55 protein-coding genes and 5 pseudogenes (1 of these 60 only partly in view) are annotated in these 54,212 nt (G+C 70.2%); 34 read left to right on the top strand and 26 right to left on the bottom strand.

Translation table 11 applies throughout. The annotated features are described in order from the left end of the window. Together KUM44_RS02415 and KUM44_RS02410 are read left to right on the top strand one after the other, a co-directional pair. The coding region (locus KUM44_RS02415) for a hypothetical protein (RefSeq protein WP_217205872.1) at nucleotides 1–341 on the top strand (341 nt) is incomplete at its 5' end. 70 nt (nucleotides 342–411) lie between these two features. Continuing rightward, a complete protein-coding gene (locus tag KUM44_RS02410) occupies nucleotides 412–1,623 on the top strand; it encodes a PLP-dependent aminotransferase family protein (RefSeq protein WP_217205871.1) in 1,212 nt (403 codons plus the stop codon). Nucleotides 1,624–1,672: 49 nt separating this feature from the next. Here KUM44_RS02410 and KUM44_RS02405 read toward each other — a convergent pair whose 3' ends face one another. From KUM44_RS02405 to KUM44_RS02395, 3 genes are read right to left on the bottom strand one after another with little or no spacing between them, the layout of a single operon-like run. Continuing rightward, nucleotides 1,673–2,476, bottom strand: coding sequence for a DUF4253 domain-containing protein (locus KUM44_RS02405; RefSeq protein ID WP_217205870.1), 804 nt, complete (start codon nucleotides 2,474–2,476; stop codon nucleotides 1,673–1,675). 36 nt (nucleotides 2,477–2,512) lie between these two features. After that, a complete protein-coding gene (locus KUM44_RS02400) occupies nucleotides 2,513–3,352 on the bottom strand; it encodes an XRE family transcriptional regulator (RefSeq protein WP_217205869.1) in 840 nt (279 codons plus the stop codon). Beyond that, nucleotides 3,349–4,173, bottom strand: a complete 825-nt coding sequence (locus KUM44_RS02395) for a peptidoglycan-binding protein (RefSeq protein WP_217205868.1) — start codon at nucleotides 4,171–4,173, stop codon at nucleotides 3,349–3,351. The genes KUM44_RS02400 and KUM44_RS02395 overlap by 4 nt, the downstream gene beginning before the upstream one ends. A 315-nt stretch (nucleotides 4,174–4,488) precedes the next feature. Between KUM44_RS02395 and KUM44_RS02390 the strand changes: the two genes are divergently transcribed. After that, nucleotides 4,489–4,944: a peptidoglycan-binding protein gene (locus KUM44_RS02390; RefSeq protein ID WP_217205867.1), complete on the top strand. Its 456-nt coding sequence runs from the start codon at nucleotides 4,489–4,491 to the stop codon at nucleotides 4,942–4,944. Nucleotides 4,945–5,022: 78 nt separating this feature from the next. Here KUM44_RS02390 and argS read toward each other — a convergent pair whose 3' ends face one another. Next, nucleotides 5,023–6,777 carry an arginine--tRNA ligase gene (gene argS, locus KUM44_RS02385; protein WP_217205866.1) on the bottom strand — a complete coding sequence of 585 codons (1,755 nt, stop codon included), beginning with the start codon at nucleotides 6,775–6,777 and terminating at the stop codon, nucleotides 5,023–5,025. A gap of 234 nt (nucleotides 6,778–7,011) precedes the next feature. On the opposite strand from argS, the gene lysS reads away from it, so the two are divergent. Beyond that, nucleotides 7,012–8,754, top strand: a complete 1,743-nt coding sequence (lysS, locus tag KUM44_RS02380) for a lysine--tRNA ligase (RefSeq protein WP_217205865.1) — start codon at nucleotides 7,012–7,014, stop codon at nucleotides 8,752–8,754. Between the two features lie 52 nt (nucleotides 8,755–8,806). Here the strand turns inward: lysS and KUM44_RS02375 are convergent, their stop codons facing one another. The 3 genes from KUM44_RS02375 to KUM44_RS02365 form a co-directional block, all read right to left on the bottom strand. Continuing rightward, nucleotides 8,807–10,075 carry a DUF2637 domain-containing protein gene (locus KUM44_RS02375; protein ID WP_217205864.1) on the bottom strand — a complete coding sequence of 423 codons (1,269 nt, stop codon included), beginning with the start codon at nucleotides 10,073–10,075 and terminating at the stop codon, nucleotides 8,807–8,809. A 166-nt stretch (nucleotides 10,076–10,241) separates the two neighbouring features. Continuing rightward, nucleotides 10,242–11,144 carry a DUF3558 family protein gene (locus tag KUM44_RS02370; protein ID WP_254388902.1) on the bottom strand — a complete coding sequence of 301 codons (903 nt, stop codon included), beginning with the start codon at nucleotides 11,142–11,144 and terminating at the stop codon, nucleotides 10,242–10,244. Between the two features lie 137 nt (nucleotides 11,145–11,281). After that, nucleotides 11,282–12,151: a DUF3558 domain-containing protein gene (locus KUM44_RS02365; RefSeq protein ID WP_217205862.1), complete on the bottom strand. Its 870-nt coding sequence runs from the start codon at nucleotides 12,149–12,151 to the stop codon at nucleotides 11,282–11,284. A gap of 215 nt (nucleotides 12,152–12,366) precedes the next feature. On the opposite strand from KUM44_RS02365, the gene KUM44_RS02360 reads away from it, so the two are divergent. Next, nucleotides 12,367–13,560 (top strand): RtcB family protein, encoded by a 1,194-nt coding sequence (locus tag KUM44_RS02360; RefSeq protein WP_217205894.1) that lies wholly within the window; start codon nucleotides 12,367–12,369, stop codon nucleotides 13,558–13,560. A 111-nt stretch (nucleotides 13,561–13,671) separates the two neighbouring features. Here KUM44_RS02360 and KUM44_RS46670 read toward each other — a convergent pair whose 3' ends face one another. Both KUM44_RS46670 and KUM44_RS02355 read right to left on the bottom strand, forming a co-directional pair. Further along, on the bottom strand, nucleotides 13,672–13,800 hold the full coding sequence (locus KUM44_RS46670; protein ID WP_302185944.1) for a hypothetical protein: 129 nt from the start codon (nucleotides 13,798–13,800) through the stop codon (nucleotides 13,672–13,674). Further along, nucleotides 13,800–14,576 (bottom strand): SDR family NAD(P)-dependent oxidoreductase, encoded by a 777-nt coding sequence (locus tag KUM44_RS02355; RefSeq protein ID WP_217205860.1) that lies wholly within the window; start codon nucleotides 14,574–14,576, stop codon nucleotides 13,800–13,802. Before KUM44_RS02355 ends, KUM44_RS46670 begins: the two co-directional genes overlap by 1 nt. Nucleotides 14,577–14,710: 134 nt before the next feature. Here KUM44_RS02355 and KUM44_RS02350 point away from each other — a divergent pair, with 134 nt between their 5' ends. After that, nucleotides 14,711–15,139, top strand: coding sequence for an ester cyclase (locus tag KUM44_RS02350; RefSeq protein WP_217205858.1), 429 nt, complete (start codon nucleotides 14,711–14,713; stop codon nucleotides 15,137–15,139). A gap of 19 nt (nucleotides 15,140–15,158) precedes the next feature. Here the strand turns inward: KUM44_RS02350 and KUM44_RS02345 are convergent, their stop codons facing one another. Then, nucleotides 15,159–15,494 carry a YnfA family protein gene (locus KUM44_RS02345; RefSeq protein ID WP_217205857.1) on the bottom strand — a complete coding sequence of 112 codons (336 nt, stop codon included), beginning with the start codon at nucleotides 15,492–15,494 and terminating at the stop codon, nucleotides 15,159–15,161. Nucleotides 15,495–15,648: 154 nt separating this feature from the next. On the opposite strand from KUM44_RS02345, the gene KUM44_RS02340 reads away from it, so the two are divergent. Further along, a complete protein-coding gene (locus KUM44_RS02340; RefSeq protein ID WP_254388901.1) occupies nucleotides 15,649–16,137 on the top strand; it encodes a hypothetical protein in 489 nt (162 codons plus the stop codon). 2 nt (nucleotides 16,138–16,139) lie between these two features. Here the strand turns inward: KUM44_RS02340 and KUM44_RS02335 are convergent, their stop codons facing one another. After that, on the bottom strand, nucleotides 16,140–16,547 hold the full coding sequence (locus tag KUM44_RS02335) for a helix-turn-helix domain-containing protein (RefSeq protein WP_217205856.1): 408 nt from the start codon (nucleotides 16,545–16,547) through the stop codon (nucleotides 16,140–16,142). A gap of 123 nt (nucleotides 16,548–16,670) precedes the next feature. Here KUM44_RS02335 and KUM44_RS02330 point away from each other — a divergent pair, with 123 nt between their 5' ends. Then, entirely contained in the window at nucleotides 16,671–17,561 is an 891-nt protein-coding gene (locus KUM44_RS02330; RefSeq protein WP_217205855.1) for an NADP-dependent oxidoreductase, read from the top strand. A gap of 180 nt (nucleotides 17,562–17,741) precedes the next feature. On the opposite strand, the gene KUM44_RS02325 is transcribed toward KUM44_RS02330, so the two are convergent. After that, nucleotides 17,742–18,575 carry a helix-turn-helix domain-containing protein gene (locus tag KUM44_RS02325; protein WP_217205854.1) on the bottom strand — a complete coding sequence of 278 codons (834 nt, stop codon included), beginning with the start codon at nucleotides 18,573–18,575 and terminating at the stop codon, nucleotides 17,742–17,744. A 62-nt stretch (nucleotides 18,576–18,637) separates the two neighbouring features. Here KUM44_RS02325 and KUM44_RS02320 point away from each other — a divergent pair, with 62 nt between their 5' ends. The 7 genes and pseudogenes from KUM44_RS02320 to KUM44_RS02295 all read left to right on the top strand — a co-directional run. Further along, nucleotides 18,638–19,234, top strand: coding sequence for a TIGR03086 family metal-binding protein (locus KUM44_RS02320; protein WP_217205853.1), 597 nt, complete (start codon nucleotides 18,638–18,640; stop codon nucleotides 19,232–19,234). Between the two features lie 84 nt (nucleotides 19,235–19,318). Then, the gene (locus KUM44_RS02315) at nucleotides 19,319–20,404 is read left to right on the top strand and encodes an LLM class flavin-dependent oxidoreductase (RefSeq protein ID WP_217205852.1); all 1,086 of its coding nucleotides are present in this window, start codon (nucleotides 19,319–19,321) and stop codon (nucleotides 20,402–20,404) included. Continuing rightward, complete coding sequence (locus KUM44_RS02310; protein ID WP_217205851.1) at nucleotides 20,401–20,991, top strand: FMN reductase; 591 nt, start codon at nucleotides 20,401–20,403, stop codon at nucleotides 20,989–20,991. Before KUM44_RS02315 ends, KUM44_RS02310 begins: the two co-directional genes overlap by 4 nt. A gap of 141 nt (nucleotides 20,992–21,132) precedes the next feature. Then, nucleotides 21,133–21,861 (top strand): response regulator transcription factor, encoded by a 729-nt coding sequence (locus KUM44_RS02305; RefSeq protein ID WP_217205849.1) that lies wholly within the window; start codon nucleotides 21,133–21,135, stop codon nucleotides 21,859–21,861. Continuing rightward, nucleotides 21,862–23,283, top strand: a complete 1,422-nt coding sequence (locus tag KUM44_RS02300; RefSeq protein ID WP_374201999.1) for an ATP-binding protein — start codon at nucleotides 21,862–21,864, stop codon at nucleotides 23,281–23,283. It abuts the gene before it with no gap. Between the two features lie 78 nt (nucleotides 23,284–23,361). Next, nucleotides 23,362–23,565, top strand: a pseudogene (locus KUM44_RS44955) (dehydrogenase); the annotation flags it as partial. Nucleotides 23,566–23,708: 143 nt separating this feature from the next. Next, nucleotides 23,709–24,166, top strand: a pseudogene (locus KUM44_RS02295) (dehydrogenase); the annotation flags it as partial. A 14-nt stretch (nucleotides 24,167–24,180) separates the two neighbouring features. Here the strand turns inward: KUM44_RS02295 and KUM44_RS02290 are convergent. Then, a complete protein-coding gene (locus KUM44_RS02290; protein ID WP_217205847.1) occupies nucleotides 24,181–24,999 on the bottom strand; it encodes a lipase family protein in 819 nt (272 codons plus the stop codon). Nucleotides 25,000–25,210: 211 nt separating this feature from the next. Next, nucleotides 25,211–25,870: pseudogene (locus KUM44_RS02285) on the bottom strand (DUF3459 domain-containing protein); the annotation flags it as partial. 9 nt (nucleotides 25,871–25,879) lie between these two features. On the opposite strand from KUM44_RS02285, the gene KUM44_RS02280 reads away from it, so the two are divergent. Next, entirely contained in the window at nucleotides 25,880–26,623 is a 744-nt protein-coding gene (locus KUM44_RS02280) for a substrate-binding domain-containing protein (RefSeq protein ID WP_254388900.1), read from the top strand. Between the two features lie 108 nt (nucleotides 26,624–26,731). On the opposite strand, the gene KUM44_RS02275 is transcribed toward KUM44_RS02280, so the two are convergent. Next, nucleotides 26,732–27,472, bottom strand: a complete 741-nt coding sequence (locus KUM44_RS02275; RefSeq protein WP_217205845.1) for a GbsR/MarR family transcriptional regulator — start codon at nucleotides 27,470–27,472, stop codon at nucleotides 26,732–26,734. A gap of 247 nt (nucleotides 27,473–27,719) precedes the next feature. Here KUM44_RS02275 and KUM44_RS02270 point away from each other — a divergent pair, with 247 nt between their 5' ends. Further along, entirely contained in the window at nucleotides 27,720–28,412 is a 693-nt protein-coding gene (locus KUM44_RS02270; RefSeq protein ID WP_217205844.1) for a DUF4097 family beta strand repeat-containing protein, read from the top strand. 41 nt (nucleotides 28,413–28,453) lie between these two features. Here the strand turns inward: KUM44_RS02270 and KUM44_RS02265 are convergent, their stop codons facing one another. The 4 genes and pseudogenes from KUM44_RS02265 to KUM44_RS02255 all read right to left on the bottom strand — a co-directional run bounded on the left by KUM44_RS02265 (nucleotide 28,454) and on the right by KUM44_RS02255 (nucleotide 32,400). Beyond that, nucleotides 28,454–29,662 carry a macrolide family glycosyltransferase gene (locus KUM44_RS02265; RefSeq protein WP_254388899.1) on the bottom strand — a complete coding sequence of 403 codons (1,209 nt, stop codon included), beginning with the start codon at nucleotides 29,660–29,662 and terminating at the stop codon, nucleotides 28,454–28,456. A 265-nt stretch (nucleotides 29,663–29,927) separates the two neighbouring features. Next, entirely contained in the window at nucleotides 29,928–30,860 is a 933-nt protein-coding gene (locus KUM44_RS02260; RefSeq protein ID WP_217205843.1) for a MerR family transcriptional regulator, read from the bottom strand. Between the two features lie 123 nt (nucleotides 30,861–30,983). Further along, a pseudogene (locus KUM44_RS44950) lies at nucleotides 30,984–31,581 on the bottom strand (transposase); the annotation flags it as partial. A 177-nt stretch (nucleotides 31,582–31,758) separates the two neighbouring features. Next, entirely contained in the window at nucleotides 31,759–32,400 is a 642-nt protein-coding gene (locus KUM44_RS02255; protein WP_078504104.1) for a hypothetical protein, read from the bottom strand. 339 nt (nucleotides 32,401–32,739) lie between these two features. Here KUM44_RS02255 and hemL point away from each other — a divergent pair, with 339 nt between their 5' ends. The 8 genes from hemL (at nucleotide 32,740) to KUM44_RS02215 (ending at nucleotide 40,947) form a co-directional block, all read left to right on the top strand. Next, nucleotides 32,740–34,059 (top strand): glutamate-1-semialdehyde 2,1-aminomutase, encoded by a 1,320-nt coding sequence (hemL, locus tag KUM44_RS02250; protein WP_217205842.1) that lies wholly within the window; start codon nucleotides 32,740–32,742, stop codon nucleotides 34,057–34,059. Continuing rightward, nucleotides 34,056–34,754, top strand: a complete 699-nt coding sequence (locus tag KUM44_RS02245) for a histidine phosphatase family protein (RefSeq protein ID WP_217205841.1) — start codon at nucleotides 34,056–34,058, stop codon at nucleotides 34,752–34,754. The genes hemL and KUM44_RS02245 overlap by 4 nt, the downstream gene beginning before the upstream one ends. A 163-nt stretch (nucleotides 34,755–34,917) precedes the next feature. Continuing rightward, the gene (locus KUM44_RS02240; protein WP_217205839.1) at nucleotides 34,918–36,213 is read left to right on the top strand and encodes a hypothetical protein; all 1,296 of its coding nucleotides are present in this window, start codon (nucleotides 34,918–34,920) and stop codon (nucleotides 36,211–36,213) included. A 66-nt stretch (nucleotides 36,214–36,279) separates the two neighbouring features. Continuing rightward, nucleotides 36,280–36,882: a TlpA disulfide reductase family protein gene (locus KUM44_RS02235; RefSeq protein WP_217205838.1), complete on the top strand. Its 603-nt coding sequence runs from the start codon at nucleotides 36,280–36,282 to the stop codon at nucleotides 36,880–36,882. Between the two features lies 1 nt (nucleotide 36,883). Next, nucleotides 36,884–37,657, top strand: a complete 774-nt coding sequence (locus KUM44_RS02230) for a cytochrome c biogenesis CcdA family protein (protein ID WP_217205837.1) — start codon at nucleotides 36,884–36,886, stop codon at nucleotides 37,655–37,657. Between the two features lie 3 nt (nucleotides 37,658–37,660). After that, a complete protein-coding gene (locus tag KUM44_RS02225; protein ID WP_217205836.1) occupies nucleotides 37,661–39,385 on the top strand; it encodes a cytochrome c biogenesis protein ResB in 1,725 nt (574 codons plus the stop codon). Continuing rightward, nucleotides 39,382–40,491 (top strand): c-type cytochrome biogenesis protein CcsB, encoded by a 1,110-nt coding sequence (ccsB, locus tag KUM44_RS02220; protein WP_217205835.1) that lies wholly within the window; start codon nucleotides 39,382–39,384, stop codon nucleotides 40,489–40,491. Before KUM44_RS02225 ends, ccsB begins: the two co-directional genes overlap by 4 nt. A 51-nt stretch (nucleotides 40,492–40,542) precedes the next feature. Continuing rightward, nucleotides 40,543–40,947 carry an SRPBCC domain-containing protein gene (locus tag KUM44_RS02215; protein ID WP_217205834.1) on the top strand — a complete coding sequence of 135 codons (405 nt, stop codon included), beginning with the start codon at nucleotides 40,543–40,545 and terminating at the stop codon, nucleotides 40,945–40,947. 36 nt (nucleotides 40,948–40,983) lie between these two features. On the opposite strand, the pseudogene KUM44_RS02210 reads toward KUM44_RS02215, so the two are convergent. The 6 genes and pseudogenes from KUM44_RS02210 to KUM44_RS02185 all read right to left on the bottom strand — a co-directional run bounded on the left by KUM44_RS02210 (nucleotide 40,984) and on the right by KUM44_RS02185 (nucleotide 45,481). Beyond that, nucleotides 40,984–42,354 (bottom strand): annotated as a pseudogene (locus KUM44_RS02210) (condensation domain-containing protein). A gap of 136 nt (nucleotides 42,355–42,490) precedes the next feature. Then, a complete protein-coding gene (locus KUM44_RS02205) occupies nucleotides 42,491–43,477 on the bottom strand; it encodes an isopenicillin N synthase family oxygenase (RefSeq protein WP_217205833.1) in 987 nt (328 codons plus the stop codon). Beyond that, nucleotides 43,470–43,919, bottom strand: coding sequence for a nucleoside deaminase (locus tag KUM44_RS02200; protein ID WP_217205831.1), 450 nt, complete (start codon nucleotides 43,917–43,919; stop codon nucleotides 43,470–43,472). Before KUM44_RS02200 ends, KUM44_RS02205 begins: the two co-directional genes overlap by 8 nt. Nucleotides 43,920–44,014: 95 nt before the next feature. Continuing rightward, nucleotides 44,015–44,374 (bottom strand): hypothetical protein, encoded by a 360-nt coding sequence (locus tag KUM44_RS02195; RefSeq protein ID WP_217205829.1) that lies wholly within the window; start codon nucleotides 44,372–44,374, stop codon nucleotides 44,015–44,017. Beyond that, entirely contained in the window at nucleotides 44,371–44,976 is a 606-nt protein-coding gene (locus KUM44_RS02190) for a DUF6232 family protein (protein ID WP_217205828.1), read from the bottom strand. The genes KUM44_RS02195 and KUM44_RS02190 overlap by 4 nt, the downstream gene beginning before the upstream one ends. 163 nt (nucleotides 44,977–45,139) lie before the next feature. Continuing rightward, the gene (locus tag KUM44_RS02185) at nucleotides 45,140–45,481 is read right to left on the bottom strand and encodes a PLD nuclease N-terminal domain-containing protein (RefSeq protein WP_217205827.1); all 342 of its coding nucleotides are present in this window, start codon (nucleotides 45,479–45,481) and stop codon (nucleotides 45,140–45,142) included. 89 nt (nucleotides 45,482–45,570) lie between these two features. Here KUM44_RS02185 and KUM44_RS02180 point away from each other — a divergent pair, with 89 nt between their 5' ends. Beyond that, the gene (locus tag KUM44_RS02180; protein WP_217205826.1) at nucleotides 45,571–47,028 is read left to right on the top strand and encodes a menaquinone biosynthesis decarboxylase; all 1,458 of its coding nucleotides are present in this window, start codon (nucleotides 45,571–45,573) and stop codon (nucleotides 47,026–47,028) included. Next, nucleotides 47,025–47,927 (top strand): menaquinone biosynthesis prenyltransferase MqnP, encoded by a 903-nt coding sequence (gene mqnP / locus KUM44_RS02175; RefSeq protein ID WP_217205825.1) that lies wholly within the window; start codon nucleotides 47,025–47,027, stop codon nucleotides 47,925–47,927. Before KUM44_RS02180 ends, mqnP begins: the two co-directional genes overlap by 4 nt. Before the next feature lie 37 nt (nucleotides 47,928–47,964). On the opposite strand, the gene KUM44_RS02170 is transcribed toward mqnP, so the two are convergent. Beyond that, on the bottom strand, nucleotides 47,965–48,588 hold the full coding sequence (locus KUM44_RS02170; RefSeq protein ID WP_217205824.1) for a rhomboid family intramembrane serine protease: 624 nt from the start codon (nucleotides 48,586–48,588) through the stop codon (nucleotides 47,965–47,967). A gap of 92 nt (nucleotides 48,589–48,680) precedes the next feature. Here KUM44_RS02170 and KUM44_RS02165 point away from each other — a divergent pair, with 92 nt between their 5' ends. From KUM44_RS02165 to KUM44_RS02135, 7 genes are all read left to right on the top strand, one after another. Beyond that, the gene (locus KUM44_RS02165) at nucleotides 48,681–49,355 is read left to right on the top strand and encodes a UbiX family flavin prenyltransferase (protein ID WP_217205823.1); all 675 of its coding nucleotides are present in this window, start codon (nucleotides 48,681–48,683) and stop codon (nucleotides 49,353–49,355) included. A 102-nt stretch (nucleotides 49,356–49,457) separates the two neighbouring features. Next, a complete protein-coding gene (locus KUM44_RS02160; RefSeq protein WP_217205822.1) occupies nucleotides 49,458–49,913 on the top strand; it encodes an Lrp/AsnC family transcriptional regulator in 456 nt (151 codons plus the stop codon). 59 nt (nucleotides 49,914–49,972) lie between these two features. Beyond that, entirely contained in the window at nucleotides 49,973–51,136 is a 1,164-nt protein-coding gene (gene mqnE, locus KUM44_RS02155) for an aminofutalosine synthase MqnE (RefSeq protein ID WP_217205820.1), read from the top strand. 64 nt (nucleotides 51,137–51,200) lie between these two features. Next, entirely contained in the window at nucleotides 51,201–51,863 is a 663-nt protein-coding gene (locus KUM44_RS02150) for a UdgX family uracil-DNA binding protein (protein ID WP_217205818.1), read from the top strand. A gap of 16 nt (nucleotides 51,864–51,879) precedes the next feature. Next, nucleotides 51,880–52,404 carry a GNAT family N-acetyltransferase gene (locus KUM44_RS02145; protein WP_217205817.1) on the top strand — a complete coding sequence of 175 codons (525 nt, stop codon included), beginning with the start codon at nucleotides 51,880–51,882 and terminating at the stop codon, nucleotides 52,402–52,404. A 96-nt stretch (nucleotides 52,405–52,500) separates the two neighbouring features. Further along, a complete protein-coding gene (locus KUM44_RS02140) occupies nucleotides 52,501–52,806 on the top strand; it encodes a DUF4229 domain-containing protein (RefSeq protein WP_217205816.1) in 306 nt (101 codons plus the stop codon). A 184-nt stretch (nucleotides 52,807–52,990) separates the two neighbouring features. Next, nucleotides 52,991–54,212: the 5' portion of an SPFH domain-containing protein gene (locus KUM44_RS02135; RefSeq protein WP_217205815.1), read on the top strand. The gene runs 428 nt beyond the window's last position; 1,222 of the gene's 1,650 nt are visible here — the first part of the coding sequence; the start codon lies at nucleotides 52,991–52,993; its stop codon lies beyond the right edge, outside the window.

The following is a 54,212-nucleotide window of genomic DNA, read 5'->3' as shown; positions in this document are numbered from 1 at the left end:
GATTGGGATGCGGGGCGGTCGGGGGTGTACGGGGCGGCGGGGGCCGGATTCTGGTCTCTGACCGGGCCCTGTTCCTGGGCCTGTTCCTGGGCCTGTTCCCGGTCCTGTTCCGGGCCCTGTTCCTGGGCCTGTTCCCGGTCCTGTTCCGGGCCCTGTTCCCGGTCCTGTTCCTGGGCCTGTTCCCGGCCCTGCTCCGGGCCCTGTTCCCGGCCCTGCTCCGGGCCCTGCTCCGGGCCCTGTTCCCGGCCCTGCTCCGGGCCCTGTTCCCGGCCCTGCCCCGGCCCTGTTCCCCGGCTCTCTTCCGGTCCCTCCCGGTCCGCATTCCGGAAAGTCGCTTGTAGGTGACACGTAGTTCTCTAGGCTGCCCGGCACGAGCCGTCCCCCCCGTCGCCGAGCCGAAGGAGCCGTGTCATGACCGTCATCGAGCCCGCGCCCCGCCCAGTCTCAGTTGCCGTGCCGCCGCTCGCGGCGCGGACCGGTGCCGTGGGGGGTTCGCCGGTGCGGGACATTCTCGCCGTCACCGCGCGGCCCGAGGTCATCAACTTCGCGGGTGGGCTGCCGGCGCCGGAGCTCTTCGACCGGGAGGGCATCGCGGCCGCTTTCCGGGACGTGCTCGCGGAGACGCCGGCGCAGGCGTTGCAGTACTCCACGACGGAGGGCGAGCCGAGCCTGCGTGCCGGGCTCGCCGCCCGCATGTCGGCGCGCGCACTGGCGACGGACGCCGAGGACCTCCTCATCACCACCGGCTCCCAGCAGGGCCTGTCGCTGCTGGCCACCGCGCTGCTGGAGCCCGGCGACACGGTGCTCGTCGAGGACCCCTGCTATCTGGCGGCACTTCAGGTGTTCGGCCTCGCGGGAGCGCGGATCGTGGCCGTGCCCGGCGATGCGGACGGAGTGGATCCGCGGGCGCTGGAGGAGCTGGTGGCGCGGGAGCGGCCGAAGCTCTTCTACACCGTGCCCACCTTCCAGAACCCGACCGGCAGAACCCTGCCCGCCGAACGCCGGGCGGCCGTCGCCGAGGTCGCCGCCCGGAGCGGGGTGTGGATCGTCGAGGACGACCCGTACGGCGAACTCCGGTACGAGGGCGAGCGGGTGCCGTGGATCGCCTCGTACTCCGGTGCGGAGGACCGCACGGTGCTGCTCGGCTCCTTCTCCAAGGTGATGGCGCCGGGGATGCGGCTGGGCTGGCTGCGCGCGCCCGCGGCCCTGCGGCGGGCCTGCGCGGTCGCCAAGCAGGCCGCCGACCTGCACACCCCGACGGTCAACCAGCTCGCCGCCGCCCGCTGTCTGACCGGCCTCGACGCCCATGTGGCCCGCGTCAGGGACGTCTACCGCGAGCGCCGCGACGCCATGCTGGCGGGCCTGGCCGATGCCCTCCCGCAGGGCTCCGCCTGGGGCCGGCCAGAGGGCGGCATGTTCCTCTGGGCCCGGCTTCCGGAGCCGTACGACACGACGGCCCTGCTGCCCGAGGTGGTGCGGCACGACGTCGCCTATGTGCCCGGGGCGCCCTTCTACGCCGGTGAGCCCGACCAGTCGACGATGCGGCTGTGCTTCGTGACGCAGACGCCGGAGGAGATCGGGGAGGGGCTCAGGAGGCTGGGGGAGGGGCTGCGGCAGGCCTAGCCAGGGCGGTGGCCGTGGCCGTGGCGGTCGTGGTGGCTGTGCCTTTCGGTCAGTCCCACCAGAAGTGCCAGGCCGGCTGGTTGAGGAGCTGGTTCTCGGCGTAGGCGCTCAGGGTGCTGTCGGTGCCCTGCCAGATGTTGTCCGGGCAGAAGGCGAAGTGCTCGGCGGCCAGGGCCTCCGCCTCGGCCGGGGTGGTGGGCGGGGTGGCGACGGACACCAGCAGGGTGTCGAAGCCGAGGGCCACGGTGCGTATGCCGAACCGGTCCTCCCAGGAGCGGAGCACCGCGGACAGACGCCCGGTGTCGTTCTCGTGGTTCGCCGGGCCCATCCAGCCGATCGCCGTGGGGATGTCGGCGCTGCGGCGGGCCGGGACGAGGGCGAGACGGGGGTCCTTGAGGGGGCCGCGGCCGTCGAGGAGGGAGTCCACGATGTCGGAGGCGACGGAGTCGGCGTCCTGGGCCGGGTCGGTGCCCTCAGCGGCGCCAGTGGCCTTGGTGGCCCCGGGGATCGTCAGGCCGGGCCAGGGCGCGTCGTCCTCCGCGTACTCCTCCCAGAACTCCTCCAGCACCTCCTCGGCGTCGTGATCCCCGGCGTACGACATCTCGCCGGGCATCAATTCCCACAGCTCCGGGCCGCCGTGACCGGCGCCGACGTCCAGGACGACCGGGAGCAGGCCCACGGCCGGTGCCGTCCGGCGCAGTGCGCTCCACTCGCCGGGAGCCGCCCGGTCGTCCGACAGCCACAGCAGCGGCTCGTGCCACGGCCCGTCGTCGGTCGCGTCCACCAGGCCGCCGGGCGGCAGTCGCAGTCCGAGGGACGCGAGCCTCGGCAGAGGGTTCGGAAGTGTCGCCATGCCAGCGACTGTAGGGGCAGCCACTGACAACGCCTCTCACCTCCCCACACGGCTGTCGAAACACTCCGTGCCGCCGCCCGCGGCCGGGTGGAAGCAAGCCCGGACAACGGTTCCGGGGCGGGTCGCGGTCATGGGGGTGTAGACGTAGTTGTCCGCGTCGACGCCGTGCTCGATCTCGGCGCTGTGGACGCCGCCGCCACCGGAGCCGCCGCCCTTGTCGCCGGCCGACATTTCGAGCCGGTCGCCAATGCGTGTCGCCCACATCCGGGCCCAACTCGTCCCGCACTCCCGGCTGTAGCGCAGTTCCATCCAGGCGCCGGAGGCGGTCCGGTGCGCGGCGAGGGTCTCCGGTCCGCCCGCGCACTTCATCTGCATGGCGCTCTTGCCCTCGCAGACCTCTCCCTGGCAGCGCGGCCCGGTCGCGGCCGGGGGCGGTGACAGCGACGCGCGCGGTTCGCCGTCCCGGTGCGGCAGCAGAACCGCCACCGCGGCGACGCCCCCGACGGCCACGGCGCACACCGACGCGAGCACCGCCACGAGGGTCGCGCTGCGCCGCACGGAGCCGTCATCGGCGGCGCCCCCGTCCGGGGTCACCTCTTCCGGAGGCGCGGGTGCCCCCTCCGTGGCCCGTCCGCTGCCCTCCGACTCCGCGATCTCCCACAGCGCCAGACAGCGCCCCTCCGGCTCACCGGCGAGGCGGCACAGTTCCTGGACGGCGTCGCGCGGAGGGACCGTCCGGGCGTTGAGGTAGCGGTCCCAGGACGACTTGCTGAACGCGGTCTTCGCCGCGAGGCCGGCCAGGCTCAGGCCGGTCCGCCCTTTCAACTCCCGTAGCGCGGCGGCCAGTCGGGCCCGTTCCGGGGACGGTGCCGTCATCGCCGTAGGGCCTTCCAGGTGTGCGGTCCGATGATGCCGTCCACGACGAGACCGGACCGCTGCTGCGCGCGCTTGACCGCGCGCTCCGTCATCGGACCGAAGATCCCGTCGATGCCGCCCGGCGAGACACCCGCCCGGCGCAGCAGACACTGTGCCTCGGCCACCTCCGGCCCCGCATGGCCGTTCGCCAGGATGACCCCGTCGGTGCGGCTGAGGCCCGCGAACCAGCGTCCGTCGATCCGCTCGATGCGGCAGGTGTACGGGGGCTCCGACCGCGCGGCCGACGCGGACTCCGGCGCGGATGCCGAGGCGGCGGTCGCGGGGAGGGAAGCCGTCGGTCGTTCCGCCGCGTCGCCACCCAGCCGTACGACGAGGAGGACGGCCGTGGCGACCGCCAGCGCCAGCGCCACGGCCCCCGCCGCGAGCGCGACGCGCAGCGAACGGCCGGGCGAGCGTGGCTCGGTGGTGTCGGTGGTGTCGGTGGTGTCGGTGGGCTCGGGGGCTCCGGTGGTCTTGCTGGCCCCGGTGGTCTCGGTGAGCGGCTCCGCGCGTCTGTTGCCCCATGCGTCCGCGGCGACCTCGTGCAACGCCAGTAGGCGCGTCGGATCCTCGCCCACCGCCCGGGCCAGTGCCTCGACGGCCTCAGGGGGCGGGAGTGACCTGCCGCCCAGATACCGTTCCCATGACTTCTCGCTGTAGCCCGTCCGCGCGGCGAGCTGCCGCAGGCTCAGCCCGCTGTGGTCCTTCAGCCGGCGTAAGCGCACCACCAACTGCCGCACCCGCGGATCAAGTTCCGCGGGCAGCCCTGCCCAACGCGACATGTTTCCCCCACACGCGTTCATGGTCCGGGCGCGCGGTCCGTCGGTCATCGGCCCGGCCCCGGTCGCATTCTGCAACAGCATCCACGGCCCACAGCGGAACCGGGTTCCCGCACAGGTAAGGAATCAGCCAACGACCACCCCGGCCGTCTCGCCGTGACGTCCCTGAGGGTGACGTCTTTGCAGGTCAGGGGCCGGGACATCCCGCGATGACGTCACTTGTGCGGCAACGGTGGTGGCCCGCGCCGCCCGCCCCGCACTCTCGTTCCGTCAGCCGGTGGCACGTCAGGTGCCGTCCCACGACCCCAAGGGAGAAGCATGAGTTCGAACGCGTTGACGAGGACCGTCGTCAGCCTCACCGCCGTCCTCGGGCTCGCCGTCGGCACGGTGGCGGCCGCGGGCACCAGCTTCGCGGCGTCCCAGCCGGCCGCCAAGCCCGCGGTGAGCGCCCAGGACGTCTCCGTCCTCGCCGTGAACAACCTCGGCCTGAACACGGAGCGGGCCAAGAACTGGCAGAGCTGCTTGAACGCCTGGGACTTCAACGCCGGCACCGAGGACGGACAGCTGGGCCCCAACAGCTGGAGGGCGGCACAGAGGATGCTCAACAAGTGGGGCTACAACGCCGGTACCGTCGACGGGATCGTCGGGACCAAGACGATCACGGCGCTACAGAAGTTCTTGAACAACGTCGGCGAAAACGCCGGCACCCCCGACGGGATCGCCGGACCGCAGACCAGGGCCGCGTTCTGGAACTACAACGCCACTGGCTGCTGAGCCGACCTGCCGACCGCACACACGCCGCGGCCCGTCCTCCCACGGGGGAGAGGACGGGCCGCGGCCACTTACCGTCGCTCAGAGCCGCTCGGGCGTCCGGATGCCCAGCAGGGCCATGCCCTGGTGGAGGGTCCGGGCCGTCAGGTCGCACAGGAACAGACGGTTCTCCACCTGCTCCGACGTGTCCGCCTTCAGCACCGGGCACTTGTCGTAGAACGACGTGTACAGCGACGCCAGCTGGTACAGATACGCCGCCAGCTTGTGCGGGGCGTACTCCGCGGCCGCCTCGAAGACCGTGTCGCCGAACGCGTCCAGGTGCAGGCCGAGCGCCCGCTCCGCAGCGTGCAGTTCGAGCTCCGGGTGCGCTGCCGGCTTCGTGTCTCCCGCCTTGCGCAGGATCGACTGGATCCGGGCGTACGCGTACTGCAGGTACACGCTCGTGTCGCCGTTCAACGACACCATCTGGTCCAGGTCGAACTTGTAGTCCCGGTTCGGCGACGTCGACAGGTCCGCGTACTTCACGGCACCGATGCCGACCTGCGCGGCCCGCTCCTGGATCTCGTCCTCGGTGAGGTCCTGCGCCTTCTCCCGTACGACCTCGGCGGCCCGCTGCACCGCCTCGTCCAGCAGGTCCTCAAGCCGTACGGTCTCGCCCTCACGCGTCTTGAACGGCTTGCCGTCCGCGCCCAGCACCGTGCCGTAGCCCATGTTGTGCGCGGTGACGTCGTCGCCCAGCCAGCCGGCCCGGCGCGCCGTCTCGAAGACCATCTTGAAGTGCAGCGACTGGCGGACGTCCACGACGTACAGCAGCGTCGTCGCGTGCAGGTCGACGACACGGTTGCGAATCGCGGTCAGGTCGGAGGCCGCGTAGCCGAAGCCGCCGTCCGCCTTCTGCACGATCAGCGGAACCGGCTGGTCGTCCTTGCCGCGGATGTCGTCGAAGAAGACGACGAGCGCGCCCTCGGAGCGGACCGCGACGCCCATCTCCTCCAGGAGGCGGGCGGTCTCGGGCATGCCCTCGTTGTACGCGGACTCGCCGACGATCTCCTCGTCACGGACCTCCATGTCCAGCTTCTCGAAGACCGAGTAGAAGTAGACCTTCGACTCGTCCACGAACTGCTGCCACAGCTCCAGGGTCTCCTTGTCGCCGGACTGGAGGGCGACGACCCGCTTACGGGCCCGCTCCTTGAACTCCTCGTCCGCGTCGAAGAACGCACGCGACGCCTTGTACACCCGGTTCAGGTTCGACATGGCCTGCTCGCCGTCGACGTCCTCCGGCGGGGCCAGCTCGCCGGGGTGCTCGAACAGGTACTGGATGAGCATGCCGAACTGGGTGCCCCAGTCGCCGATGTGGTGCCGGCCGATCGTCTTCTCGCCGGTGAAGTCGAGCATGCCGCGCAGGGCGTCGCCGATTACCGCGGAGCGCAGGTGGCCGACGTGCATCTCCTTCGCCACGTTCGGCTGGGCGTAGTCGACGACCGTGATGCCGGGGGTGTCCTTCACGGGGACGCCGAGGCGGTCGGCGTCCGCGTGCCGCGCGGCGAGGTTCTCGGTGATCGCCCGGTCGGCGACGGTGATGTTGAGGAAGCCGGGGCCGGAGACCTCGACGTCCTTGATCACGTCACCGGTGACGATGTTGCCGACGACCTCCGTCGCCAGCTCCCTCGGGTTCGACTTGGCCTTCTTGGCGAGGGCCAGGATCCCGTTGGCCTGGAAGTCGGCCCGGTCGCTACGTCGCAGAAGCGGGTCCGCGTCCGCCTCCGGCCGGGTGGCCGACAGGGCGTTCGCGAGGCGCTGCTGGACTTGAGCGGTGAGCGACGTGACCGAGGTCATGGGGTGGGAGCCGTTCTCCTCGTGGATTGGTGGACGTGGTCAGTATCCCATGGGGGGTAAAGGGGTTTTTGCGGCTGTGAGCTCGGGGGGTGCTGTGTAGTGCCGGGTGCGGGACGGTGGGGGCTTGTCGCGCAGTTCCCCGCGCCCCTGATAAGCGGCTGCGCCGCTTATCAGGTCTGGGACAATGGACGGCGCCAGCCGTTGACCGTACGGCTGCCCTGGAGAAAGAAGGACGTGCCGATCGTGGCTCAGAGCACCGAGACCACCGACTGGGTCTCCCGTTTCGCGGATGAGGTCATCGAGGAGTCGGAGCGTCGGGCCCCGGGCAAACCGGTCGTCGTCGCGTCCGGGCTGTCCCCGTCCGGGCCCATCCACCTGGGTAACCTCCGGGAGGTCATGACGCCGCACCTCGTCGCCGACGAGATCCGGCGGCGGGGGTATCAGGTACGGCACCTGATCTCCTGGGACGACTACGACCGCTACCGCAAGGTGCCGGCGGGCGTCGCCGGGGTCGACGACTCGTGGGCCGAGCACATCGGCAAGCCGCTGACCTCCGTGCCGGCGCCGGCGGGCTCGGCGTACCCGAACTGGGCCGAGCACTTCAAGGCGGCGATGGCCGAGGCGCTCGCCGAGCTGGGCGTGGAGTTCGACGGGATCAGCCAGACCGCGCAGTACACCTCGGGTGTCTACCGCGAGCAGATCCTGCACGCCATGAAGCACCGCGGTGACATCGACGCCGTTCTCGCGCAGTACCGGACCAAGCCCAAGGCCGGTGCCAAGAAGTCGCAGAAGCCCCTCGACGAGGCCGAGCTGGAGGCCGCCGAGGGGTCGGGTGCCGCCGCCGAGGACGACGGGAGCTCCGGATCCGCCGGGTACTTCCCGTACAAGCCGTACTGCGGCAACTGCGAGAAGGACCTGACCACCGTCACCTCGTACGTCGACGACACCACCGAGCTGTCGTACACCTGCAACGAGTGCGGCTTCTCGGAGACCGTCCGGCTGAACGAGTTCAACCGCGGCAAGCTGGTCTGGAAGGTCGACTGGCCCATGCGGTGGGCCTACGAGGGTGTCGTGTTCGAGCCCAGCGGGGTCGACCACTCGTCTCCGGGGTCCTCCTTCCAGGTCGGCGGGCAGATCGTCGGGATCTTCGGCGGCAAGCAGCCGATCGGGCCCATGTACGCCTTCGTGGGGATCAGCGGCATGGCGAAGATGTCCTCCTCGCGTGGTGGGGTGCCCACCCCCGCCGACGCGCTGAAGATCATGGAGCCGCAGCTGCTGCGCTGGCTCTACGCCAGGCGTCGGCCCAACCAGTCCTTCAAGATCGCCTTCGACCAGGAGATCCAGCGGCTCTACGACGAGTGGGACAAGCTGGACGCGAAGGTCGCGGACGGGTCGGCGCTGCCCGCCGACGTCGCCGCGCACTCGCGTGCGGTGCGCACGGCGGGCGGCGAGCTGCCGCGTACGGCGCGGCCGCTGCCGTACCGGACGCTCGCCTCCGTCGCCGACATCACCGCCGGACACCAGGACCAGGCGCTGCGGATCCTCTCCGAGCTGGACCCGGAGAACCCGCTGGGCGCCCTGGACGAGGCCCGGCCCCGGTACGACAAGGCCGAGGCGTGGATCAACACGCAGGTGCCCGCCGACCAGCGGACCATCGTGCGCGACGAGCCCGACGCCGAGCTGCTGAAGTCCCTCGACGAGGCGTCCCAGCAGTCGCTGCGGCTCCTCCTCGACGGGCTGGAGTCGCACTGGTCCCTCGACGGGCTGACCCACCTCGTGTACGGCGTGCCCAAGGTGCAGGCCGGGTTCTCCGCGGACGCCACGCCCAAGGAGCTGCCGCCGGAGATCAAGACCGCGCAGAGGTCGTTCTTCGCGCTGCTGTACCACCTGCTGGTCGGGCGGGACACCGGGCCGCGCCTGCCCACGCTGCTGCTGGCGGTGGGGCAGGAGCGGGTCCGGCACCTGCTCGGTGAGTAAGCGGTGACACGAAAGGGGCCCTCGGATCGAGGGCCCCTTTCACGTGCGCAGGTCAGGCGATGTGCTCGTCCGTCAGTTCCGCGTTGTAGCGGTTGGAGAAGCGGTTCACCATGCGCTTCGCCTCGGACTCGTCGAGCGTGACGCCGTACGTCGCCTCGACGTCGGCGATGAGGCCGCGGTGGGTGGGTGCTCCGTTCCCGCTCTTTATCGACTCACGGAAGACCAGGTAGTAGTCCTCCTCACCCGGCTCCGGCGTGCCGCCGCCCTCGCCGAGCTGGCGGGTGCGGTTGGGGCTCACGGGGATCGGGAAGGTGCCGGTGTCCTCCGGGGACGGCTCCTGGGCGGGCGGCTCTTCCTGGAACTGCTCCTGGTACTGCTCCGCCTGGAGCTGCTCCTGGTACCACTGGTCGTACTGTTCCTGAGTGTCGTACGCCGGGTCGTAGCCGCCCTGGTACTCCACGTTGCGCGGAGTGTTGAACCAGTCCTGCACGTACTCCGGCTGCTCCGGCTGCTCCTGTTCGGGCGTGGCGACCAGCTCCGGACGCTGCTCGCCGGGCGGCGTCGCCTGCTGGGGTACGGGCGCCGGAGCCACGTCCAGCACCTGCTTCGGCGCCGGCGGCAGCAACGCCGGCTCGATGCCCGCCGCCGCCAGCCCCGCCGGGGCCGTCTCCGCCAACGGCACCCCGTACCGGGCCAGCCGCAGTGGCATCAGCGACTCCACCGGCGCCTTGCGCCGCCACCCCCGGCCGAAGCGGGAGCGCAGCCGGGCCTGGTAGACCAGCCGCTCCTGCTCCAGCTTGATGACCTGCTCGTAGGAGCGCAGCTCCCACAGCTTCATACGCCGCCACAGCAGGAACGTCGGCACCGGGGAGAGCAGCCAGCGGGTGAGGCGGACGCCCTCCATGTGCTTGTCGGCCGTGATGTCCGCTATGCGGCCGATCGCATGCCGGGCCGCCTCCACTGACACCACGAACAGGATCGGGATCACGCCGTGCATGCCGACGCCCAGCGGGTCCGGCCAGGCCGCCGCGCCGTTGAAGGCGATCGTCGCCGCCGTCAGCAGCCACGCCGTCTGCCGCAGCAGCGGGAACGGGATGCGGATCCATGTCAGGAGAAGGTCGAGGGCGAGCAGGACACAGATACCCGCGTCGATGCCGATCGGGAACACATAACTGAAGTTCCCGAACCCTTTTTTGACGGCCAGCTCGCGGACGGCCGCGTAAGAACCGGCGAAGCCGATGCCGGCGATGATCACGGCGCCGAACACGACCACACCGATGAGAACGCGGTGCATCCGAGTCAGCTGCAGTGGCGCGGCCACTCGTACTCCCCTCCCAGTGCGTGTTGTTGCGCGCAACAGGGTGGCACATCTGTGCGTCGTACGGATTCACGGACGATGCGAGCCCGGTCCCTGACGGGGGCCGGGCTCGTGCAACGTGCGTGGCTGAGCTGCGCGTTGTGACACAGGGATGGGGCAGGTGTGACGGTCAGCTCTTCTTCGGCGCTGACTTGGAGGGGGAGGCGGACGCCGCCTTCGAGGAGCCCTCGGACGGGGACTTCGAGGGAGACTTCGACGCCGACTTCGAAGGGGCGCTGCTCGGCGTGCCCGCCGCGCCGCCGCTGCCGTTCGCCTTCGCCACCGAGGCCACCGCCTCCTTGGCCGCCTTCTGCGCCAGCTTGTTCAGGGCGTCCACGCTCGGGGTCTTGTCCCCGGCGAAACCGGCGCCGTTGTAGTCGACCGTGACCACGACGTTCTCGGCCCGGGCCACGACCGTCACCTGCTTGAAGGAGCCTTCCTTCTTCTTCAGGTCGTAGCGCACCGCCGTCGCCTCGTCGCCCACCCCGGCGACCGGCTCCGACTTCGTGTTCTTCGCACCGTCCACCGAACGCGCGTCCTGCACCTGCGTCTCGAAGTACTCCCGCGCCTGCTTCTCGCCCGAGCCGCGCGTGGTGTTCGAGTCGAAGCGCAGCAGGGAGGCGTTGAGCCAGCGGAACTGCGAGCCCTTCACGCCGTTGTTGTCCAGGCTGCTCCAGGAGCACGAGCCGCGCGTGCCCGCCTCGTCCGAGGTGCCCGCCTTGCCGGACTTCGCCTCCGGGACCAGGTCCTCCAGCGTCTTCTTCGACAGCACCTTGCACGGCTGGGGGAGCGACTTGTACACGGCCGCCTGCACCGTCGGCGACGGACTCGCGGACGCGGACGCCGATGCCGACGAGGACTTCGCGCCGTCGCCGGCCCCGTCGTCCGAACCGGAGTCCGAGGAACAGCCCGCGGCGATCAGCATCACCGGGACGACGGCCACGCCGACAAGGACACGGTGCAGGCCGCCCCTCACCCGCTGCTCGCCCTGGTCACGCCGGTCACGCTGGTCTCGCTCTGCTGCTCGCTGCATGGTTCCTTCACTCATGACTGACACTCGTGGTTCCTGCGGTCGGATCGGGTCCGAGGGGCCACGGTACGCGGTGAAGAAGGTGTGCGGTCTCGTTTCGGTTACGTCGCACTCGGGCGTACGGGGATGACCGAGGGGCGCTACTCCGCCAGCGCGTCGGCCAGTTGCGCCGCCAGTTTTCGCGCCCTGTCCTGCATTTCCTCACTGTCCGGGACCGCGCCGACGGTCGCCGGCTGCTCCTCGTACTCGATCGTCACGATCACGTTGGACGTGCGGAACGCCACAGTCACCGTGCGCCCCTGAGCCGTCGAACCCGAACTGCTCAGCTCGTCGTCGAGGAACGCCTCGTCGCCGAGGTCGTCGAGGACACGGGGCTGGAGCCCGGCCGGGGTCACACCGTCGGACGGAGTGGAGGAGGAGCCGGAAGAAGGCGACGAAGAGGGCGAAGGGGAGGAGGAGGGCGTGGACGCGGACGCCGAGGGCGAGGCCGAAGAGGAGGGCGAACCGCTCGGGGCGGTGGAAGGAGTGCCCTCGTCGTCGCCGCTCTCGGAGCTCGCCGGCACCGGCAGGTCCGCCTTCTCCAGCCGGGTCGCGAACAGCTGCTCCGCCTCGCTGTCGTCACTGACCGCCGTGTCGTACGACACCACACGCGAGAAGTCCACGAACAGCCGGTCCGTTGCCTGGGTCGACTCGGCCTTCCAACGGCAGCCGGCCTTGCGGTCGGTGTCGTAGGTGATCGTCGGCGTGCCCTCGTACGCCTTCTTCCGCTGGTCCTCGTCCGGCACCTGCTTGATGCCGGGCAGCAGCAGGTCGAGCGTCTCCCCGCTGACCGCAGCGCACGGCTCGGGCAGCGTGGCGTACCGGCCGGGCTCGGCCGCCGCCGTCGCCGTACCGGCGTCGCCCGGGTTGGAGTCGTCCGTCGTGCCGCCGTCCTCGGAGCTGCCGGTGCAGCCGGCCAGCAGCGCCACGAGGAGCGCGGCGACGCCGGATACGTACGCCTTCCGCTGCACGGTCAGGCTCCTCTCGACGGTGCCGTGTGCTCGGCACGTTGCCGGTCTTTCGGTGTCCCCGCTGGTTATTCGCTTGCCGCGCGGGGGCGACCCCTGGAGACAATGTGTATCGCACGCACTGCCGTGGACGCCGGTCCGTTGTCCCTTTTCGTCGACCCTGGCGCCGGTTTTGCGATTTCAGACTTGTATGTGATTTCCGGGGGATAGAGGACGATATGTCGTACGTGGAGATGCCGGGCGCGAAGGTTCCGATCCGCATGTGGACCGATCCGGCGACGGTCGAGGAGGGCGCCCTCCAGCAGCTGCGCAACGTCGCGACCCTGCCGTGGATCAAGGGCCTGGCGGTGATGCCGGACGTCCACTACGGGAAGGGCGCGACGGTCGGGTCCGTCATCGCCATGCGCGGGGCTGTGTGTCCGGCCGCGGTGGGGGTGGACATCGGCTGCGGCATGTCGGCGGTGAAGACGTCGCTCACGGCGAACGAACTGCCGGGGGATCTGTCGCGGCTGCGGTCGAAGATCGAGCAGGCGATTCCGGTGGGGCGGGGGATGCATGACGATCCGGTGGATCCGGGGCGGATGCACGGGTTCGCCACCGCGGGGTGGGGCGACTTCTGGGGGCGGTTCGACGGGATCGCGGAAGCGGTCAAGTTCCGTCATGAGCGCGCCGGGAAGCAGATGGGAACGCTCGGATCTGGAAACCATATGATCGAACTGTGTCTTGATCAGTCGGATTCGGTCTGGCTCATGCTCCACTCCGGTTCCCGGAACATCGGCAAGGAACTGGCTGAGCATCACATCGGCGTCGCGCAGAAGCTCCCGCACAACCAGGGATTGGTCGACCGCGATCTCGCAGTGTTCGTCTCGGACACTCCGCAGATGGCGGCGTACAGGAACGATCTGTTCTGGGCTCAGGAGTACGCCAAGTACAACCGCGCGATCATGATGGCGCTCCTGAAGGACGTGGTCCGGAAGGAGTTCAAGAAGGCGAAGCCGACCTTTGAGGCGGAGATCTCCTGTCACCACAACTATGTGGCCGAGGAGCGCTACGAGGGCATGGATCTACTCGTCACGCGCAAGGGTGCCATTCGGGCCGGCTCTGGTGACTTCGGAATCATTCCGGGTTCGATGGGCACGAGCTCGTACATCGTGAAGGGCCTCGGCAACGAGAAGGCTTTCAACTCGGCTTCGCACGGGGCCGGTCGGCGTATGAGCCGGAATGCGGCGAAGCGGCGCTTCACGGTGCGGGACCTGGAAGAGCAGACGCGAGGAGTGGAGTGCCGTAAGGACTCCGGTGTGCTGGATGAGATTCCGGGGGCCTACAAGAACATCGACCAGGTGATGGAGCAGCAGCGTGATCTGGTCGAGGTCGTGGCGAAGCTGAAGCAGTTCATCTGCGTCAAGGGCTAGAGAGTGATGGGCGCGGCGACGAGTGTGCCGTGCCCATCTGATGTTGTGGCGCGAGCCCGGATCGTCAGTTCAGCGTCCGTTCGGGTGAACGATGGCGTTCACTCCTGTGAGTTACTTCGGCGCATGGGTCACGGCGTAGATCATCACGAACGCCACGATGTGGATGCCGAAGAGGAAGTAGCCGAGCCACCACCACATCTGGCGTTCGTTGTGCGGGTCTTTGCGATCGTCCTTGGTCACTACAGCTCCCTGTGCACCTTCGTGTTGGACGCCTGGGCGCGGGGGCGGACGACCAGGAGGTCGATGTTGACGTGGCTGGGGCGGGTGACCGCCCAGGTGATGGTGTCGGCCACGTCGTCGGCCGTGAGGGGCTCGGCGACGCCCTCGTAGACCTTCTGCGCCTTGTCGGTGTCGCCGGCGAAGCGGGTCAGGGCGAACTCGTCCGTCTTGACCATGCCGGGCGCGATCTCGATGACGCGGACCGGGCGGCCGACGATCTCCAGGCGGAGCGTCTCGGCGAGGACGTGGGCGCCGTGCTTGGCGGCGACGTAACCGGCGCCGCCCTCGTAGGTGCCGTGGCCGGCGGTGGAGGAGACCACGACCACCGTGCCGTCGCCGCTCGCCTCCAGTTGGGGCAGCAGGGCCTGAGTGAGGTTCAGGGTGCCGATGACGTTCGTCTCGTACATCGTGCGCCAGTCGGCGGGGTCGCCGGTCGCGACGGGGTCGGCACCCAGGGCGCCGCCCGCGTTGTTGACGAGGACGCCGATCGTCTTGAAGGCCGTGGCGAACTCGTCGACCGCGGCGCGGTCCGTCACGTCCAGCTGGTACGCCGCGGCCGAGTGGCCGGCCGCGTTGATCTCCTCCGCCAGCGCCTCGATGCGGTCCTTGCGGCGGGCGGTGAGGACGACCCGGTAGCCGGCCGCGGCGAGCTGCCGTGCCGTGGCGGCGCCGATTCCGCTGCTCGCACCGGTGACGACGGCGATGCGGGAGGCGGCGGACGGTGCGGCGGTGGGCATGGCTGCTCCTCGTTCGGGTCGGGTCCAGAGCGTCGGGCCGGTCGAGACACTGTCCGGCCAGGATAGGCGGGCGGCCGATCCGGGGCGGCGGTGGGAGAATGAGGTGGGTGGTCCTCCACCATGGGAGGTGGATCATGGGACAGGCGCGTGAGGTCATGGACCGGCTCACCGAGGCGATCACCACGGCGGACCCCAAGGCCATCGCCGAGCTCTACGCACAGGACGCGGTCGCCGTCACCCCCGACGGCGGTGAGCTGCACGGGCGGGAGAACATCGTCGGGTACTGGCGCCAGATGACGGAAGCGGTTCCCGACGGTTCGTACGAGCCGGTGCACTCCTACGAGGTCGGCAACACGGCCATCGACGAGGGGATCTTCCGGGGCCGCAACACGGGGCCGATCCAGTTGCCGACCGGTGAGACGCTGCCGGCGACGCAGAAGGAGATCAGCATCCGCGGGGTGGACCTGGCCACGGTGGACGACAGCGGGCACATCGTCGACTACCGGCTCTACTTCGACGAGATGGAGTTCCTGGGGCAGTTGGGGCTGCTGCCGCCGACCTGAGTCGCTCCCGGGGCCTCGCTCAGTTTCCTCGCGGTGCGTACATGATCACCGCCATGCCCGCGAGGCAGATCAGTGCGCCCGTGACGTCCCAGCGGTCCGGGCGGTAGCCGTCCGCGACCATGCCCCAGGCCAGCGAACCGGCGACGAAGACACCGCCGTACGCGGCGAGGATGCGGCCGAACTCGGCGTCGGGCTGGAGCGTGGCGACGAAGCCGTAGGCGCCGAGGGCCATGACGCCCGCGCCGATCCACATCCAGCCGCGGTGTTCGCGTACGCCCTGCCAGATCAGCCACGCTCCGCCGATCTCGAAGAGGGCGGCGACGGCGAACAGAGCGGCCGAGCGGAGGATGAGCATGGCGGTCAGCTTTTCACGCCGTCGTCCAGCCTTTTCACGCCCTTGTCCGGCCTCTTCACACCCTCGTCCGGCGCTCCGCGTCACCTGTTGGACGGCGCCTGCGGCTCGCTCCTTGTGGGATACATCCCCGTACGTGGAGTGAGGAGTGGGCGTTATGCGGCGGATGCGGGTTGCTGCGGTGTGCGGGGCTGCCGTGGTTGCGGTGGTCGGCGGGGTGGCTCCGGGTGCGGGGGCGGCCGGCCGTCGCGGCGGTCCGGGGGCGGATCTGACCTATCACGGTTCCGCTGTCCTGTCCGGCGACCGGGTCGACGTGCGGTTCACGCCGCGCCGTCAGGGGATGGGCGCCATGCCGGACGCGCCGGCGATGGTACGGCTGCGCTGGTCGGAGTCGCTGGCGGACCGGCAGGAGCTGCCGGAGGGGTGCGCGCGGGCGGGGGAGCGGGTCGTGTGGTGCAGGGTCGGGGCGCTGGACGCGGGCGGGGTGGGGGAGCCGGTCGGTCTGCGGGTACGGCTGCGGGGCGCGGTCTCGGAGGTGCTGGTGGAGTTCGACACCGTGTGGAGCGGTGGGCCGGTGGACGGGACGCGGCGCAGCGGTGGGCAGCGGGTGCTGCTGCTGGACACGGGGGACGAGTACCACTTCTGACGTCAGCTGTCGGGGCCCTCGGTGTCGTAGCGCTCGCGGGCCTCTCGGACCTCGTCGAAGTGGGTCTCCGCCCAGTCCTTCACGGCGGTCAGCAGCAGGGCGAGGTTGTGGCCGAGGACGGTGAGCTCGTAGTCGACGCGGACCGGGACGGACGGGGTGACGGTGCGGGTGAGCAGGCCGTCGCGTTCCAGGGAGCGCAGGGTCTGGGTCAGCATCTTGGGGCTGACGCCGGCGATCTTGCGGCCGAGGTCGCTGTAGCGCATGGGGCCGGGGGCGAGGGCGGAGACGACGAGGCTGACCCACTTGTCGCTGATGCGGTCCAGGAGCTGGTTGGTGGGGCAGCTCTTGAGGAACGCGTCGTACTCGATACGGGCCTGCTCGCGGCGCTGGGCCGCCGTCATGGTCGCCATGACTCACCTCCGAGGTAGGTACGCACTCCCAGGTAACTACTTACTCCTGGATAGTAACTCTTCCTAGGGTTGTCGGCAGTGAGCGGGAGAACATCCCGGAGGCTGACAACCAAGGAGATGGCCGTGCGTGCTGTTGTGGTGAACTCGTTCGGTGGGCCGGAGAACGTGGAGGTCGTGGATGCCGGGATACCGGTGCCCGGTGCGCGTCAGGTGCGGATCAAGGTCGCGGCGGCCGCGCTGAACCCCGTGGACGCGGGCGTGCGGGCCGGGGTCTTCGGGGGTGCGGGCCGGCGGATCGGGCTCGGCTGGGACGTGGCCGGGACCGTGGACGCGGTGGGCGTGGCCGGCTCCTGGAGTGTCGGGGACGAGGTGGTCGCCCTGGACCACGGCATGGTCAAGCCGCTCGGCACGCACGCCGAGTACGTGGTCGTCCCGACGGACGCCGTCGCGAAGGCACCGGCCACGGTGGACGCCGTCCATGCGGCGACGCTGCCGCTGAACGCGCTGACCGCCGCACAGGCCCTGGATCTGCTGGAGGTGGCGCCGGGGCAGTCGCTGCTGGTGACGGGGGCGGCGGGCGCGGTCGGGGCGTACGCCGTCCAGCTCGCCGCGCGCCGGGGGATCGCGGTGACCGGGCTGGCGCGGGAGGGGGACGAGGAGTTCGTGCGGTCCCTGGGGGCCGCGGGGTTCAGTGGCGGTGCCGTCGCCGAGCGGAGCTTCGACGCCGTGCTGGACGCCGCGGTTCTCGGTGAGCCGGCACTGGCGTGGGTACGGGACGGGGGCCGGTACGTCGGTGTCATTCCGGGGACCGAGCCCGCGTCCGTGCGGGGCGTGTGGACCGGGGCGGTCGAGGTGAGCGCCGACGGGGCACGGCTGGCGGAGCTGGTGCGGCTGGTGGACGACGGGGTGCTGACGACCCGGGTGGCCGAGACGTTCCCGCTGGACGAGGCCGCCAAGGCGCATGCGCGGCTGGAGGAGGGCGGGGTGCGAGGCCGGCTGGTGCTGGTGCCCTAGGGGGTGTTTCGAAAGTCCTGTGCGGCGCCCGCGGTGTCCGGTGCGTGCTCTCGGCGCGCCGGACGAAAGCCCTCGTACTGGACGTACTTGGGGTTTCGGCCGGTGTGGCGAGAGTGCGTGCCGGGCGCCGTGGGTGCTGTGCGGGACTTTCGAAACACCCCCTAGGGGGGATCGACACACCTACCCCGCGGAACCCCCGGCTGCGGCCTCCGCCGCGTACGCCGTCGGCGGCACCCCCACCGTGGCCGTGAAGTCCCGCACCAGATGGGCCTGGTCGGCGTAGCCGAGCTCGGCGGCGAGGGTGGCCCAGTCGACGTCGGTGCGGGTGCCGGCGTGTTCCAGGGCCTCGTGGATGCGGTAGCGGAGGATGCACCACTTGGGGCTGACGCCGACGTAGGTCGAGAAGAGCCGTTGCAGCGCCCGTACCGACAGGCCCTGCGCCCGGGCGAAGTCGCCGACGCGGCGGACGGTGCGGTCGGTGCGGATGTGCTGGACGAGGGCCGTGGCGAGGTCGGCCTGCGGGTCCGGCGTGCGGGGGAGGGCGAGGAGGAAGGCGTCGAGGGCGGCCACGCGGGTGTGGTCGTCGGTGGGGGTGACGATCGCGCGGGCGGTGTCGCTCGCGGCTTGCGGGAACACCTCGTCGGCGGGCAGGGCGCGCCCCGTCCACCGGGAGACCGGCGCCTCGGGGGCGTACGGCCGGAATCCGCCGGGCCGGAACTTCACCCCGCAGACCCGGCCCCGGCCGGTCAGCTTCCGGGTGTACAGGCCGAGCGCGACGCCCGTGACCTCGGCGTACGGCTCGCCCTCGGCCTCGTCCCACTGGAAGGTGAGGTTGACGGCCGGGTGCGGGACGATGTGGGAGGCGTAGGGGGCGGGCAGGTCCCAGTCGATCAGCCAGTACCACTCGACGTACCGGCGCAGGGGTTCGGCGGGCTCGTGGCGGCGGAACCGCACGCGGTTCAGCAGCCCGGACGGGTCGACGATCCCGCGGGTGTCGTGGCGGGGGGCCTCCATGGCCGGATCGTACGTCGCGTTTCTTCAAGATGGGCACCCTGCGACGTCCCTACGGTCGGGGTATGGACACGAACGCGGTGAAGACGAAGACGTACGGCATCGGTGAGCTGCTGGCCCTGGCGCGCGAGCGGGCGGTTCCGGTGGTGCGGGGCATCGAGGACACGGCACTCGCCGCTCCCACGCCCTGTGCCGAGTACGACGTGAAGGCCCTGGTCAATCACCTCTTCCAGGTGATCGTGCAGTTCCAGCGGCTGGCCGCGAAGGAGGCGTCGGACTTCGGCGAGACGCCCCACCGGGTCGGCGGGAGTCCGCGGTGGCGGGAGCGGCTCGCGGACGAGACGGACCGGCTGGTGGCGGCCTGGTCGGCGCCCGGCGCCGAGGACGGGACGACCGGCGGGATGAACATGCCCGCACGGCTGGTGGGCTCGATGGCGCTGCTCGATCTGACCGTGCATGTGTGGGACCTGGCGCGGGCGACGGGTCAGGAGTACCCAGGTGCCGACGAGGCGGTCGTGGCGGAGCTGTCCGGCGCGGTGGACGAGCTGGCGCCGACGGCCAGGAAGATGGGGGTGTTCGGAGAGCCGGTGCCGACGGCCGAGGGCGCCTCGGCGTTCGAGCGGCTGCTCGCGCGGACCGGCAGGGACCCGCACTGGCGATAGTCGCGGGCCCTCGGGAATAGTCCCCGGCCGGGCCCCGTTCTCCGGGTATAGTTGAACCGTCAACAACCTGGAGGGTGAGCGACCATGCAGTTCGGGATCTTCAGCGTCGGCGACGTCACGCCGGACCCCACGACGGGCCGTACGCCGACCGAACGCGACCGCATCAAGGCCATGGTCGCCATCGCGCTGAAGGCGGAGGAGGTCGGACTCGACGTCTTCGCGACCGGCGAGCACCACAACCCGCCGTTCGTGCCGTCTTCGCCGACCACGATGCTCGGATACATCGCGGCGCGGACGGAGCGGCTGGTGCTGTCCACCTCGACCACCCTCATCACCACCAACGACCCGGTGAAGATCGCCGAGGACTTCGCGATGCTCCAGCACCTGGCCGACGGGCGGGTGGATCTGATGATGGGGCGGGGGAACACCGGGCCGGTGTATCCCTGGTTCGGACAGGACATCCGGCAGGGCATCAACCTCGCCGTGGAGAACTACGCCCTGCTGCACCGGCTGTGGCGCGAGGACGTCGTGAACTGGGAGGGGAAGTTCCGTACGCCCCTGCAAGGGTTCACGTCCACGCCACGCCCGCTGGACGGCGTACCGCCGTTCGTCTGGCACGGCTCGATCCGCTCGCCGGAGATCGCCGAGCAGGCGGCCTACTACGGCGACGGGTTCTTCCACAACAACATCTTCTGGCCGGCCGACCACACCAAGCGGATGGTCGAGCTGTACCGGACCCGGTACGCCCACTACGGGCACGGCACGCCCGAGCAGGCGATCGTCGGGCTGGGCGGCCAGGTGTTCATGCGCCGCAACTCCCAGGACGCGATCCGCGAGTTCCGGCCGTACTTCGACGTCGCGCCGGTCTACGGACACGGTCCCTCGCTGGAGGAGTTCACCGAGCAGACCCCGCTGACCGTCGGCTCCCCGCAGCAGGTGATCGAGAAGACCCTGTCCTTCCGTGAGTACGCCGGTGACTACCAGCGTCAGCTGTTCCTGATGGACCACGCCGGGCTGCCGCTGAAGACCGTCCTGGAGCAGCTCGACCTGCTCGGCGAGGAGGTCGTACCCGTGCTGCGCAAGGAGTTCGCGGCGCGGCGCCCCGCCGGGGTGCCGGACGCGCCCACCCACACTTCGCTCAAGGCCGCCCAGGAGGTGACCACCGTATGAAGCTCGTCGTGGTGTCCGCGGGGCTGAGCGTCCCGTCCTCCACCCGGCTGCTGGGCGACCGGCTCGCGGCCGCTGTCGGCCGGGAGGCCGCGGTGGAGGTGGAGGTCGTCGAGCTGCGCGACCTCGCGGTGGAGATCGCGCACAACTTCACGAACGGCTTCCCCGGACGGAAGCTCGCCGCTGCCATCGACGCCGTGACCTCGGCGGACGGGCTCATCGTCGTCACGCCGGTCTTCTCCGCCTCGTACAGCGGACTGTTCAAGTCGTTCTTCGACGTGATCGAGAAGGACGCGCTGGCCGGCCTGCCGGTGCTGATCGCCGCGACCGGCGGCACGGCCCGGCACTCCCTCGTCCTGGAGCACGCGCTGCGTCCGCTCTTCGCGTACCTGCGAGCGGTGGTCGTGCCGACCGGCGTCTACGCCGCCTCGGAGGACTGGGGCGCGGAGGGGCTGGACGGGCGGATCGAGCGGGCGGCGGGGGAGCTGGCGGGGTTGATGGCGGGACGGCCCGCCAGGAAGAGGGCCGAGCCCGAGGTGGTGCCGTTCGCGGAGCAGTTGGCGGCGCTCTCCAGCCCGTCCGGCGTTTGAGGACGAGGCCGTTCGGGCCGAACGGAGGTCCGGGGGCGGAGCCCCCGGGGGCGGTCGTGTGAGGGTGAGATCCCAGTAAGAAGGGTGACCGTAAGCTCCCTCACACGGCCGAACCGCCGGAGGCCTTGGCAGTATGAACCCGTGCCCCAGACTGTTCTCCTCGCCGAAGACGACCGCGCCATCCGCCACGCCCTGGAGCGCGCGCTGACCCTGGAGGGCTACCAGGTCACCGCGGTCGCCGACGGGGTCGAAGCGCTGGCGCAGGCCCATCGCACGCCGCCGGACGTGCTGGTACTGGACGTGATGATGCCCGGCATCGACGGGCTCCAGGTCTGCCGGGTGCTGCGCGCCGAGGGCGACCGCACCCCGATCCTGATGCTCACGGCGCTCGTGGAGACCCAGGACCGCATCGCCGGCCTGGACGCGGGCGCCGACGACTACGTGGTGAAGCCCTTCGACGTCGAGGAGGTCTTCGCCCGGCTGCGCGCCCTGCTGCGCCGCACCAGCGACCCGAACGGACCCGCCCCCGTCGACGTACCGAAGCGGACCGCCGCCCCCGAGCCCGCCGGCCGGCTGGTCGAGGCGGCCGGGCTGCGGATGGACCCGCAGGCGCGGCGGGTGTGGCGGGGCGCGCGGGAGCTGGAGCTGACGCGGACCGAGTTCGAGCTGCTGGAGCTGCTGGTCCGCAACGCCGGGATCGTCCTCGACCACTCCACGATCTACGACCGCATCTGGGGCTACGACTTCGGCCCCGGCTCCAAGAACCTCGCCGTCTACGTCGGCTACCTGCGCCGCAAGCTCGACGAGCCGGGCGCCCCGCAGCTGATCCACACGGTGCGCGGGGTGGGTTACGTGCTGCGGGAGGACTGAGTGGGCACGGCCCGGCGTCGGCTCGGGAGGCTGCTGACGGGGCGCCGCAGATCGGGGCTCGGCACCACCTTCGCCGTGTCCTTCGCGACCGTGACCGCCGTGGTCACGGTCCTGGTCGGGCTGCTGTCCTACACCGCCGCCGCCCGCCTGGTGCGGGTGGACCAGGAGTCGGTGTTCGACGAGGTCGTGCAGGATCTGCGGGGCGAGGTGCGGGAGCGGCCGATGACACCGGAGGACTTCTCGTCCTCCGCGCCGGGGCACGATCTCGTTCGGCCCGCCCGTACCGACGTCCAGGTGCTGGGCCCGGACGGCGCCGTCGTCGACCCGGGCCGGCCGGGGCTGCCGGTCACCTCCGCCGACCGGCGGATCGCGGCCGACGGGACGGCCGGGCGGATGGTCCAGCACAAGGACGTCGGCGTCGACAGCGACGTCTACCGCATCGCGACCGTGGCGCTCGGCGGCGGACGGGGCGCGGTGCAGGTGGCCCAGGAGTTCAGCGACACCGAGGATCTGCTGCGGGCGCTCCAGCAGCGGACGCTGCTGCTGATGGCGGCCGTGGTCACCCTCGCGGGACTCTTCGGCTGGTGGCTGGCCCGGCGCATCACCCGCCGCCTGGTCGTCCTCACCTCCGCCGCCGAGGACGTCGCCCGCACCCGCCGCCTCGGCATCCAGGTACCGGTCGCCGGATACGACGAGGTCGGCCGCCTCGGCCGGGCCTTCGACCGCATGCTGGGCCGGCTCGCCCAGTCGGAGGAGGACCAGCGGCGGCTGGTGCAGGACGCGGGCCACGAACTGCGTACGCCGCTCACCTCCCTGCGTACGAACATCTCCCTCCTGCGCCGTATCGACGAACTGCCGCCCGCCACCCGCGATGAACTGGTGGCCGACCTGGGGCAGGAGGCCCGCGAACTCACCGACCTCGTCAACGAGCTGGTCGACCTGGCGGCCGGACAGTCCGACGCCGAGCCGGCCCAGCGGGTGGATCTCGCCGACATCGTCGAGGACGTCGCGGGGATTGCGCGACGGCGCACGGGACGGCGGATCGTGGTCCGCGCGAGCGGCGACACCACGACGGAGGGGCGGCCCGGGATGCTCCAGCGCGCGGTGACCAACCTCGTCGAGAACGCCGCGAAGTTCGACCGCGACGGCATCGCCCCCATCGAGATCAACGTCGCCGGGCCGGCCCGCCCCGGGACCGTGCGCGTCGAGGTCCTCGACCGGGGGCCGGGCATCGCCGAGGACGACCTGATCCGCGTCTTCGACCGCTTCTACCGCGCCGCCGACGCACGGTCGCTGCCCGGGTCGGGGCTGGGGCTGTCCATCGTGCGGGAGGTCGCGCTGTCGCACGGCGGGGCGCCGTTCGCCTTCCGGCGTGAGGGGGGCGGGACGGCGATCGGGTTCACGGTGGGGGGTTCGGCCTGAACCGTTCCGGCTGAGCGGCTTCGCCTCCGGTTCTCCCTGGGCACGGGCGACTCTGTTCGGGTGCCGCGCGGCGGCCGGGGGAGGCTCGTCGTCGTCCCCTGGTCCATCAACTGCGGCACCTGCGACCGCTGCCGCGCCGGACTGACCGCGCACACCCGGGGCGGGCTCTTCTCCGACCCGGTCCGGGTGCCCTGCGCCGACGCCATGCTCGTACCGCTGCCCGCCGGCCTGGACCCGGTCGCCATGGCCTCCGCCGGCGACAACTGGTCCCTGGCCTGGCGCCTAGGGGGTGTTCTGAAAGTCCCGCACAGCACCCGCGGCGCCCGGCACGCACCCTCGCCGCACCGCCGAGGGCACGCACCGGCTGCGACACCAGCCGCTGCCGTGGCGGGCGCGGGCACCGCACGGGAGTTTCAAAACACCCCCTGGTCGCGGCCCACCTCAAGTCCCGCCCCGGCGCCCGGGTCCTGGTGGTGGCGCGGGGCAGCATCGGCCTGTACGTGTGCGACACCGCCCGCGCGCTCGGCGCCTCCGACGTCCTCTACGTCGACCCCGAGCCCGGGCACCGTGCCCTCGCCTCGCCCGCGCCTTCGGTGCCGCCACCGCCGCGTCCCTGGACCCGCTTCGGCAGGGCTACGACATCGCCGTGGAGGCGAGGCGGCCGCGTCGACCAGCTCGCCCTCGCCGTCAAGTGCCCGACCCCGCAAGGCATGTGCGAGAGCGCGGGCAACCACTTCCGGCCCGGCGAGCTGCCCCTGCTCGGCATGTACCTCAACGGCGTCACCCTGCGCGTCGCCCGCGACGACGTCCGCGCTGGGAGGACCTGCCGACCGCACTGCCGGAGAGGCACCTGAAGACGGTGTGCGTCCGGGCCGCCGCCTGACCGCGCCCCGGGAGTCAGACGAGGTTGCGTTCCAGCGCGGTGAGGTAGCTGCCCATGAAGTGGTCGCGGATGCCGTCGCCGGCCGGGGCGAAGGCGTCCGCGGTCAGGCCGCGTCCGCGGTCGGCCAGGCCCCCGAGGAGGGACATCGTCTCCCGGACCTTGCCGCTGGAGTCGATGTAGCGCAGGACGTCCACGTGGTGGAAGACGGGCTCGGGCGGCAGCTGCGGGACGATGTCGTTGTTGTTGACGAAGCGGTACAGGCGGTTCTTGAACGCCTTGTTGCAGGAGGCCGCCAGCAACCGGTCGCAGGTGCGGGGCTGGCCGTAGGTGTAGACGCCGTCCGCCAGCAGTTCGGGGTCCTCCAGGTAGAGGCGGCAGCCGGCGAGCATGGCCAGGGCGCCGCCCAGGCTGTGGCCGGTGAACCACAGGGTCTGGCCGTTGTCGTGGAACTCGGCGAGAGTGTCCTTGACCTTGGGGAAGACGGAGTCGAGGGCCTCGGCGAAGCCGTAGTGGATGTGTCCGGTGCCCGCCGGACCGGGACAGGGCGGGGTGGTGGCGTCGGTGAGCCAGTCACGGATGTTGGCGGGCTCGGTGCCGCGGAACGCGGTGATGATCATGTGCTCGTTGGTGGCCGTGTACGCCTGGGTGTCCTGCAACGGGAACGGCGGCGTGAACGTGCTCCGGTGATGCCGGACCCGGTCGAAGCCCCACTCCCGCAACTGCCGTTCGATGGTGGCCTCGTCCTTGTAAGCCAGGTCGGAGGCGCGGGCGAGCCAGTAGGCGTGGGCGAGGCTGTAGCCGGTGGCGCGGTGGTCGAGCGGGGGGACGGGCACGGTGGTGCCTCCTGAGAGGTCGCGGCGGGGGCGGCGCCGAGTGGCGCGGGATCGCCTTCTACCTATCCAGGGCTCCGTGGAAGGACGAGGACCGACAGTCGATCTTCACTCGAAAGAATCCAGCCGCTGCTTCCGGAGGCTTCCGGCTGCTTCCCCGGTCGGGGCGGGACCCGAATGCCCCGCCCCGACGCCGAGCCGGTCTGTCACATCGTCAGCCACACACCGTCAGCCACACCGCCTGGTCCGGCGCCAGCGTGCCCCCCTCGACGGGACCGCTCGCCAGCAGGACCGACGTGTGGTCGGGCAAGGGGTACGGCTCCGCCGAGAGGTTGACCACGCAGACGAAGCCGGGGTCGCGGCCGAACGCGAGGACGCCTTCCGGGGCATCCAGCCAGGTCAGGCTGGAGTCTCCGAGCGCGGGGTGCGCGCGGCGCAGACGCAGGGCCGTGCGGTAGAGCTCCAGCATGGACGTCTCGTCGCCGGTCTGGGCCGCCACGGTGCGCGGCGCCCAGCCGGCCGGCTGCGGCAGCCAGGGTGCGGCGCCGGCACCGTCGGGGCTGAAGCCGTACGGGGCGGTGGCGCCGGACCAGGGGATCGGGACCCGGCAGCTGTCGCGGCCGCGGTTGGTGTGGCCGGAGCGTTCCCAGACGGGATCCTGGAGCACGGCCTCGGGGAGGTCCTCGACCTCGGGCAGACCGAGTTCCTCGCCCTGGTAGATGTAGGCGCCGCCCGGCAGGGAGAACATCAGCAGAGCGGCGGCGCGGGCGCGCCGGGTGCCCAGTTCGAGGTCGAGGGGGCCCTCCGGCTCGTACACCTGGTTGGCGACCCAGCGCTTGGTGACCTTGCGGCCGTAGCGGCTGGGATGGCGTACGCCTGGTTCATGGGGGCCGCCCTGTCCAGCCTGGCCCCGCTGCTGCGGTCGGCGGGCATGGAACTCAACGTCTATGTCATCCCGGACACGGCCGAGCGCACCTCGTTCTTCGAACGCCTTCCGGCCCGGCGCAACGCCGACGCGCTGCTGGTGTTCTCCTTCGACCTCACCGAGGCGGAGACCGCACGGCTGGACGGCCTCGGCATGCCCGTCATCTGCGTCAGCCAGCATGTCGACGGCCGGCCCAGCGTCTACGTCGACGACGTGGCCGGTGCCCTGCACGGCACCCGGCACCTGCTCAACCTCGGCCACCGTCGGATCGCCTTCCTGGAGACCGTGGGCGCCAGCGGCTTCTCGTTCAGCTCCAACGAACGGCTGCTCGGCTACCGGCAGGCCCTCACCGAAGCGGGTGTCCCTCTCGACGAGGACCTGGTGGCCGCGACGGCGGTCGGCGACAAGCGCGGCACCGCCGAGGTGCTCGGCCGGCTGCTCAGCCTGCGCGAGCCGCCCACCGCGATCTTCGCGGAACAGGACGAGGTCGCGGTCGCGGTCATCCGGACCCTGCGCAGGACACAGATCGCCGTTCCGGAACGGATCTCCGTCCTCGGCTTCGACGACCAGCCGCTCGCCGACTGGTTCGACCTGTCCACGTTGGCCCAGTCACCCTCGGACCTCGCCGCGAGGCCGGCGGACCGGCCCTGCGGCTCATCGAGGACTCCCAGGCGGAACACGAACGGCACGTGCTCCTGCTGACCCATGTGATCCCCCGGGCCACGACGGCCCAGGCGCCCCGCCCTCAGGGCGAGCAGGAGGCGGGCGCGGAGGCGGACCGGGGGTGAGGGGGACGGGGGACGGCTCCGCTCAGGGAGTGCCGCTGCCGTCTGACGTCGTCTCGGGCTGGGTGTGGAGGATCTCGCGGGCCTGGTCCGCGGCGCGGGCGATGCTTTCGGAGACGAAGTCGAGGAAGCGGGCGATGTTCTCCAGGCGGACCGCGGCCGGGGTGTCACGGCCGAGGACGTGCACGCCCTCTCGTGCGGTCTCGGCGAGCTGGGTGGTGCCGCGGGCGCTGGCGATCATGGACTGGTACCAGACGTCGTTGTCGGCGACGTAGCGCTCGCGCCGGCGTTCGTCGCGTTCCCGTCGGACCAGACCCTGGCTCTCGAGGAACGCGATGGCCTTGGAGATGGACGCCGGGCTGACCCGGAGGCGCTGGACGAGTTCGGCCGCGGTGAGGCTGCCCGCGTCGCTGGTGTAGAGGCAGGTCAGCACCCGGGCCATCATCTTGGGCGTGCCGGTCTGTATCAGGACGGTGGTGAACGTCTCCTCGTACTCACGCACCGCCTCGGCATCACGCCCGTAAGCCTGCGCGGGCGCCTCGCCCCCTCGGGGTGCGGCCTGCCTGCGCCGGTGGGCGCGGCGTTCGGTGGCGCGGTGGGCGAGGTCGGCGCGGTAGGCGGTGGGACCGCCGTTGCGCGTCACCTCACGTGTGACGGTCGAGGTGGGGCGTTCGAGACGTCTGGCGATCTCCGCGTAGGCGAGGCCGTCGGCCAGACCCAGCGCGATCTGCTGCCTTTCCTGCTGGGTGAGCCTGCCTCCCGGCATCGCGATCTCCGTTCGGGGTGGGGTGATCCGTTGCTGCTGGTGTGGTGAGTATAGCGTTCACGGCCATTTCATTGCAACGATGGGGAGGGTGATTGTTGCGTTGAATTCATAGCAGTTGCAACGATTTCCTGGCTGTGAGCTGGACAGATGAGGATTGAGTGCAACGAATGCGTTGCCGGATCTTTGAATGCAACGTAGCGTTTCTGGTGTCGGAAACAGCAACGAGCGCGTACAGGAGAAAAACATCATGCAGAAGTTCGACACCCCCACCCCCGCCCCGGTCTCCGTCGTCCTGGACATCCCCGCGGGCAACGTCCGCTTCATCGCCGCCGACCGGGCCGACACCACGGTCGAGATCCTGCCCGCGGACGCCACCAAGAGCCGGGACGTGAAGGCGGCCGAGCAGATCCAGGTCTCCTACAGTGACGGCGGCAACGGTGACGGCGTCCTGCGGATCGAGGCTCCCGAGGCGAAGAACCAGTACTTCGGTCCCTCCGGAGCCGTCGAGGTCACCGTCCAGTTGCCCGCCGGCTCCCACATCGAGGCGAAGACCGCCAGTGGCGAGTTCCGCGGCGTCGGACGGCTCGGCGACGTCACCTTCGACGGCGCCCACGGCTCGGTCAAGCTCGACGAGGCCTCGAGCGCCCGCCTGACCCTGATGGCCGGTGACGTCTTCGTCGGCCGCCTGGCCGGCCCCGCGCAGATCAGCACCCAGAAGGGCGAGCTGCGCATCACCGAGGCCCGGCGCGGCACGCTCACCCTGCGCACCGAGCACGGCGGGATCTCGGTCGGCGCCGCCCGCGGAGCCTCCGCCTCCCTCGACGCCGGCACCGGATACGGCCGGATCCACAACACCCTCCAGAACACGGAAGGAGCCACCCCCGGCCTGACCATCCACGCGACCACCGCCTACGGCGACATCACCGCCCGCAGCCTGTAGGAACCCGCAAGGGGAGTGGGGTGATGCGCCCGCCCGAGCGGTCAGCCCACCCCGTCCCCCACCAACTGCTCCTCCACCAGATCCGCGGCCCGGCGGGTGCCGCCCTCGGCGCGCGCCTCGGACCACAGCCATGCCGAGCGCGCGGCGACCCGCGGATCGCCGATGAGCTCCATCAGCGCGGTACGCAGCGTCGCCGCCGTGACGTCCGCGGTGTCGATGCGGCGGGCGACGCCCAGCTCGACGAGCCGGCCGGCGTGAAGGTGCTGGTCGGGCCCGTGTGGTACCGCGATCATCGGCACCCCGGCGTACAGGCCCTCGCCGCTGCTGCCCATCCCGGTGTGCGTCACCCACACGTCCGCATGCTCCAGGATCGTCAACGGCGGTTCCCACGGCCGTACTTCGAAGTTGGCAGGGATCCGGTTCCCCAGCCCGCCCGGATCGCTGCTGCCGCCACCGCCGCTGCCGCCGGTCTGCAACACCACGTGCCACCCGGGGAGATCCGCGAACGCCGCCAGACACTGGTGGTAGATCTCCTGAGGCCCGTGGTGCGCCGAGCCGGTCAGCGACACCAGCAGCACCTTCTCCGCACCGGCCGGCCGTTTCCAGCCGTCCTGCTCGGGGCCGGCGCCGAAGCACGGGCCGACGAACGTCGCCGCCTCGGTGTCGACACGGTCCGCATGTGGCTGCAAGGCGCGCGGGATCATGGCGAGCACTCGACGCGGACGGCCGATGAACTCCTCCACGTCCGTGGTCACCGCACCACACCGGCTCAGCCAGGCGGCGAACCGCGCTCGGTACGTGAGCCCTCCGGGCAGCCCGGCGAACGACGCACCGATCTGCTCCTGGGCACCCTCCCAGCCCACATGCGCCGCGGACAGCTGGACGTGACCGCGGCCCTGAGCCTCGGCCAGCGCGCGCCCCGCGTACGCGCCGACGTCGTAGAGGTAGAGGTCGGCGGGGGCGTCGTCGTACGCGGCGTGCAGCTGGGGCAGCACGGCCATCGCCTCTTCGAGGAACAGGGAGGCGGCCGCGATGGGATCCTGCGGCCAGTCACCGTCGGCGACCGGAAGGGTGGACGCGATGCCGACCAACTCGGCGCCGGTGGGGGAGATCAGCTCGGCGACGCGGCCGGAGGCGGCGTACGTCACCCGATGACCGCGGGCCACCAGCTCACGGATGATCTCCAGGCTGGGCAGCACATGGCTGACCGCAGACGTACCGACCATGGCGATATGTGCGGGAGGGGGCATGACCGGACTTCCTTGGATAGAGGTCTACGCCAGAGAAACGCCGAGAAGCCCGCCTGGGCAACGCGATTCCCGCACGGAACCGCCCACATGCCTGTCGGCGCCCCTCCCGGCACATGGCGAAGGCGGGCCCGAAAACCCGCCAACTCCCGGGCAGGCCGCCCGCTGCCCGTGAAACCCCACCTCAGGGCCAAGATGTGCGTTGACCTCGCGCGATCGACTCCGTCAGCGTCCGAGCCCTCAAGGGGGGCATCTCCGCAGCGAACCCCTACGACAGCTGGGCCGTGTTCCAGGTAGCGGGTGAGTCTTGGGCGGACAGTTCTTCCGCCAGTTCCATACAGCGCAGGCGGGCAGGGGAGAAGTCGTAGGGCATCTTGCCGGTGGCTTCGAACACGCTCATGGAGTCAGCCTCCCGCCTGCCAGAGCTGAGGTCGGCCTCGCCCTCGCCGTCATCGGCGGTGGCGGGGTGCAAAGTGTCCCAGGCGTCGAAGAGGGCATCGTCGTCCTTATCCAGGCCGGTCTCCTCGATGACGGCGTGCAGGGCGCTTTCGAAGGCGTGCCGCTCGACGGCCACTTGAGCCACCCGTGGATCATCGACGGCGACACTGTCATCGAGTGCCTCCTCGGCTTCATCGATGCGGTCGGAATCCTCCCGCAGAGTGGGATGCGTGGCCAGAACGACGAAGCGGGTGGCCTGGACGGCCGCGCCGAGCGGGCCGAAGATCCGCTCGGTGACCAGCAGAGTGTCCAGGTCCGCCTGACGCAGGGAGCCCTCGGGCAGGCTCTTGAGGCGTTCGGTGACGACGTCGGAGAGCAGGCCCATCCGGCTGCCTTCGGTGCGCATCCGCTGCACGGCGGTCCGTTGCCGCCGCAATTCCGCCTCCTGGTCGGCGAGGGTTTCCTCCAACCGCTCCAGGATGCCCGCGATAGCTTCTCCGCTGTCCGCGCCGGCGGAAGCCCTGCCGGTGGTAAAGGCGTCACGGATGTCGTCCAGGGCGATCCCGGCGTCGGCCATCCTGCGAATCCACAGCAAGCGGATCATGTCCTCGTACCCGTAGCGGCGGCGGTCATCGCCGCCCCGCTCAGGCTCGGGGAGCAGGCCGATCTCGTGGTAATGGCGAATCGCCCGTGGCGTGCTGCCGACGAAGGCCGCCGCGTCACCGATCTTGACCTGACGCGGTGGCATGAAGGACGAATGCATGAGCAGGGACCTTTCCTCAAGGCATCAGGAGGTAAGTCCACCGGACCACATGCCGCTACGGAAGGTGCAACCCCATCCACACCGCGCCGCGCCAATGCGGGGAAACGCGCCCTTCCTCCGTAGTCACCGCAGGGCCGTCCTTTGCTGCTGTGGCATCCGCACCGCAAGTTTGTCGAACCGGGCCGCCACGGCCCGGTGCTGCTTGAGACGGCCACCGCCACGTCCGCGGCGCCTGCGGTCGCGGACCTGATCGGCCGGCTCAGGAATCGTGCACCTGATGCCACGTCTGCGCAGGTAGGCGCGATTCGCGCGTGAAGAGTACGCCTCATCGCCTCATCGCCTCGCACCCGCAGCGGGCGGCTTCTCGGCCGACCGACTCCAGGCCGGAGTGCCCCGATCGCGTTCAGGACCGGCTCGAACTGCGGACTGTCGCCGCGTGCCCGGCGGTGATCAGCAGCGCCAACGGCTTCTGTCCCTGCTCGCACGCCAGATGAATCTTCGTGGTGAACCCGCCTCGCGACCTGCCCGGTCCATGGTCTTCAGGTTCGGTGCTGACTCCGCCTGGCGGTTCCTTCTGCACAGCACTGCGTCGGCGGGCACCGGCAGCATGCTGGTGTGCCCGGCGGACGGTGGAGTCGACATTGACCTCCCAGAAGACCAGCCCGGCCGCATCAGCTCTCGCCTGCAACAACGTCAGCAGTCGGGCCCGCACACCCCGAGCGATGAGGGCGACCACGCACAGCACCTTCGCCACCGCCGGAGTCACCCCCAGGGCCGGTGCTGAAGCCGCTCGGCTCCGGCACCGGCAAGCACCGCAAACCTGCCGGCCTACGCCCTCACCCGGCACATGACGAGGGCGGAGCCCGAAAGCCCCGCCCGATATCTACGAAACCCCAGCTCAGGGCCACACCAAGCAATAAGGCTGATGCCCCGCCTCATGCAACCGATGGCTGAAGTCCTGCCACTCGTGCAGCAACTGGTACACATTGAACGCATCCCGGGGCCCGCCCCGATCCGGCACCGTGGACCAGATGAACGCGGCGGCGCCCACCGCTTCCTCCCCTATGCCCCGCAGCGGATCGACCACCGTCATCGGCAGCTTGACCACCGCGTAGTCGGGGTGGAGGACCACCAGCTCCAGCGGCGGGACCTTGTGCAGGGGGACGCCCTCGATGCCCGTCAGGACCATCGCGGCCATCGTCTCCGGCTTGATCTTGGTGAACATGCCGTTCATGCCGAGCTCGTCGCCGCCGAGTTCTTCGGGGCGCATCGAGATCGGGACGCGGGCCGCGGTCGCACCGTCCGGCGCGCCGAAGTACTTGTACGTCACCCCCACCCGACCACCATTCCTGCTCGCCCTCAGCCGATCACTGTGACGGTCGGCCCGCTCTGACTCGTTCGGTACACCCGGCATATCCGGTACTACGTGTCCCTGACGTGCTTCGTTCGAATCCTCCGCGTCGCGCCGGTGCCTTCCCCGCCGGGCACGTCGAGGACCCAGGTCATCAGTCCCCTCGCCCAGTCCGCCACCGCGATGCATATCTCCACCCGACTGCTTTTCTAGGACGCGTGGCGCCCGCCCCGCAACCCGATCATCGTGTCAGTGACCTCCCCCACGGCCGCCCGCCGAAACGTGCGCTGAAACACCTGTCCGCAGGATCTTTTCAGTCCCCGACCATCACGCCCCGCATGAGCTGTGTGTATCACGCCCAGTCTCGCAGATCGCGGGGGGAGAGCCGTCGGGAAGTGGACAGCGGGGGAGGCGGAGGGAGCCCGTCCGCCGGGCCGGCAGCCGTCCCGCTGCCGCCACCCCCCGCTGGCCTACCCTGAGGAGGTCACTGCCCATCGGAGCCCGAGAAGGTCGGAGAAGTCGCAGGCCATGAGCGAATCGCCCCATCCATACGAAGCACCGGCCTCGCAGGCCCTGTTCGACCGTGCGGCCGTCGTCACACCCGGCGGCGTGAACTCCCCGGTACGCGCCTTCCGTGCCGTGGGCGGGACGCCCCGGTTCATGGTGTCCGGCACCGGTCCGTACCTGACCGACGCCGACGGACGTGAGTACGTCGACCTCGTCTGCTCCTGGGGACCCATGATCCTCGGGCACTCCCACCCGGACGTGATCGCCGCCGTCCAGGACGCCGTCTCCCGCGGTACCTCCTTCGGTACGCCCGGTGAGGGCGAGGTCGCGCTCGCCGAGGAGATGGTCGACCGGATCGAGCCGCTCGAGCAGGTGCGGCTCGTCTCCAGCGGGACCGAGGCCACCATGTCCGCCATCCGGCTCGCCCGGGGGTTCACCCAGCGGACCAAGGTGATCAAGTTCGCCGGGTGCTATCACGGGCACGTCGACTCGCTGCTCGCCGCGGCCGGGTCGGGAGTCGCCACCTTCGCGCTGCCCGACACCCCCGGCGTCACCGGCGCCCAGGCAGGCGACACCGTCGTCCTCCCTTACAACGACCTCGAATCCGTCCACGAGGCCTTCCACCGCTACCCCGGCGAGATCGCCTGCGTGATCACCGAGGCCTCGCCCGGCAACATGGGTGTCGTCCCGCCGCGCCCCGGCTTCAACGAGGGGCTGAAGGACGCCTGCCGCAAGAACGGCGCCCTCTACATCTCCGACGAGGTCATGACCGGCTTCCGGACCAGCCGCGCCGGGTGGTACGGCGTCGACGGGGTCAGGCCCGACCTGATGACCTTCGGCAAGGTGATGGGGGGCGGCTTCCCGGCCGCCGCCTTCGGTGGGCGCGCCGACGTGATGGCCCACCTCGCCCCGGCCGGGCCCGTGTACCAGGCCGGCACCCTCTCCGGGAACCCGGTCGCCACCGCCGCGGGCCTCGCCCAGCTGCGACTCCTCGACGAGGCGGCGTACGACACCGTCAACGCCGTGTCCGCGCAGATCCAGTCCCTCGTCACCGAGGCTCTCGCCAAGGAAGGCGTCGCGCACCGGCTGCAAAACGCCTCCAACATGTTCTCCGTCTTCTTCACGGACCGGGAAGTGCGCAACTACGAGGACGCCAAGCGCCAGGAGTCCTTCCGCTTCACCGCCTTCTTCCACTCGATGCTGGCCCAGGGCGTCTACCTGCCGCCCTCGTCCTTCGAGTCCTGGTTCGTGTCCACGGCCCACGACGAGCGGGCAGTCCAGCGGATCGCCGACGCCCTCCCGGCGGCGGCCCGAGCGGCGGCGGAGGCCATGGCGGCATGAGCGACAACTCCACGACCGAGAACGGCGACGTCACCGTCGTACACGTCATGCGGCACGGCGAGGTGGCCAACCCGGACGGGATCCTCTACGGACGGCTGTCCGGGTACCACCTCTCCGAGCTCGGGCGGCAGATGGCCGACCGGGTCGCCGAGCATCTCGCCTCCCGCGATGTGACGTACGTCTGCGCCTCCCCGCTGGAGCGGGCGCAGGAGACCGCGACGCCGATCGCCAAGGCGCACGGGCTGGACCTCGCGACCGACGCGCGGCTCATCGAGGCCGACAACGTCTTCCAGGGAAAGACCTTCGGGGTGGGGGACGGGGCCCTCAAGAAGCCGGAGAACTGGAAGCACCTGGTCAACCCCTTCAAGCCGTCCTGGGGTGAGCCGTACGTCGACCAGGTCGTGCGGATGATGGGCGCGCTGGACTCCGCCAAGGACGCCGCGCGGGGGCACGAGGCGGTGCTGGTCAGCCATCAGCTGCCGATCTGGATCGTGCGGAGCTACGTCGAGAAGCGGCGGCTGTGGCACGACCCGCGCAAGCGGCAGTGCACGCTCGCGTCCCTGACGAGCTTCACCTACCAGGGCGACCGGATCGTGTCCGTCGGCTACAGCGAGCCGGCCATCGACCTCGTCCCCGCCCATCTCCGCGCCGGGGCCAAGCCGGTGAAGGGGAAGGACAAGGCCTTCGGCGCGTAGACGCTCCGCCGGGAGCGCCGTGATACGGCTGCGGACCCCAGTGGGGGCTTACAGCACGTCTGTGACATTTGTTGCGAATCCTCCGTGATTCGGAGGAACCCCCCCGTTCGTCGTGCCCTCTGACTGGGTGACCACCCACAGAAGCACGACGGACGGGGCAGCAATGCGCAACTTCAGCCGAAGGGGAGTCATCGGACTCGGTGCCGGAGCGGCCGCCACCCTCGGACTCGCGGGATGCGGCGCGCTCACGTCGTCAGACGGGTCGAACGACGCCGGAGGTTCCACGGGCGGCGGAGGCAACAAGCCCGGCACCCAGACCAACCGTGCCCGTCCCATAGGCGACGGCTCCACCTCCTACACCGGCAAGCAGCCGCACCAGCCGGGCAAGCCCGAGCCGCTGGAGCCGGGTCAGGAGCCGCCGCAGTTCGTGGTCTTCTCCTGGGACGGCGCCGGCGAGGTCGGCAACGGCCTCTTCCCGCGCTTCCTCGAACTCGCCAAGGAGCACAAGGCGCACATGACCTTCTTCCTCTCGGGGCTGTATCTGCTCCCCGAGTCGAAGAAGCGGCTCTACGAACCGCCGAACAACCCGCGCGGCGCCTCCGACATCGGCTACCTCACCGACGAGCACATCAAGGCGACGCTGAAGAACGTCCGCCAGGCCTGGCTCGACGGCCACGAGATAGGCACCCACTTCAACGGCCACTTCTGCGCCGGCAACGGCACTGTCGGCAACTGGACCCCGCAGCAGTGGCGCAGCGAGATCGACCAGGCCAAGGCCTTCGTCAAGGAGTGGCGGACCAACTCCGGGTGGACCGACCTGCCCTCGCTGCCCTTCGACTACGACAAGGAGCTCGTCGGCGGTCGCACGCCCTGTCTCCTCGGCCAGGACAAGCTGCTGCCCACCGCCCGCGAGCTCGGCTGGCGTTACGACGCCTCCTCGCCCGGTGGCCGTCAGGTGTGGCCGCAGAAGAAGCAGGGGCTGTGGGACCTGCCGTTGCAGCAGATACCTTTCCCCGGACGTTCGTTCGAGGTCCTCTCCATGGACTACAACATGCTCGCCAACCAGTCGGTCAACTCGACGAAGGCGCCCAGCCACAACTACCCCGGCTGGCGTGAGCAGTCGGCGCAGGCGTACATCCAGGGATTCAAGCGGGCGTACGAGACAAACCGGGCACCCTTCTTCATAGGCAACCACTTCGAGCAGTGGAACGGCGGCATCTACATGGACGCCGTCGAGGAGGCCTTCAAGCACATCGCACGGGAGAAGGAGAAGGGTGCCGACATCCGGCTCGTCTCCTTCCGGCAGTTCGTGGACTGGATGGACGTACAGAAGCCGGACATTCTCGATAAGTTGCGCACGCTGGAGGTCGGTCAGCAGCCCGTCGGCGGCTGGAAGTCCTTCCTGCAAGGCAGCCAGGGTGGTCAGGGCGCTTCCGCGGGCACTCAGAACACCGCCTGAAATGCGGGTCCACGTCCGGGAGGGGGGTGCCAAAGATCCCCGGAACGGGCATGCGAAACTTTTCACATGAGTGCCGCCCGTCGCGCCAGTAGCCGTACCGCCCTGCTCGCCACAGCCACCGCGGTGGCCGCGCTGACCCTGTCCGCATGCGGCTCCGGTGGCACGTCGGGCGGCGGCGGTGACACGGGCTTCGTCCCCGGAGACAACGGCATCGACACGGTCGCCCAGGACAAGCGGGCGGCGGCACCGGTCCTCTCCGGCAAGACGATCGACGGCAAGCAGCTCTCCACCGCCGGCACCAAGGGCAAGGTTCTCGTCATCAACGTATGGGGATCGTGGTGCCCGCCGTGCCGCGCCGAGGCGAAGAACTTCCAGACCGTCTACGACGACGTCAAGGGACAGGGTGTCGAGTTCGTCGGCATCAACACCCGGGACACCAACACCACCGTCGCCAAGGCCTTCGAGAAGGAGTTCGGGATCACCTACCCGAGCCTGTACGACCCCACGGGCAAGCAGATGCTCCGCTTCGAGAAGGGCACGCTCAACCCGCAGGCCATCCCCTCCACGCTCGTCATCGACCGCAAGGGCAGGCTCGCCGCCCGCGCGCTGACGCCGCTCAGCGAGGAGACCCTGCGCAGCATGCTCAAGCCCGTCCTGGCGGAGAAGTGACGTGAGCGCACTGACCACGCTCGCCGAGGTCGCCGGCCCCAACAAGACGGTGCTGAGCGGCGCTCTGCTGCTCGCCCTGCCCATCGCGCTGCTCGGCGGCCTCGTCTCCTTCTTCTCCCCCTGCGTCCTGCCGCTCGTCCCCGGCTACCTCTCCTACGTCACCGGAGTCACCGGCACCGATCTGGCCGAGGCCCGGCGCGGACGGATGGTCGCGGGCGCCTCCCTGTTCGTGCTCGGCTTCACCGCGGTGTTCGTCTCCAGCGGCGCTCTGTTCGGCTACTTCGGCGACACCCTCCAGGATCACAAGGTCGTCCTGTCCAAGGTGCTGGGCGTGCTCATGATCCTCATGGGCGTCTTCTTCATGGGCCTCATGCCCTGGATGACCCAGCGCGAGTTCCGCTTCCACAAGCGGCCCGTGACCGGGCTGGTCGGCGCCCCCTTCCTCGGGGCGCTGTTCGGCATCGGCTGGACGCCCTGCCTCGGCCCGACGCTGACATCGGTGATCGCGCTGTCCTACAACGAGGCGAGCGCCGGCCGCGGCGCCCTGCTCACCGTCGCCTACTGCCTCGGCCTCGGCCTCCCCTTCGTGCTGGCTGCCGTAGCCTTCCGCAAGGCCCTCGGCGCCTTCGCCTGGGTCAAGCGCCACTACGTCTGGGTGATGCGCATCGGCGGCACCATGATGATCGCGACCGGTGTGCTGCTGCTGACCGGCGCTTGGGACCGCATCGTGCAGGAGATGCAGGTCTGGTCCACCGGCTTCACTGTGGGGATCTGATCGATGAGCAACACGACCGACAAGGCCGCCCCCGAGGGCCTGGACCAGGACCTGGACGCCGCCGGCTCCCAGCTCTCCACCGCCCCCGTCGAGGAGATCTCCAGCCCGCCCTCCATCGGCCTCATCGGCTGGTCCCGCTGGTTCTGGCGGCAGCTGACCTCGATGCGGGTCGCGCTGCTGCTGCTCCTGCTGCTGTCGCTCGGCGCGATCCCCGGCTCGCTCATCCCGCAGACCGGGATCGACGAGACGAAGGTCGCCGAGTTCCGCAAGGCCCACGAGACGCTCGCGCCGATCTACGACAAGCTCGGCCTCTTCCACGTCTACAGCTCGGTGTGGTTCTCCGCGATCTACATCCTGCTGTTCGTCTCTCTCATCGGCTGCATCGTCCCGCGCACCTGGCAGTTCGTCGGCCAGCTGCACGGCCGCCCGCCGGGCGCCCCCAAGCGCCTGACCCGGCTGCCCGCCTACACCACCTGGCGCACCGAGGCCGAGCCCGAGCAGGTCCGCGAGGCCGCGCTCGCCCTGCTGAAGAAGCGCCGCTTCCGTGCCCACCTCGCCGGCGACGCCGTCGCCGCGGAGAAGGGCTATCTGCGCGAGGTTGGCAACCTCGCCTTCCACATCGCGCTGATCGTGATGCTGATCGCCTTCGCCTGGGGCCAGCTCTTCAAGTCCGAGGGCAACAAGCTGATCGTCGAGGGCGACGGGTTCTCCAACACCCTCACCCAGTACGACGACTTCAAGTCCGGCAGCCTCTTCAGCCAGGACGACCTCGATCCCTTCAGCTTCAACCTGAAGAACTTCGTCGGCAGCTACGAGCCGACCGGCCCCAACCGGGGCACCCCCCGGGTCTACAAGGCGGACGTCACCTACAGCGTGGGCGCCTACGGCAAGGACAAGAAGACCAGCATCGAGGTCAACGAGCCCTTGGAGGTCGGCGACTCGAAGGTCTACCTCGTCAGTCACGGCTACGCCCCCGTCATCACGGTCCGCGACGGCAAGGGCACCGTCGTCTTCAGCGACGCAGTGCCCCTCCTTCCGCTCGACGGCAACGTCACCTCCACCGGCGCCATCAAAGTCATGGACGGCTACCGCAACGCCAAGGGCGGATGGGAGCAGCTGGGCTTCCAGGCCTTCTTCCTGCCCACCTACGTCAAGGGCAACGAGCTCGCCTCGCAGTTCCCGGCACTGCTGAACCCGGTGCTGAACCTGGAGGCCTACCACGGTGAACTCGGAGTCAACGCGGGCATCCCGCAGAGCGTGTACCAGCTGGACAAGAAGCATCTGAAGGGGTTCAAGGACGCCAAGGGCGCGCAGGTCCGGGAGAACCTGAAGCCCGGCGAGACCATGAAGCTCCCGAACGGCGCCGGCACGGTCACCTTCGAGAAGGAGATCAAGGAGTGGGCCGGCTTCCAGGTCGCCCGCCAGCCCGGCAGCGGTTGGGCCCTCGCCGGTTCCCTCGCCGCGATCTTCGGTCTCGCCAGCTCCCTCTTCATCCAGCGCCGACGCGTGTGGGTGCGGGCCACCACCGGCGGCGACGGCGTCACGGTCGTCGAGATGGCCGGCCTCGGCCGCAGCGAGTCCGCCAAGGTGCCGGAGGAGCTCGGCGACCTCGCCGGGATCCTGTACGAGCAGGCACCGGGCGCACCCGACCCCGACGACGACCCCGCAGATTCCGAAGCTTCCCCCGACCCCCAAGTCGCACCCGCCGAAGGGGCTGACAGCAAGTGACTCTCGCCGCCGCGACCGAGTTGGCCGCCGCCACCAACGAAAACCTCGCGAACCTCAGCAACACGCTGATCTACTCGTCGATGGCCGTCTACACCCTGGCCTTCTTCGCGTACATCGCCGAATGGCTCCTCGGCAGCCGCAGCAAGGTCGGCCGCACGGCCGCCGCGCTCACCCCGTCGAAGGCCGCCAAGGTCGGCAAGGCCGCCGCGCCCGCCGTCACCGTGAAGAAGGGCGGCTCCACCGCCGTACTGGAGCGGCCGAAGGTCGTCGTGCGGGCCACGGCCGGTCAGCGGGACGTGCCGGACGGGCCCGGGGCGCACGGCGGGGACGCGCAGGGCGACCTCTACGGGCGTATCGCCATCTCCCTCACCGTCCTCGCCTTCCTGATCGAGTTCGGCGGTGTGCTCACGCGGGCTCTGTCGGTGGAGCGGGCGCCGTGGGGCAACATGTACGAGTTCAACATCACCTTCTCCACGGTCGCCGTCGGTGTGTACCTCTCGCTGCTCGCGCTGAAGAAGAACGTGCGCTGGCTCGGGCTGTTCCTGATCACCACGGTCCTCCTCGATCTCGGCCTCGCCGTCACTGTCTTGTACACCGCGAGTGACCAGTTGGTTCCCGCCCTTCACTCGTACTGGCTGTACATCCACGTCTCGACCGCGATCTTCTGCGGCGCGGTGTTCTACGTCGGCGCGGTCTCGACCCTGCTGTACCTCTTCAAGGACAGCTACGAGAACAAGCTGGCCAACGGCGGCACACCGGGACGCTTCGCGAACTCCGTCCTCGACCGGCTGCCCGCCTCGGCGTCCCTGGACAAGTTCTCCTACCGCGTCAACGCCGCCGTCTTCCCGCTGTGGACGTTCACGATCATCGCGGGCGCCATCTGGGCGGGCGACGCCTGGGGCCGCTACTGGGGCTGGGACCCCAAGGAGACCTGGTCCTTCATCACGTGGGTCGCCTACGCCTGCTATCTGCACGCCCGCGCCACGGCCGGCTGGAAGGGCCGCAAGGCCGCCTACCTGGCCCTGATCGCCTTCGGCTGCTGGCTCTTCAACTACTACGGCGTCAACATCTTCGTCTCCGGCAAGCACTCCTACGCCGGGGTGTAGGTCCAGGAGCGGCGGGGTGCGTTTCGTGCCCGGCGGGGTCAGGCTGGTGTCATGACCGGTTCGGTGGAACAGGGCATCAGCCAGACCCACGGAAACACGCACATCCTGCACTTCCTGGTGCGGCTGCCCCAGGCCATGGAGGCGGTCTGGCCCGCGCTGACCACCCCCGAGGGACTCGCGTCCTGGTTCACGAACGCCGACGTCCTGGAACCCCGGCTCGGCGGCGCGGTCACGCTGCGTGACATCGGGTCGGGTTCGATCACCGCGTGGGACGTGGAGCGGGTCACCGAGTACACCGTGGGGCCCGGCGGCCGGATCAGGTTCCATCTGGAACGGGACGGCGACGAGGGCAGCGTTCTGCGCTTCACCCATGAGTTCCAGGGCGGGGAGGAGTCGGAGCCCCGTGGGCGGGCGCGCTTCGAGAGGCTGATCGACGTGCTCGAAGGGGGCCCGTGACAAGGCCGGGGGACCGAGGGGCGGGGGACCGAGGGTCTACGAAACCGTCGAGGCGATGACGTCCCGCAACCGCTCCACGTACAGCCGCATGTTCTTGTAGGCGATGTCGGTGTCCGGGTAGCGGCAGGTGAACCACAGGCCCTCGTGGAGCCGGTTGAACCAGACGTACACCTTGTCGCCGTACGTCACCCTGCCCAGGCCGTACACCTTCCGGTCGGTCCACTGCGCGGAGCCGGGGATGCCACGGGCGTCGAGGAACGAGACGACCGAGTACAGGGCGGGTGACGTCGGGCGGAAGTCGGAGCCGAGCAGGTCCACCCGGGCGAGCGGGATGCGCGCGAGCGGCCTGTTGGCGCGCAGCTCCGCGCGTACGGCTTTCAGGGCGCCGGTGAGGTCGGACGCGGCGGCGACGGGAATCTCGATCGGCGCGGCGCCGACGAACCAGCCCACCGAGTCCGACCACTGGGCCGTGTCCCGGGTGTGGAACGGCACGACCGTGCGGTAGACGGGCTGTCCGCCCAGTTCGTGCACGACCAGGCTGGTCGCGGCCAGGACACCGACCAGGCTGCCGCCGTAGGGACGGCAGTGCGCCTCGAACGCCGCGGCGGTGTCGGCGTCCACGATCATCTCGCGCATCAGCTTCTGGGGTTGCAGGCCGGTCGGCTCGAGGCCGAGTTCGACCGGGAAGTTCGGCAGCCGGCCGTCGCAGCGGTTGATGAACTCCCGCCAGCGGGCGACGATCACATGGTCGTCGTCGATGCGGTCCGCCTCCTCCCGCTCGATCTCGCAGAAGTCCACGTAACTGCCGGCCGGCGTCTCCGGCACGGCCCGGCCCTCGACGGCCGCCGTGTAGAGATCGTGGATCTCGGCGGGGATGCGCATGATCGAGTAGCCGTCGACGTTGTTGTGGTCGAAGGCATGTACACGCTGGTGCAGTCGTCCCGGACGACCGCCGCGTAGATGAAGTTCGGCCACCGCAGCGCGTACGCCGCGGCGTCGAAGCGGTCCTGGAGGTACTGGACCAGCTCCTGCGCGTCGGGGAAGTCGCCGACCGCCGTGCGCCGGAGCGACACGGTCTCGGCGTCGACCGTGAACCGTCGCATCTCGCCGTCGTCGGTCCAGCGGAAGCCGCTGCGCAGCGTCTCGTGCCGAGCGTCCAGCCGTGCAGCGCCTCCTGTAGCGCGTCGAGTTCTACCCGGCCCGGATGTCGAACGCCGTGCCGAGCCAGGTCGGCAGGAACAGCCCGTCCTCATGTACGGAGTGGACCGTCCTGAGATGGGACTCCTGGACGTACGCCGGCGGCCTGGAGTCCTCGGGCAGGCCTGTCGCCGTCGCTACCGTGGCCGGGCTGAGCGTCCATTCGACGAGTCGTCCGGGCCGGACCTCGCAGCGCTGGATGTCAGTCATTCGCACGGGCGGCTCCATTCGGGGCGGGGGGACACACCCGAAAGGGTGGTATATCGCCCAACGAGGCAACCTTTACTCGGAAACGGTTCGCAGTGGTCAGCCGACCGTGCTCGGCCGACGGGCTCAGCCGACGGGCTCAGCCGACGGTGATCGAGTCCAGCTTCTCCCGTAGATACACATGCGAGTCGACTGGCTCGTACGCCACCCGTCCCACCGGTGCCGGCACGGACTCCACGAGGGTGCCGGGAGTGCACTCGCCGAAGTAGACGAGGGACATCAGCTCCTCGGCCGGCGCGTCGGCGGGCGGCGGCAGCACCCGGTGCCGTCCCGACCGCCAGCGGTCACCGGTCCAACGGGCCATCAGATCGCCGATGTTGATGGTGAACGCCTCCGGGTCGAAGGGCGCGTCCTCCCAGCCGCCGTCGTCCGTGTAGACCTGCAAGCCGCCCTTGCCCGCCTGCCGGTCGAGGATCGTCACGGTGCCGAAGTCGGTGTGCGGCCCGATGCGGAACTGGCCGGGCTCCGGGGTGCCGATCACCTCCGTCCCCGGGTACCAGTTGATGTTGAAGCCGTACGTCGGATGGTCCATGTGCCGTGAGAAGAAGTCGGGTTCGAGGCCGAGGGCCTCGCCGAGCAGGGAGAGCAGCTCCTTCTCCAGCTCGCCCATCCGCGCCAGGTACTCCTCGCACAGCGGCCGGAGTTCGGGCGTCTCCATGGGCCAGACGTTCGGCGCGTACCACTCGGCGTTGATCACCGGGTCGTCGAAGGGCTCGTGCGTGGCGAAGGTGAGCGACTCCTTCAGGTCCGGCGGGGTCTCGGTGCCCTCCGCGTACCCGTTGGCCTCCGCGCCGGGGCCGAGCCAGCCGCGGCCGCCGACCTTCGCCTCGTACGCCTGCTTGACCTCGGCGGGGAGGTTGAAGAAGGCGCGGGCCGCCGTGCGGATGCGGGCGCGCAGGGCCGGGTCCACGCCGTGCCCGGTGACCAGGAGGAATCCGGCGGTCCGGAGCGCCTCGTCGACGGTGCGGGCGATGGCCCGGCGGGCCTCGGGGCCGCCGTCGAGCCAGGGGCGCAGGTCGATCGTGGGGATGCGGGGGGCCTGACGGGTGCTGGGCCGGTCATTCACCGATGTCCTCGTTCCACAGGTCGGGGTGGTGCTTGATGAAGTCGCGCATCAGCTCGACGCAGTCGGGATCGTCGAGGAGCACGACCTCCACGCCGTGCTCGGCCAGCCAGTCGTGGCCGCCGGTGAAGGTGACCGCCTCGCCGATCACCACCCGGGAGATGCCGAACTGCCGGACCAGTCCGGAGCAGTACCAGCAGGGCGAGAGCGTGGTCACCATCGTGGTGCCGCGATACGACCGCCGCCTCCCCGCCGCCCGGAAGGCGGCCGTCTCCGCGTGCAGCGACGGGTCACCGTCCTGGACGCGCCGATTGCGGCCGCGCCCCAGCAGCGTCCCGTCGGGCCCGTACAGCGCGGCGCCGATCGGGATGCCGCCCTCGGCGAGCCCGGTACGGGCCTCCGCGAGTGCCGTGCCGAGCCACCTGCGTGCCTTCGTCCGGTCCATGCCCTCACTCTCCAGTGACGGGCGGGCGGGGGCAACGGCGGAAAGGGGGCGAGCGGGCTCGGCGGCCGGAGTGGCTGCCGGGCCGGGCAGGCGTTCTACTGACCGCCGAGCAGCCCGAGGACCCTGTTGACCGCCTCCAGGACCGGCTGCCCCACCGCACCCACCGTCGCGGCGATGCCCGCGATGGCCATCAGGGCGCGGTGCCGGTCCTGCGGTTGCGCCTCGGTGTCGGGGCTGATGGCCGGCACGGCGTCCTCGATGGTCCGGGCACTGGCGGCCGGGACCTGGGTGCGCAGTTCCTCGACCAGCCGCAGCAGTTCCTGGACCGCCGACAGCATCTCGGCGGACGCCTCCGACGCGTCGCCGGACACCGTCTGCCTCTTGTCGATGCCGACGTTGTCCCGGCCGCCGTGCATGGTCACGCTGTCGCCGAAGTAGTAGTTGTCGCCGCTCACGCGTGCGCCACCCCCACGTTGCCCGTGCCGCCGTACATGTTGACGTTGTCTCCGAAGTAGTAGTTACGGGGATTGACCATCAGCCGGTCCACCCTGACCTGGAACTCCACCTCGGGGTTCTCGATCGCGTGCACGATCGAGCCGACGAGCTGGTCCAGTTGGCGCGGGTCGGCGCTCGTGACCATGGCGATGGACGGGCCTGCCGTCTCGACGGCCAGGACGTACTGCGAGGGCGCCGTGAGGACGGACACCAGCTCCACGATGCTGAAGGCCAGCGCGGCCAGCGCACCCAGCCAGACGAACGTGAGGATCGTGCCGCCCGCGCCCTCGCTGGCGATGCTCGTGAGGCCGCCGAGGATCGTCAGGGCGAACGCCACCGACAGGATGATCCCCACGCGCTTCAGGAAGAGCAGGGTGGCTTCCTTGCGCCGGGGCGTGAGCGTGTAGGTGTACACGCGGGTGACGTTCTCCAGCGGATACGCGGCCCCGTCGACCCACAGCAGCCGCCTGCCGACCCGCAGGTCGACCGCGGTCGCCGCCCGCGGCGGTACGGCGGGCGGTGGCGGTATGTCGTGATGTCCGGGCGGTTCGACTCTCTCCATAGGTCCCCCTGAGGTATGGGTGATGACAACCCATCACTGATGCCCATCACTGCCTGATGGTCATTAACTACTCAAGGTGGCGCCCGGTGCAAGCGGGTATCCGCGGTCAACTGTGAGGCTGTCGTGGAGAGTTGGGAGCGCTGGGCCCGTCGGGACGGCCGCGTCAGGGCTCGTCGCGCTTCGGCCCGTCGTCCTTCCTCTTGTCGTCCCTCTTGTCGTCGTCCTCGTCCAGGGACTTCAGGAACTCGGGGTTGTCGTCGGGAGCCACCCACTGCCGGCGCTCGCGCTGACGGTCCCGTACACCGGACCAGCCCTCGGCGGCCGGGCTGCGCTTCTTGCCCGCGATGAGCCAGGAGACCGAGCCGACGAGCGGGAAGAGCAGGACGAGGATCGCCCAGAGCGGCTTGGGCATGTGGCGGATGTCGTCCTCCTTCGTGCTGATGCAGTCGATGAACGCGTACACGCTCAGCGCCAGTGGCACGAGGAACATCAGCACCCGGAGCATGGGCCCTCTCCAGCGAAACGGTCGTCGGTGCCGGGGGTTCGGGCCCCCGGGTCAATGGCCAGGGTAGCCGCTCGGGGATACTTGACCCCATGGCTTACGACGATCTTCGTTCCCTGCTCAGGGCACTGGAGCGCGAAGGTGACCTCAAGCGCGTCAAGGCTGAGGTCGATCCGTATCTGGAGGTCGGGGAGATCGTCGACCGGGTCCAGAAGTCCGGCGGTCCCGCGCTGCTCTTCGAGAACGTGAAGGGCTCCTCGATGCCCCTCGCGATGAACGTCTTCGGCACCGACCGGCGGCTGCTGAAGGCGCTCGGCCTGAAGTCGTACGGCGACATCTCCGACAAGATCGGCGGGCTGCTCAAGCCCGAGCTGCCGCACGGTTTCGTCGGCGTCCGCGAGGCCTTCGGGAAGCTCGGCGCGATGACGCACGTGCCGCCGAAGAAGGTGAAGTCGTCGGGCGCGCCGGTGCAGGAGGTCGTGCTGCACGGGGACGAGGTGGATCTGGACCGGCTCCCGGCCCTGTTCACCTGGCCCAAGGACGGCGGCTCCTTCTTCAACCTGGGGCTCACCCACACCAAGGACCCGGAGTCCGGCGTACGGAATCTCGGGCTGTACCGCCTCCAGCGCCACGACAAGCGCACCATCGGCATGCACTGGCAGATCCACAAGGACAGCCGCAACCACTACCAGGTGGCGGCGAGGAGGGGAGAGCGGCTGCCGGTCGCCATCGCCTTCGGATGCCCGCCCGCCGTGACGTACGCCTCCACCGCGCCGCTTCCCGGTGACATCGACGAGTACCTGTTCGCCGGGTTCGTCTCGGGTAAGCGAATCGAGATGGTGGACTGCAAGACGGTGCCGTTGCAGGTGCCGGCGCAGGCGGAGGTCGTGCTGGAGGGGTGGCTGGAGCCCGGCGAGATGCTGCCGGAGGGTCCCTTCGGTGACCACACCGGTTTCTACACGCCGCAGGAGCCCTTCCCCGCCCTCAAGATCGACTGCGTGACGATGCGCCGGCGCCCCCTGCTCCAGTCGATCGTCGTGGGCCGGCCTCCGACGGAGGACGGACCGCTGGGCCGCGCGACGGAACGCTTCTTCCTCCCCCTGTTGAAGATCATTGTCCCGGACATCGTGGACTACCACCTGCCCGAGGCCGGCGGCTTCCACAACTGCGCGATCGTCTCGATCGACAAGAAGTACCCCAAGCACGCGCAGAAGACGATGCACGCGATCTGGGGCGCGCACATGATGTCCCTGACCAAGCTGATCGTGGTGGTCGACTCCGACTGCGACGTGCACGATCTGCACGAGGTCGCCTGGCGGGCGCTCGGCAACACGGACTACGCCCGCGACCTGACCGTGGTCGAGGGTCCGGTGGACCACCTCGACCACGCCTCCTACCAGCAGTTCTGGGGCGGCAAGGCGGGCATCGACGCCACGAAGAAGTGGCCCGAGGAGGGCTACACCCGCGACGGCGGCTGGCCCGACATGGTGGAGTCCGACCCGGAGACGGCGGCGAAGGTCGACCGCCGGTGGAAGGAGTACGGCCTGTGAGCAGCGCCTCCGCCGCGATCCCGCAGCCAGGACGTACGAAGGCGTTCCTGCGCCTCGTGATGATCGAGCACTCGGTGTTCGCGCTGCCCTTCGCGTACATCGCCGCGCTGACGGCCATGTTCCAGTGGGACAGGAACATCCACTGGGGCCGGCTGCTGCTGGTCACCATCTGCATGGTGGGCCTGCGGACCTTCGCCATGGCGGTCAACCGGATCATCGACCGCGAGATCGACGCGCGGAACCCGCGCACCGCCCACCGCGAGCTGGTGACCGGCGCGATGTCGGTCCGGCACGCCTGGACCGGCGCCCTGATCGCGCTGGTGATCTTCCTGGGCTCGGCGGCGCTGCTGAACCCCCTCTGCCTCGCCCTCGCCCCCATCGCGGTGATCCCGATGGTGGTCTACCCCTACGGCAAACGGTTCACGAACTTCCCCCAGGCCATCCTGGGCCTCGCCCAGGCGATGGGCCCGGTCGGCGGCTGGCTGGCGATCACCGGGTCCTGGTCCTGGGACGCGGTGATCCTCGGCCTCGCGGTGGGCATCTGGATCGGCGGCTTCGACCTGATCTACGCCTGCCAGGACGTCGAGGCCGACCGCGAGATCGGCGTCATGTCGGTCCCGGCCCGCTTCGGCATCCCGGCGGCGATCTGGGGCGCGCGCGTCTGTCACGCGGTGACGACGGCCCTGTTCGTCTGGTACGCCCTCGCCACGGACGCGGGCGCGCTCTTCTGGCTGGGCCTGCTGATCATCGCCGCCGCGTTCGGGTACGAGCACTCGATCGTGCGGCCGCATGACCTGTCCCGTCTGAACAGGGCGTTCTTCAGCGTCAACGGGTTCATCGGGATCGCCCTGTTCGTGTGTGCGCTGCTTGATCTCCTGCTCCGGGGGCTGACGGTCTGAGTCCGGGGTCTGACGGTCTGACCGACGTCCGTCGGCCCTAAAGCCCGCCCCCGGTCCTGAGGGCGGGCCCGGCTGCCCGGCGGCGCAGGACGAACGCCGCCGCAACGCCCGCCGCCAGCCCCACCAGATGCCCCTGCCAGCTGATGCCGGACTGGGTCGGGGCGAGGCCTGCCAGCATGGTGCCGCCCCAGATGGCGGCGACCAGGAGGCCGACCAGGACGCCGAGCGGGCGGCGCTCCACGAAACCGGTGATCAGGAGGAAGCCGAAGAGGCCGAAGATCAGGCCGGAGGCGCCCGCGGTGTTGGTGCCGGACGGCGATATCAGCCACACCCCGAGGCCGTCCGCGACGATGATCAGGGCGCAGACGGCGGCGAACCGGCGTATGCCCCCGAGGGCCGCGAGGAACCCGAGGGCCAGCAGCGGCACGCTGTTCGCGGCGACATGGGCGAAGCCGAAGTGGATGAAGGACGCCGGGACGACGTCCACCAGCTCGGACGGGGTGCGCGGGACGATGCCGAAGCCGTCGAGGGCGTGTCCGCTGGCCACGTCGGCCACTTCCAGCAGCCACAGCAGCGCGACCCAGCCCAGCATCAGCTTGGCCGCTGTCAGCGCGCGTTCACCTCGCGACCACTCGCGCTCCGCACCCCACGTACCCCGCATGGCAACCCCACCGTCCAACTCGTCCCCAAACGGGGAACGCCCGGCCACCCTTGGTCGGTTCCCACCCCGCGACGCCGGATAGGCTCGGTGTCGTGAACCCAGTCAAGCCAGGAGAGACGCCGCGTACGCCTTGGATCGTAGGGGTGTCCGGCGCTTCCGGCACTCCATACGCCGCCGCGGTGCTGCGCGCGCTCCTCGCCGCCGGGGAGAGTGTCGACCTGGTCGTCAGCAGGGCGTCACGGCTCACGCTGCTCGACGAGACGGGGATCCCGTTCCGCGACGCCCACTGGGAGGCCGACCTGCGGGAATGGCTGTCCCGCGGGGCCGACGGCAAGCCCGGGGCCTTCGAGGTCGACATCGCCGGCGTACGGCACTGGAGCGCGGGGGACCTCGCGGCCGGGCCGTCGTCCGGGTCGTACCCCGTCAAGGGCATGCTCATCGTGCCCGCCTCGACGGCCTGTGTCGCGGGCGTCGCGCTCGGGCTGTCCAAGGACCTCCTCCAGCGCGCGGCGAGCGTCACCCTCAAGGAACGCCGCAAGCTGGTCGTGGCCGTACGGGAAACCCCGCTGAACGGTCAGACCCTCCGGCATCTCGTCGCACTGGACGACGCCGGCGCCAGCGTCGTACCGGCGTCTCCGGGCTTCTACGCGGGCGCGACCCACATCCAGGACCTCGTGGACTTCGTCGCCGGACGCGTCCTGGACGCGGCGGGCGTCGAGCACGGGCTGTACCGGCGGTGGAAGGGCGAGCTGGGCCACGGCACATAAGGCAGGTCGACAGGAGGGGGAAGTCGCAGTACCCCTCATCACTTCCTCTCGTCATTGACTCTCATCACTTCTGGAACTCTTCAGCGGAAGGCTTCGAATCGCATGGACGCGGTGGACAGGCAGCTCATCCAGGCCCTGAGGGAGAACGGCCGGGCCTCCTACGCGGAGCTGGGACGCCTCGTCGGCCTGTCGGGACCCAGCGTCACCGACCGCATCAACCGGCTGGAGGCGGCCGGCGTCATCACCGGCTACCGCGCCACCGTCGACGCCGCCTCGCTCGGCCTCGGCGTCACCGCGCTGATCGGCATCTCGCTCTCCGACGCCACCGACCACGAGGACGTGGCGAACCGGCTGCGGGACCTGGGCGAGATCGAGGACTGCTGGTTCATCGCGGGTGACGACTCGTACATGCTCAAGGTGCGCGCTGCCGACGTGGACGGCCTGGAGAAGATCATCCGACGGCTCAGCGGCACCGTGGGCGTCTCCCGGACCCGTACGACGATCGTGCTCTCCACGAAGTGGGAGAACCGGGTCGGGCAACTGCCTGAAGAGGTCTAGACGTACGGTTGTCGAAGTCGTCGGAGACATCGTCGGTGTCGTCGGAGAGAGGTGTGGGCATGGACGTCGGGCTCAAGCGCGAGCTGGAGGACAAGGTCAGGGCCGGTGAACGGCTGACCCGTGAGGACGGCATCGCGCTGTACGAGTCGGACGACCTGGCGTGGCTGGGCGGGCTCGCGCACGAGGTGCGCACGCGCAAGAACGGTGACGTCGTCCACTTCAACGTCAACCGGCACCTCAACATGACGAACGTCTGCACGGCCTCCTGCGCGTACTGCTCCTTCCAGCGCAAGCCGGGGGAGAAGGACGCGTACACGATGCGCATCGAGGAGGCCGTCAAGCTCGCCAAGGCGATGGAGTCGGACAACCTCACCGAGCTGCACATCGTCAACGGCCTGCACCCGAACCTCCCCTGGCGCTACTACCCGCGCTCGCTGCGGGAGCTGAAGGCCGTCCTCCCGGACGTCTCCCTGAAGGCCTTCACGGCCACGGAGATCCACCACTTCGAGACGATCAGCGGTCTGTCGGCCTCCGAGATCCTGGACGAGCTGATCGACGCGGGCCTGGAGTCGCTGACCGGCGGCGGCGCCGAGATCTTCGACTGGGAGGTCCGTCAGCACATCGTGGACCACCGCACCCACTGGGAGGACTGGTCCCGGATCCACCGCCTGGCGCACGAGAAGGGTCTGAAGACCCCGTGCACCATGCTGTACGGCCACATCGAGGAGCCGCGGCACCGCGTCGACCACGTTCTGCGCCTGCGTGAGCTCCAGGACGAGACGGGCGGCTTCCAGGTCTTCATCCCGCTGCGCTACCAGCACGACTTCGTCGACATGAAGGACGGCAAGGTACGCAACCGCCTCCAGGCGCGCACCCAGATGGCGACCGGCGCGGAGGCCCTCAAGACCTTCGCCGTCTCCCGTCTGCTCTTCGACAACGTCCCGCACGTCAAGGTCTTCTGGGTGATGCACGGCGTCCAGACCGCCCAGCTGGCCCTCCAGCACGGTGCCGACGACATGGACGGCTCGGTCGTCGAGTACAAGATCACGCACGACGCCGACAACTACGGCACGCCGAACAAGCTGACCCGTGAGGATCTGCTGGACCTGATCCGGGACGCGGGCTTCAGGCCGGTGGAGCGGAACACGCGCTACGAGATCATCCGGGAGTACGACGGCCCGGACCCGGCGCGCAGGGAGGCGCCGCAGCCCATGCGCGTGTGAGTCCAGCCCCTGCGCACCCGCAGACGACATGGGTCCGACTCCCTGCGGCGGGTACTCGGACGCCATGGTGACCACCCGAGCGCCTGAGGACGCCTACACCGCAGAACCGTTCGTCCCGGAGGGGGCCCGCGGCCTTCCCGCCCTGCGCCGGGCCGCCGCCGAATGCCGGGGTTGTCCGCTGCACCGGGACGCCACACAGACGGTGTTCGGCGCCGGGACGACGCAAGCACGCGTGATGCTCGTCGGCGAGCAGCCCGGCGACCAGGAGGACCGGCAGGGCAAGCCCTTCGTGGGTCCTGCCGGGAGGCTGCTCGACCGGGCCCTCGCGGAGGCCGGCATCGACCCCGGCGAGGCCTATGTGACCAACGCCGTGAAGCACTTCAAGTTCACGCAGGCCGAGCCCCGCAAGCGCCGTATCCACAAGGCGCCCACCTTGCGCGAGATGACGGCGTGCGGCCCCTGGCTGGCCGCCGAGCTGGCCGTCGTCGAGCCCGAGTTGATCGTGCTGCTGGGGGCGAGCGCGGGCAAGGCGCTGCTGGGGTCGTCGTTCCGGGTCGGGGAGGTGCGCGGGGCGGTGCTGGAGCGGGAGGTCCACGGGCGGCCGGAGAAGCTGGTGGCCACGGTGCATCCGTCGTCGGTGCTGCGGGCGCGGGACGACGCGGACCGCAAGGCGGCGTACGAGGGGCTGGTCTCCGATCTGAAAGTGGCGGCACGAGCCCTGTCGTAATGGTTACGATGGCGCGGTGTCCCTTACTTTCACACTCGACCCGGCCGTCACTCCCGCCCTGCGCGACGGCGTCCTCGACCTGTGGACCGACGTCTCCAACGCGGGCGGAGCCGTCGGCTTCGTACCGCCCGTGACACGGGAGGCGGTCCGGCCGTCGCTGCTTCAGCACCTCACGGCCATGGCCGACGGCCGCACCCGGCTGCTGGTCGGGCACGACGAGGCGGGCGAGGTGGCCGCGACGGCCTTCTTCACCTTCAACACCCACCGGCTGATGACCCACTGGGCCTGGCTGTACACGGTGATGGTGCACCCCCGGCACCATGGCAAGGGCTACGGCCGCGACCTGCTGACGGCCGCCGAGCAGGCGGCCCGCACCTTCGACGGCATCGAGGCGGTACGGCTCACCTGCCGGGGCGGCCTCGGCCTGGAGCGGTTCTACGGCTCCTGCGGCTACAAGGAGGTCGGCCGGATCCCGGGCGCCATCAGGGTCGGGCCGGGCGACGACCGGGACGACGTGATCATGCTGCTCCCTCTCGTCTGACCCCCTGCTGACCGCCCGCCGACCCCCCTGCAAGATCGAGGGTCGCGCGTGCTTCACTGGACAGCGGCCCTTTTGGAATCGGAAGAGTGGATTGAGATGCTCCGCTACACACTGATGCGCCTCGGGATCTTCGCGGGCTGCCTCGTGGTCGTCTGGGGCCTCGTCTACTCCGGCGTCGCACCGCGCGGCCTCGGCGATTCCAACGGCATGTGGGTCGTCCTGCTCGCCCTGTTGATCTCGGCCCCGATCAGCTTCGTCGTCCTGCGCAAGGAACGTGACCGCGCGTCCGTTCAGATCGTGCAGAAGGTCGACCGCGTGAAGGCCAACCTGGAGGCCAACCGCAGCCAGGAGGACGACGTGGCCGACGAGGCGACCCGGGCGCAGGGCCGGGCTTCCTCCTAGTCCCTCCCGGTCCCTGACGGGGCACGCTTCCGGGTCCCGGCAGCGATACCGATCGGTAACTGTGCGGGGCACCCCCTTACCTTTGTCCGGATCATGATGTGGGATGACTGGAACCACATCGGCCCGACCGGTGTATCACCAGTAGGACCCGCATCCAACGGGCATCGCAACACAAGGGGGAACCGTGGCACGAGCGCGCGCCAAACAGGGCGCACGACGCGTCGCCGAGGCCGTCGCCTCCGGCACCGATCCGCGGAAGGCCGCGCAGGAGGAACTACAGCGGCAGGCCGGCGGACGCAGGTCACGCGAAGGCGGCGAGGAGTACGACGCGCAGGGCTGGGCCATCGACCCGGCCGACTTCCTGGCCGCCCGGGAGCAGGGCGGATCCACCGCCACCGTCATGCGGCAGAAGACGGTGCCGCTGGACGAGGCCGGTGAGGCGCTCGGCCGCAGCGAGCAGGTGCGCGAGGGCGGCGAGGTGGTGCACGCCATCTGCCCGATGGTGATCCCCAAGGGCCGCTCCATCGTCTCCATGCTGCCGGTGCTGACGCTGCTCGTGCTGAGCCTGGTGGGCGCGGCCATCGTCGGGTCCTCCGGTGCCGACGTGCTGACCAACCCGCTGTTCGGCGTGCACTCCTGGCTCATCGCCCTGCTCGCCGCCGCCTTCGTGTGGTGGCGCCAGGGCATGGTCATGGTGCCGGACGGCTGCCAGGCGCTGATCACCCGCTTCGGCAAGCTGGAGAAGGTCGTCGGCCCCGGCCGGATCGTGCTGCTGAGCCCGTGGAAGCGGGTGTCGTACATCGTCAACACCACGATCGAGTACCCGTTCAACGCGCCGGTGCGCGAGGCACCGACCAAGGGCGGCGTGAAGGCGTCGATCGACCTGTTCATCCAGTTCCGGATCAGCGACCCGACCGAATTCGTCTACACCCTGGGCGCGGTGCGCGGCTTCGAGGAGAAGCTGAGCAACGCGGTGAGCGAGACGATCCGCACCCTCGTCTACGAGCAGGAAGCCGCCGGCATCTACGACATGGTCGGCGAGGACACCGGCCGCCTGCTGGACCTGCTCAATCAGCAGTTCCGCCCGGCCGTCGAGCTGACCAACGCCAACATCACCCACGCCGAGCCCTCCGACCAGCGCTACCGCATGGACCTGGCGGCGCCCGAGATGGTGCGGGTGGCCAAGGAGGCGTACACACACGAGTACGCGCTCCAGCTCCGCAAGGAGCAGGACGAGGGTGACCTCACCCGGGAACTCGCCTCCAGCCAGGAGACGTTGTCCGCGATCCAGGCCGACATCGCCCAGTACCAGGCGCAGATGGACACGGCCGTGGAGCGCGAGACCAACCGCGCCGAGGCCCTCGCCCGGCAGCGCTACGTCCAGGCCGAGTCGGAGGCCAAGGCCA

Origin of the sequence: Streptomyces sp. AC550_RSS872, assembly GCF_019049285.1 — a bacterium.
Taxonomy (GTDB): Bacteria; Actinomycetota; Actinomycetes; order Streptomycetales; family Streptomycetaceae; genus Streptomyces.
The sequence above is the reverse complement of the archived record's forward strand: the minus strand, read 5'-3'. Positions and strand labels throughout refer to the sequence as shown.

Excerpts from the sequence above, each read along its gene's own strand:
- KUM44_RS02190 (WP_217205828.1), bottom strand. The coding sequence starts at position 44,976 with ATGGAGAGAGTCGAACCGCCCGGACATCACGACATACCGCCACCGCCC.
- KUM44_RS02270 (WP_217205844.1), top strand. The coding sequence starts at position 27,720 with ATGCAGAAGTTCGACACCCCCACCCCCGCCCCGGTCTCCGTCGTCCTG.
- KUM44_RS02340 (WP_254388901.1), top strand. The coding sequence starts at position 15,649 with ATGCGGCGGATGCGGGTTGCTGCGGTGTGCGGGGCTGCCGTGGTTGCG.
- KUM44_RS02360 (WP_217205894.1), top strand. The coding sequence starts at position 12,367 with ATGTCGTACGTGGAGATGCCGGGCGCGAAGGTTCCGATCCGCATGTGG.
- KUM44_RS02180 (WP_217205826.1), top strand. The coding sequence starts at position 45,571 with ATGGCTTACGACGATCTTCGTTCCCTGCTCAGGGCACTGGAGCGCGAA.
- KUM44_RS02390 (WP_217205867.1), top strand. The coding sequence starts at position 4,489 with ATGAGTTCGAACGCGTTGACGAGGACCGTCGTCAGCCTCACCGCCGTC.
- KUM44_RS02255 (WP_078504104.1), bottom strand. The coding sequence starts at position 32,400 with ATGCATCGCGGTGGCGGACTGGGCGAGGGGACTGATGACCTGGGTCCT.
- KUM44_RS02335 (WP_217205856.1), bottom strand. The coding sequence starts at position 16,547 with ATGGCGACCATGACGGCGGCCCAGCGCCGCGAGCAGGCCCGTATCGAG.
- KUM44_RS02280 (WP_254388900.1), top strand. The coding sequence starts at position 25,880 with ATGGGGGCCGCCCTGTCCAGCCTGGCCCCGCTGCTGCGGTCGGCGGGC.
- KUM44_RS02350 (WP_217205858.1), top strand. The coding sequence starts at position 14,711 with ATGGGACAGGCGCGTGAGGTCATGGACCGGCTCACCGAGGCGATCACC.
- KUM44_RS02170 (WP_217205824.1), bottom strand. The coding sequence starts at position 48,588 with ATGCGGGGTACGTGGGGTGCGGAGCGCGAGTGGTCGCGAGGTGAACGC.
- KUM44_RS02240 (WP_217205839.1), top strand. The coding sequence starts at position 34,918 with ATGCGCAACTTCAGCCGAAGGGGAGTCATCGGACTCGGTGCCGGAGCG.
- KUM44_RS02265 (WP_254388899.1), bottom strand. The coding sequence starts at position 29,662 with ATGCCCCCTCCCGCACATATCGCCATGGTCGGTACGTCTGCGGTCAGC.
- KUM44_RS02315 (WP_217205852.1), top strand. The coding sequence starts at position 19,319 with ATGCAGTTCGGGATCTTCAGCGTCGGCGACGTCACGCCGGACCCCACG.
- hemL (WP_217205842.1), top strand. The coding sequence starts at position 32,740 with ATGAGCGAATCGCCCCATCCATACGAAGCACCGGCCTCGCAGGCCCTG.
- mqnE (WP_217205820.1), top strand. The coding sequence starts at position 49,973 with ATGGACGTCGGGCTCAAGCGCGAGCTGGAGGACAAGGTCAGGGCCGGT.
- KUM44_RS02355 (WP_217205860.1), bottom strand. The coding sequence starts at position 14,576 with ATGCCCACCGCCGCACCGTCCGCCGCCTCCCGCATCGCCGTCGTCACC.
- KUM44_RS02325 (WP_217205854.1), bottom strand. The coding sequence starts at position 18,575 with ATGGAGGCCCCCCGCCACGACACCCGCGGGATCGTCGACCCGTCCGGG.
- KUM44_RS02310 (WP_217205851.1), top strand. The coding sequence starts at position 20,401 with ATGAAGCTCGTCGTGGTGTCCGCGGGGCTGAGCGTCCCGTCCTCCACC.
- KUM44_RS02140 (WP_217205816.1), top strand. The coding sequence starts at position 52,501 with ATGCTCCGCTACACACTGATGCGCCTCGGGATCTTCGCGGGCTGCCTC.
- KUM44_RS02160 (WP_217205822.1), top strand. The coding sequence starts at position 49,458 with ATGGACGCGGTGGACAGGCAGCTCATCCAGGCCCTGAGGGAGAACGGC.
- KUM44_RS02275 (WP_217205845.1), bottom strand. The coding sequence starts at position 27,472 with ATGCCGGGAGGCAGGCTCACCCAGCAGGAAAGGCAGCAGATCGCGCTG.
- KUM44_RS02185 (WP_217205827.1), bottom strand. The coding sequence starts at position 45,481 with ATGCTCCGGGTGCTGATGTTCCTCGTGCCACTGGCGCTGAGCGTGTAC.
- KUM44_RS02235 (WP_217205838.1), top strand. The coding sequence starts at position 36,280 with ATGAGTGCCGCCCGTCGCGCCAGTAGCCGTACCGCCCTGCTCGCCACA.
- KUM44_RS02395 (WP_217205868.1), bottom strand. The coding sequence starts at position 4,173 with ATGTCGCGTTGGGCAGGGCTGCCCGCGGAACTTGATCCGCGGGTGCGG.
- argS (WP_217205866.1), bottom strand. The coding sequence starts at position 6,777 with ATGACCTCGGTCACGTCGCTCACCGCTCAAGTCCAGCAGCGCCTCGCG.
- KUM44_RS02405 (WP_217205870.1), bottom strand. The coding sequence starts at position 2,476 with ATGGCGACACTTCCGAACCCTCTGCCGAGGCTCGCGTCCCTCGGACTG.
- KUM44_RS02320 (WP_217205853.1), top strand. The coding sequence starts at position 18,638 with ATGGACACGAACGCGGTGAAGACGAAGACGTACGGCATCGGTGAGCTG.
- KUM44_RS02400 (WP_217205869.1), bottom strand. The coding sequence starts at position 3,352 with ATGACGGCACCGTCCCCGGAACGGGCCCGACTGGCCGCCGCGCTACGG.
- KUM44_RS02200 (WP_217205831.1), bottom strand. The coding sequence starts at position 43,919 with ATGGACCGGACGAAGGCACGCAGGTGGCTCGGCACGGCACTCGCGGAG.
- KUM44_RS02410 (WP_217205871.1), top strand. The coding sequence starts at position 412 with ATGACCGTCATCGAGCCCGCGCCCCGCCCAGTCTCAGTTGCCGTGCCG.
- KUM44_RS02260 (WP_217205843.1), bottom strand. The coding sequence starts at position 30,860 with ATGCATTCGTCCTTCATGCCACCGCGTCAGGTCAAGATCGGTGACGCG.
- KUM44_RS02215 (WP_217205834.1), top strand. The coding sequence starts at position 40,543 with ATGACCGGTTCGGTGGAACAGGGCATCAGCCAGACCCACGGAAACACG.
- KUM44_RS02345 (WP_217205857.1), bottom strand. The coding sequence starts at position 15,494 with ATGCTCATCCTCCGCTCGGCCGCTCTGTTCGCCGTCGCCGCCCTCTTC.
- KUM44_RS02150 (WP_217205818.1), top strand. The coding sequence starts at position 51,201 with ATGGTGACCACCCGAGCGCCTGAGGACGCCTACACCGCAGAACCGTTC.
- KUM44_RS02245 (WP_217205841.1), top strand. The coding sequence starts at position 34,056 with ATGAGCGACAACTCCACGACCGAGAACGGCGACGTCACCGTCGTACAC.
- KUM44_RS02370 (WP_254388902.1), bottom strand. The coding sequence starts at position 11,144 with ATGCAGCGAGCAGCAGAGCGAGACCAGCGTGACCGGCGTGACCAGGGC.
- KUM44_RS02225 (WP_217205836.1), top strand. The coding sequence starts at position 37,661 with ATGAGCAACACGACCGACAAGGCCGCCCCCGAGGGCCTGGACCAGGAC.